This window comes from Halopseudomonas aestusnigri (assembly GCF_002197985.1).
Classification (GTDB): Bacteria; Pseudomonadota; Gammaproteobacteria; order Pseudomonadales; family Pseudomonadaceae; genus Halopseudomonas; species Halopseudomonas aestusnigri.
The window spans coordinates 282796-326894 of record NZ_NBYK01000003.1; the positions used below are offsets into that span (position 1 = coordinate 282796).

At 60.4% G+C, this 44099-nt stretch carries 42 protein-coding genes and 1 other RNA gene (1 of these 43 running past the window's edge); 29 read left to right on the forward strand and 14 right to left on the reverse strand.

The window, feature by feature from the left end; translation table 11 throughout:
* From B7O88_RS07445 to B7O88_RS07475, 7 genes are all read right to left on the reverse strand, one after another.
* Positions 1-388, reverse strand: the 5' portion of a protein-coding gene (locus B7O88_RS07445; RefSeq protein ID WP_088274765.1) for a class II fumarate hydratase. The gene continues 992 nt to the left of window position 1, outside the view; only the first 388 of its 1380 coding nucleotides appear in the window; the start codon lies at positions 386-388; its stop codon lies off the left edge, out of view.
* Between the two features lie 174 nt (positions 389-562).
* Positions 563-2776 (reverse strand): TonB-dependent siderophore receptor, encoded by a 2214-nt coding sequence (locus B7O88_RS07450; protein WP_088274767.1) that lies wholly within the window; start codon positions 2774-2776, stop codon positions 563-565.
* 151 nt (positions 2777-2927) lie between these two features.
* Positions 2928-3542 carry an ABC-type transport auxiliary lipoprotein family protein gene (locus B7O88_RS07455; protein WP_088274769.1) on the reverse strand — a complete coding sequence of 205 codons (615 nt, stop codon included), beginning with the start codon at positions 3540-3542 and terminating at the stop codon, positions 2928-2930.
* Positions 3539-4477: an MlaD family protein gene (locus tag B7O88_RS07460; RefSeq protein ID WP_088274771.1), complete on the reverse strand. Its 939-nt coding sequence runs from the start codon at positions 4475-4477 to the stop codon at positions 3539-3541. The genes B7O88_RS07455 and B7O88_RS07460 overlap by 4 nt, the downstream gene beginning before the upstream one ends.
* 6 nt (positions 4478-4483) lie before the next feature.
* A complete protein-coding gene (locus B7O88_RS07465; RefSeq protein WP_088274773.1) occupies positions 4484-5278 on the reverse strand; it encodes an ABC transporter ATP-binding protein in 795 nt (264 codons plus the stop codon).
* Positions 5272-6405 (reverse strand): ABC transporter permease, encoded by a 1134-nt coding sequence (locus tag B7O88_RS07470; protein ID WP_088274775.1) that lies wholly within the window; start codon positions 6403-6405, stop codon positions 5272-5274. The genes B7O88_RS07465 and B7O88_RS07470 overlap by 7 nt, the downstream gene beginning before the upstream one ends.
* Before the next feature lie 39 nt (positions 6406-6444).
* On the reverse strand, positions 6445-6906 hold the full coding sequence (locus B7O88_RS07475) for a Z-ring associated ZapG family protein (RefSeq protein WP_088274777.1): 462 nt from the start codon (positions 6904-6906) through the stop codon (positions 6445-6447).
* A 243-nt stretch (positions 6907-7149) separates the two neighbouring features.
* Between B7O88_RS07475 and B7O88_RS07480 the strand changes: the two genes are divergently transcribed.
* Positions 7150-7782, forward strand: a complete 633-nt coding sequence (locus B7O88_RS07480) for an alpha/beta hydrolase (RefSeq protein WP_088274779.1) — start codon at positions 7150-7152, stop codon at positions 7780-7782.
* Positions 7783-7847: 65 nt separating this feature from the next.
* The gene (zapE, locus tag B7O88_RS07485; protein WP_088274781.1) at positions 7848-8939 is read left to right on the forward strand and encodes a cell division protein ZapE; all 1092 of its coding nucleotides are present in this window, start codon (positions 7848-7850) and stop codon (positions 8937-8939) included.
* A 1-nt stretch (position 8940) separates the two neighbouring features.
* Here the strand turns inward: zapE and B7O88_RS07490 are convergent, their stop codons facing one another.
* Both B7O88_RS07490 and B7O88_RS07495 read right to left on the reverse strand, forming a co-directional pair.
* On the reverse strand, positions 8941-9957 hold the full coding sequence (locus B7O88_RS07490) for a GlxA family transcriptional regulator (RefSeq protein WP_088274783.1): 1017 nt from the start codon (positions 9955-9957) through the stop codon (positions 8941-8943).
* A 122-nt stretch (positions 9958-10079) separates the two neighbouring features.
* Entirely contained in the window at positions 10080-11120 is a 1041-nt protein-coding gene (locus tag B7O88_RS07495) for an NADP(H)-dependent aldo-keto reductase (RefSeq protein WP_088274785.1), read from the reverse strand.
* A gap of 264 nt (positions 11121-11384) precedes the next feature.
* On the opposite strand from B7O88_RS07495, the gene rplM reads away from it, so the two are divergent.
* The 7 genes from rplM (at position 11385) to B7O88_RS07530 (ending at position 16312) form a co-directional block, all read left to right on the forward strand.
* Positions 11385-11813: a 50S ribosomal protein L13 gene (gene rplM / locus B7O88_RS07500; protein ID WP_088274787.1), complete on the forward strand. Its 429-nt coding sequence runs from the start codon at positions 11385-11387 to the stop codon at positions 11811-11813.
* Positions 11814-11823: 10 nt separating this feature from the next.
* Positions 11824-12216 carry a 30S ribosomal protein S9 gene (gene rpsI / locus B7O88_RS07505; RefSeq protein ID WP_088274789.1) on the forward strand — a complete coding sequence of 131 codons (393 nt, stop codon included), beginning with the start codon at positions 11824-11826 and terminating at the stop codon, positions 12214-12216.
* Between the two features lie 265 nt (positions 12217-12481).
* Positions 12482-13075, forward strand: a complete 594-nt coding sequence (petA, locus tag B7O88_RS07510) for a ubiquinol-cytochrome c reductase iron-sulfur subunit (protein WP_088274914.1) — start codon at positions 12482-12484, stop codon at positions 13073-13075.
* On the forward strand, positions 13075-14298 hold the full coding sequence (locus B7O88_RS07515) for a cytochrome b (RefSeq protein WP_088274791.1): 1224 nt from the start codon (positions 13075-13077) through the stop codon (positions 14296-14298). The genes petA and B7O88_RS07515 overlap by 1 nt, the downstream gene beginning before the upstream one ends.
* Complete coding sequence (locus tag B7O88_RS07520) at positions 14298-15086, forward strand: cytochrome c1 (protein ID WP_088274793.1); 789 nt, start codon at positions 14298-14300, stop codon at positions 15084-15086. The genes B7O88_RS07515 and B7O88_RS07520 overlap by 1 nt, the downstream gene beginning before the upstream one ends.
* Before the next feature lie 158 nt (positions 15087-15244).
* A complete protein-coding gene (locus B7O88_RS07525) occupies positions 15245-15880 on the forward strand; it encodes a glutathione S-transferase N-terminal domain-containing protein (protein ID WP_088274795.1) in 636 nt (211 codons plus the stop codon).
* Positions 15881-15904: 24 nt separating this feature from the next.
* Positions 15905-16312, forward strand: a complete 408-nt coding sequence (locus B7O88_RS07530; RefSeq protein WP_088274797.1) for a ClpXP protease specificity-enhancing factor — start codon at positions 15905-15907, stop codon at positions 16310-16312.
* 50 nt (positions 16313-16362) lie between these two features.
* Here the strand turns inward: B7O88_RS07530 and B7O88_RS07535 are convergent, their stop codons facing one another.
* The 4 genes from B7O88_RS07535 to B7O88_RS07550 are packed head-to-tail and all read right to left on the reverse strand — an operon-like array spanning position 16363 to position 19728.
* Positions 16363-16929, reverse strand: a complete 567-nt coding sequence (locus B7O88_RS07535) for a BON domain-containing protein (RefSeq protein WP_088274799.1) — start codon at positions 16927-16929, stop codon at positions 16363-16365.
* The gene (locus B7O88_RS07540; RefSeq protein WP_088274801.1) at positions 16926-17519 is read right to left on the reverse strand and encodes a phosphoheptose isomerase; all 594 of its coding nucleotides are present in this window, start codon (positions 17517-17519) and stop codon (positions 16926-16928) included. Before B7O88_RS07540 ends, B7O88_RS07535 begins: the two co-directional genes overlap by 4 nt.
* A gap of 11 nt (positions 17520-17530) precedes the next feature.
* Positions 17531-17905 carry a YraN family protein gene (locus B7O88_RS07545; RefSeq protein WP_088274803.1) on the reverse strand — a complete coding sequence of 125 codons (375 nt, stop codon included), beginning with the start codon at positions 17903-17905 and terminating at the stop codon, positions 17531-17533.
* Positions 17905-19728 carry a penicillin-binding protein activator gene (locus B7O88_RS07550; RefSeq protein ID WP_088274805.1) on the reverse strand — a complete coding sequence of 608 codons (1824 nt, stop codon included), beginning with the start codon at positions 19726-19728 and terminating at the stop codon, positions 17905-17907. Before B7O88_RS07550 ends, B7O88_RS07545 begins: the two co-directional genes overlap by 1 nt.
* 149 nt (positions 19729-19877) lie before the next feature.
* Between B7O88_RS07550 and rsmI the strand changes: the two genes are divergently transcribed.
* The 18 genes from rsmI to lpxC all read left to right on the forward strand — a co-directional run bounded on the left by rsmI (position 19878) and on the right by lpxC (position 39164).
* Positions 19878-20723, forward strand: coding sequence for a 16S rRNA (cytidine(1402)-2'-O)-methyltransferase (gene rsmI, locus B7O88_RS07555; RefSeq protein WP_088274807.1), 846 nt, complete (start codon positions 19878-19880; stop codon positions 20721-20723).
* Positions 20724-20788: 65 nt separating this feature from the next.
* Positions 20789-21145: RNase P RNA component class A (gene rnpB, locus B7O88_RS07560), an RNA gene on the forward strand.
* Positions 21146-21443: 298 nt separating this feature from the next.
* On the forward strand, positions 21444-21899 hold the full coding sequence (mraZ, locus tag B7O88_RS07565; RefSeq protein WP_088274809.1) for a division/cell wall cluster transcriptional repressor MraZ: 456 nt from the start codon (positions 21444-21446) through the stop codon (positions 21897-21899).
* Complete coding sequence (gene rsmH, locus B7O88_RS07570; RefSeq protein WP_088274811.1) at positions 21896-22834, forward strand: 16S rRNA (cytosine(1402)-N(4))-methyltransferase RsmH; 939 nt, start codon at positions 21896-21898, stop codon at positions 22832-22834. Before mraZ ends, rsmH begins: the two co-directional genes overlap by 4 nt.
* Positions 22834-23139 (forward strand): cell division protein FtsL, encoded by a 306-nt coding sequence (gene ftsL / locus B7O88_RS07575; RefSeq protein ID WP_088274813.1) that lies wholly within the window; start codon positions 22834-22836, stop codon positions 23137-23139. Before rsmH ends, ftsL begins: the two co-directional genes overlap by 1 nt.
* A complete protein-coding gene (locus B7O88_RS07580) occupies positions 23136-24890 on the forward strand; it encodes a peptidoglycan D,D-transpeptidase FtsI family protein (RefSeq protein WP_088274815.1) in 1755 nt (584 codons plus the stop codon). The genes ftsL and B7O88_RS07580 overlap by 4 nt, the downstream gene beginning before the upstream one ends.
* Positions 24887-26338, forward strand: coding sequence for a UDP-N-acetylmuramoyl-L-alanyl-D-glutamate--2,6-diaminopimelate ligase (locus B7O88_RS07585; RefSeq protein WP_088274817.1), 1452 nt, complete (start codon positions 24887-24889; stop codon positions 26336-26338). Before B7O88_RS07580 ends, B7O88_RS07585 begins: the two co-directional genes overlap by 4 nt.
* Positions 26331-27719: a UDP-N-acetylmuramoyl-tripeptide--D-alanyl-D-alanine ligase gene (locus tag B7O88_RS07590; RefSeq protein WP_088274819.1), complete on the forward strand. Its 1389-nt coding sequence runs from the start codon at positions 26331-26333 to the stop codon at positions 27717-27719. The genes B7O88_RS07585 and B7O88_RS07590 overlap by 8 nt, the downstream gene beginning before the upstream one ends.
* A 1-nt stretch (position 27720) precedes the next feature.
* Entirely contained in the window at positions 27721-28803 is a 1083-nt protein-coding gene (mraY, locus tag B7O88_RS07595) for a phospho-N-acetylmuramoyl-pentapeptide-transferase (protein WP_088274821.1), read from the forward strand.
* Between the two features lie 10 nt (positions 28804-28813).
* Positions 28814-30163, forward strand: a complete 1350-nt coding sequence (gene murD / locus B7O88_RS07600; RefSeq protein WP_088274823.1) for a UDP-N-acetylmuramoyl-L-alanine--D-glutamate ligase — start codon at positions 28814-28816, stop codon at positions 30161-30163.
* A complete protein-coding gene (gene ftsW, locus B7O88_RS07605) occupies positions 30160-31335 on the forward strand; it encodes a putative lipid II flippase FtsW (RefSeq protein WP_088274825.1) in 1176 nt (391 codons plus the stop codon). Before murD ends, ftsW begins: the two co-directional genes overlap by 4 nt.
* Positions 31328-32401 carry an undecaprenyldiphospho-muramoylpentapeptide beta-N-acetylglucosaminyltransferase gene (gene murG / locus B7O88_RS07610; protein WP_088274827.1) on the forward strand — a complete coding sequence of 358 codons (1074 nt, stop codon included), beginning with the start codon at positions 31328-31330 and terminating at the stop codon, positions 32399-32401. The genes ftsW and murG overlap by 8 nt, the downstream gene beginning before the upstream one ends.
* A gap of 34 nt (positions 32402-32435) precedes the next feature.
* Positions 32436-33842 (forward strand): UDP-N-acetylmuramate--L-alanine ligase, encoded by a 1407-nt coding sequence (gene murC / locus B7O88_RS07615; RefSeq protein ID WP_088274916.1) that lies wholly within the window; start codon positions 32436-32438, stop codon positions 33840-33842.
* Positions 33842-34759, forward strand: coding sequence for a D-alanine--D-alanine ligase (locus tag B7O88_RS07620; protein WP_088274829.1), 918 nt, complete (start codon positions 33842-33844; stop codon positions 34757-34759). Before murC ends, B7O88_RS07620 begins: the two co-directional genes overlap by 1 nt.
* An 11-nt stretch (positions 34760-34770) precedes the next feature.
* Positions 34771-35631 carry a cell division protein FtsQ/DivIB gene (locus tag B7O88_RS07625; protein ID WP_088274831.1) on the forward strand — a complete coding sequence of 287 codons (861 nt, stop codon included), beginning with the start codon at positions 34771-34773 and terminating at the stop codon, positions 35629-35631.
* Positions 35632-35641: 10 nt separating this feature from the next.
* On the forward strand, positions 35642-36874 hold the full coding sequence (ftsA, locus tag B7O88_RS07630) for a cell division protein FtsA (RefSeq protein ID WP_088274833.1): 1233 nt from the start codon (positions 35642-35644) through the stop codon (positions 36872-36874).
* A gap of 91 nt (positions 36875-36965) precedes the next feature.
* A complete protein-coding gene (ftsZ, locus tag B7O88_RS07635; protein ID WP_088274835.1) occupies positions 36966-38141 on the forward strand; it encodes a cell division protein FtsZ in 1176 nt (391 codons plus the stop codon).
* Positions 38142-38252: 111 nt separating this feature from the next.
* Positions 38253-39164: a UDP-3-O-acyl-N-acetylglucosamine deacetylase gene (gene lpxC / locus B7O88_RS07640; protein WP_088274837.1), complete on the forward strand. Its 912-nt coding sequence runs from the start codon at positions 38253-38255 to the stop codon at positions 39162-39164.
* Positions 39165-39540: 376 nt separating this feature from the next.
* Here the strand turns inward: lpxC and B7O88_RS07645 are convergent, their stop codons facing one another.
* The gene (locus B7O88_RS07645; RefSeq protein WP_088274839.1) at positions 39541-40002 is read right to left on the reverse strand and encodes a DUF721 domain-containing protein; all 462 of its coding nucleotides are present in this window, start codon (positions 40000-40002) and stop codon (positions 39541-39543) included.
* A gap of 75 nt (positions 40003-40077) precedes the next feature.
* Between B7O88_RS07645 and B7O88_RS07650 the strand changes: the two genes are divergently transcribed.
* Entirely contained in the window at positions 40078-41043 is a 966-nt protein-coding gene (locus tag B7O88_RS07650; protein WP_088274841.1) for a M23 family metallopeptidase, read from the forward strand.
* Between the two features lie 169 nt (positions 41044-41212).
* Positions 41213-43954, forward strand: a complete 2742-nt coding sequence (secA, locus tag B7O88_RS07655) for a preprotein translocase subunit SecA (RefSeq protein ID WP_088274843.1) — start codon at positions 41213-41215, stop codon at positions 43952-43954.
* Positions 43955-44099: the final 145 nt, after the last annotated feature.

Here is a 44099-nt window from a genome sequence, read left to right on the forward strand (position 1 = left end):
TGACGTGATCGTTGGGGTTGATGGTCTGGCCGCTGTTGCGGCTGGCCAGGGTGGCGAGCACTTCGTTGGCGTTCATGTTGGAACTGGTGCCGGAGCCGGTCTGAAACACATCGACCGGAAAGTGCTGCATGTAATCATCGGCTTTCAGCAGCTCATCGACGGCATGGCAGATGGCCTTGGCCATTGGCGCGGGCAACTGGTCCAGTTCGGCGTTGGCACTGGCAGCGGCACGCTTCGCCAGCAGCAGGGCGCGAATAAAGCGCTTGGGCATCGGTTGGCCGCTGACCGGAAAGTTGTTGACGGCGCGCTGGGTTTGGGCAGCATAGAGGGCGTCGCCCGGTACCTGCAGCTCGCCCATGCTGTCTCGTTCAATGCGGCTGGTGCTCATTTGCGCTACTCCCTGATCGGCTGAAACGGCTGTCTGCTTCCATGCTCAGACCACGGACGCAGACAGGTGTTCAGCATAGCGCGTATACGCAGCCAATGGCCGAGGGGCGGAATGAGACGCGCCTGCGGCGTCTTGCGCTTGCCTCCCCCGGATGACCGGGGGAGGCAAGGGAGGTCAGAAGCGGTACTTGGCCGTCGCTGTCACGCTGCGCGGAGCGCCGTAGGTCAATGCGCCATAGGCGTCGAAGATGTCGAAGTACTTCTCATCGGTGACGTTGTTGGCGTTTAGCTGCGCCGACAGGTTGTCAGTGATGTCGTAGCGCGCCATCAGGTTGACCAGTGCGTAGGCGTCCTGCTCGATTTTCTCCAGTTGATCGTCGGGGTTGGTTGCATAGGTATAGATGCTGTCCTGCCAGTTGACGCCGCCGCCAATGGTCAAGCGATTCCACTCACCCGAGAAGCGGTAAGTAGTGAAGGTGCGCAGCAATTTTGTCGGGTACAGGGTGTTGACGGCTTTGCCGTCAGCGTCTTCGACTTCAAACTGGGTATAGCCAGCACCGATGTTCCAGCCGGGCGTCAGCTCGCCAGACATCTCCAGTTCGAAGCCCTTACTGGTAGCGCCTTCGCTGGCTTCATAGGCAAGTTCGCCAGTCGGACTGCCCGGAATCACTACCCCGGTGCTGACAGCCAGGTTGTCCTGTTCGATCTTGAAGATGGCGGCGGAGGCGTTCAATCGGCCGTCGAACAGTTCGCTTTTCAAACCCAGCTCATAGCTCTTGCCGACAATCGGCTCAATCTGCTGGCCGTTGGCATCGCGCTCGGACTGGGGCAGGAAGATATCGGTGTAGCTGGCGTAGGCCGACACGCTGTCGGTCAGGTCGTAGACGACGCCGGCGTAGGGTGTCAGCTCGTGGTTGACGTCGGTTTTGCTGACCGCGGAATAGATATCGTCAGCTTCTTTCTCGTAGTTGCTGTCCCGTGCGCCCAGAATCACCTTCAGATCGTCGGTGATGTTCAGGCGGGTGGCTGCGTAAAGTCCGTGCTGAGTAACGTCACCGTAACCGTAGGTGATCAGGTTGCCCCAGACCGGTTCCGGGAAATCACCGTCATAGCTGTCAAAGTCGGCGACGCCGCCGTAACCGGTCAGCGCTTGTCGTGTGTCGGCGTCGAACTTCTGCTCACTGTGGATATAGCCGAAGGCAAGGTCATGCTCGCGTTCAAACAGCGTGATCGGACCATCCAGACGAATGCTGTAGTCATCCTGCACTGTTCGGGTTTCGTATATGGCGGGGAAGCTGCTCATCGGTTCGGTACCTGTCCTGTCCGGGTTGCCGGAGAGGTACAACAGGCGGGATTCGGCGTTGCGTTCACCCCGGGTATAGCTGAGATTCAGCTGCCAGTCATTACCGAAGCGGTGATCGAGATTGATGAAGCGGGTCTCGTAGCTGCTGTCCCACTTGCTCCAGTCGGCAGAGGTGGTTTTAGAGCGATTCCAGTCAGTGCGTGAGCCGTCTGCATACCATACCGGAAGGCCACCCCAGATGGGCGAGTCGGAATTGTTTTCCTGGCGGCTCAGCCCGAACCACAGTGTTGTGTTCTCGGTGAGGTCGATGTCCATGGTGCCGTACAGAGTTTCGCGCTGGTTGCTGTGCAAGTCGATCCAGCTGTCACCATCGTTGTATTCGCCGACCAGACGGGCGCGCACAGTGCCGGCCTCGTTGACTGCGAAGGACACGTCTCCGAGGGTTCCCCAGGTATCCCAGGTACCGCCGCTGACTTCCACAGACCCGGTCAGATAGGTGCTGTTCGCGCGCTTTCGCGCCATATTCAGTGAGGCGGACGGATCGCCCACACCGGCCATCAGACCGTTGGCGCCGCGTACCACCTCGACGCGGTCATACATGGCCAAGCTGCTGAAGATCTCGCCGGAGCTCCACGGCTGCTCCCAGATGGTCGGCACGCCATCGATCATCAGGGCGTTGATGTCGAAACCGCGGGCGTTGAACTGGGCGCGACTGGTCTCGTAGCGGTTGACCGATACACCGACGGTGTTGTTTACGACATCCAGAATGGTTTGCAGATTCTGATCTTCAATCTGCTGCTGGGTGACCACGGTAACCGATTGGGGGGTCTCGCGAAGGGAGAGAGTCAAAGGTGTTGCGGTGCGCGCAGCTTCGGCGGTGTAGGCGCCGGTACCCTCGGTGGTTGTGCTGCGTTGTCCCTGGCCGGTGACGCTGATTGGTGCGAGCAGCACGTCTTCTTCGCTGGCGGTCTGCGCAGCGACCGGAAGAACAGTGACGGCTGAGCCGGCGGCTAGAAGGTGAATTGCCAGAGTCAGCGGGCGAATTCCCCGGGAGGTTTGCTGACATGGGGAGGTAGTGGTCGGCATGTAACGCGCTCCTTTTTATATGCTAGTGATTATGAGAATCGTTCGCATTGTATTTACATATTGAGCGGAACGCAAAGAGTGACTGACTTGGGTTGCTGCGGAGTGGGGAGGGTTGGTCTGCGAGCACCGCCAGGGTGCCCGCGGTCCGGGATTACTGCGCTTGATCTTGCCGCAGGGTGGCGCGGCTCCAGTCGAGCAGCTGCTGGGCCAGGGTATCGGCGGCACTGCTGAGGCCGTCGACCACGGCGGGCACGGCGGTGTCGGTCAGCGGTTGACTGACGCGGAAGTGACGGCTGGCAATGACGCCGCGTGAGCCGGGATCAACCAGCTTGGCATCCAGCTCGATGATGGCACTGACACTGTCGCCCCGGTACAGCGTCTGGAACTGGCGCAGGTCGCTGTAGAGCTGGATGTCGGTCTGCAGCGCATGAACCTCGGTACTGACGCTTTTGAAGCTGCCACTTTGCTGGAACGCCTGCACCAGATGTTCACGCAGCAGAACGGGGTTAGGGTCGGTCCAGCGCGCACCCTGGTAACTGGTCAGGGTATTGCCCTCAGGCGTCACCATGATCCTTGGGGTCTGCAGCGAGTAGCTGGCAGTCGGCGTAATGATGCGCAGCGAGTGGGGCAGCGGAGGCTGGCTGCTCGTGGCCAGCCGAGGTGCAGGCAGTTGATAGGTGGTCAGCGGCTCGCTCTCGGGTAGCACCGAGCAGGCTGACATCAGCGTCAGTCCGAGCAGTCCGGCGGCCAGGCGGATACGGGTCATGGGGTGAACTCCTGTTGCGCTTCGCGGCCGAGCAGGAAGCGGGTTGGATCGTCCTGCAGGCGGCGGCTGAGTAATCTGAGGTCGGCCAGGGTATTGCGCAGGTCGTTGAGCGCCGGGTCAAGCTGACCCAGGCCCTGGGCTCCGCTGCTCAGTGCGTTGCGGTTTTCGCTGAGGATCTTTTCAAGCTGGCTACTGGTTTCGGCTATGGAGTCCATGGCCTGACGGGCGCTTGCGAGAGTGGCGGCGCCATCGTTGCTGAGCAGCTGGTCGGTGCGCGCGATCATCTGGTTGCTTCGCTCCAGGGTTTCGGTCGCTGCCTTGCTGGTAGCGCGCAGTTCTGCCAGCAACTGCTGCACGTTACCGTCGGGGTTGGCAATGCTGTGAGTTGCCTGATTGAGACCTTCAAGCGTCATGCTGAAACTGTTGACGTTTTCCTCGGACAGCACCTTGCGGGCGCTGACGATCAGCTTGTTGATATTGGTCATCAGGTCTTCGCCGTTGGCGAGCAGGGCGGAGATAGGGGACGGGATGGCTTCGATAATCGGATCCTGCCCTTTCGCGGCTGTCAGCGGCGGGCTGTCAGGGTCGTTGTGCGTCAGTTCGATCACCGAGGTACCGGTAATGCCGGTGAAGGACAGCCGTGCCTTGGTTGCCCGGGTGATCGGGACACTGGAGTCGATGCGGATGCGCGCACGTACAATGCGCGGATCGTCGGCATCAAGCCCCAGCTCGGTGATCTCGCCAATACGGATACCGCTGAACTGCACCGCGCTGCCGCGTGACAGACCTGTGACCGACTGCTTGAAGACAACGGTGTAGTAACGCTGGTCATCCGCGGTGCTCGAGTTGCTCAGCCAGATCGCAAAGACGATGGCTGCCAGCGCCGAGAGCACGGTGAACAAACCGATCAACACATGGTTGGCACGTGTTTCCATGGCTCTTTACTCTTCTGCTGCAAGGTGTTGGTACGCGGCGGCACGTCCGCGCGGACCGTGGAAGTAGTCTTGTACCCAGGTGTCGTCGGTCTGGGCAACGCGCTCCAGGGTGTCGGCGATCAGGACGCGCTTCTGGGACAGCACCGCGACCCGGTCACAGATGGCGTAGAGGGTATCGAGGTCGTGGGTAACCAGAAACACACTCAGCCCCAACGCATCACACAGGGTGCGAATCAACTGGTCAAACGCGGCTGCACCAATGGGGTCGAGACCCGCGGTGGGCTCGTCGAGAAACAGGATGTCGGGGTCCAGTGCCAGCGCACGGGCCAGTGCGGCACGCTTGACCATGCCGCCCGACAGCATGGATGGATATTTGTCGGCAGCCTCCGCTGGCAGCCCTGTCAGCAGCACTTTCATGCGAGCCAGGTGGTCGGCGTCGCGGCGGCTCAGGCCAATATGCTCAACCAGCGGCAGGGCAATATTTTCGGCCACGGTCAGCGAGGAAAACAGCGCGCCGGACTGGAACAGCACGCCGAAGCGGCGCTCCTGCAACGAGCGCTGTTCCTCCGACAGGGTTTGCAGGTCCTGACCAAACACCTTTACCGAACCGGCGTTAGGACGGCGCAGGCCGACGATCGAGCGCAGCAATACCGACTTGCCGGTACCGGAGCCGCCGACTACGCCAAGTACCTCCCGCGGCATGATGTCGAGGTCGAGGTTGTCGTGCACGGTCTGCTTGCCGAAGCGGTTGACCAGGCCGCGTACCTCAACGATGGGTTTGGCTACGGTTGTGTTCACCATCCCATCTCCATATAGAACAGGGCGGCCAGCGCATCGACCAGAATCACCACAAAGATGCATTGCACCACGCTGGAGGTGGTGTGCTCTCCGACCGATTCGGCGCTGCCCGAGACCTTGAAGCCCTCAAGGCAGCCAATGATGGCGACCAGAAAGGCAAATACCGGCGCCTTGGCCATGCCCAGCAGGAAGTGCTGCACACCGACATCGTCGTGCAGCAGGTTGAGGAACATGACCGGCGAGATGTCCAGACTGAAGGCGCAGACCATGGCGCCACCCAGCAAGCCCGATAGCATGGCGATGAAGGTCAGCGCCGGCAGGGTAATCAGCAGGGCGATGACCCGTGGCAACACCAGCAGTTCAAGCGGGTTGAGACCGAGGGCGCGAATAGCGTCGATTTCTTCATTGGATTTCATCGAGCCAATCTGTGCGGTGAACGCGCTGGCGGTCCGGCCTGCCATCAGAATTGCGGTCAACAGCACGCCGAATTCGCGCAGGAAGGAAAATGCCACCAGGTCTACGGTGTAAATGCTGGCGCCGAAGGTCTGCAAGACGGTGGCGCCGAGGAAGGCGATGACCGCGCCGACCATGAACGTCAGCAGGGCGACGATCGGCACCGCATTTAGCCCGGTCTGTTCAATCTGTACCGCGATGGCGGTAGGGCGCCAGCTGCGGGGTCGGAACAGGCTGCTAAACAGTCCGCTCAGGGTCAGGCCAATAAAGCCCAGCAGCTCGATGACGTGGGCCCAGTGCTGTCCCATGCTGACACCGATGCGCTCGAGCATTTCAACCAGCGGATTTGCGGCTGCCTGCTCCGGATCGGGGCCCGGTGGGCAGGTCGTTGCGATACGGGCCAGCAGTGTCTGACGTTCCCGGTTCAGGCCGGTGTCCCCACTCAGGACCTGTTGCAGCCGGTCAACGCCTAACATGTCGCAGATCAGCTGCGCGCCTGCGGTGTCGATGTGAGCGATGTCGCTGAGGTCAATCCGGGCCTGCTTTACCGCATCACCCGGCAGGTCGGCGATCAGGCTGCGAAGCTCGGCGTAATTGGCCAGGGTCCAGTCGCCGGCCAGACACAGGCTGTCGCACTGGGCGTCCGGTAGGCGAATAAAGGGAGATGTATCGGGCATTGGGGATGCCTGCGCCGTTGGGAGGCGCAGGCTCGGGGGTCATGGCTTGCGTTTGATGCCGAAGTCTTCGGACAGGGTGCCCGGGCCAGCGGCGTCCTTGGGCGCATAGTCGCGCGGCGGCTCAAGGGTGTCGAATGCCGGTTCTGCCTGGGAGCGAGACGAACTGTGCACGATGCCGGCATCCTGATCGAGCGCGGCCAGCAGACGCTGACGCGTCATGTCGTCGGGTGCCAGCTCAACGGCGCCATGGGTAAGGTGTTCCTGAATGTCCTGATAGCTGCGATTCAGGCGGCTGGCCAGGGTGGCGGTGGTCTTGAAGTGGGCGGCCACTTCCTGCTGATACTCTTCAAAACGCAGTTGCAGGCTCTCCAGCTGGGCCTGCGCGCTGCTATTACTGCCGCCGCTGACGCGCCGGGATACCTGCGCCAGCACGATGCCGACGACGACGCCCACTGCCAGTGCAATGGCTGCTGCAATCCACAGGTTTTCGCTTGCTTCCACCTTGGGTCCCTCATCTTTAGGTTGGTGCTATCAGTCCAGCGGGTGCTGCCTGTCCGAACCATGTGGTTACGGTAACGACATTTGCCGGCCAAGGCTAGGGCATTTGCACCTAAACGATGGTGGGGGGCAGGCAACTTGTCAGTGTTGTCAGGCAGGGTTCAGAATACGGCGTTTGAGTGTCGCAGCACCCTCTGGTTCCGCTGATGCGACGCCCCAGCCCACGCAGTAGTCACGGAGTCGGTCATGTCCAGAGCGAGTGAAGAGTCAATTGTTATCGAAGGGCCGTGTGGTCCTCTTGAAGCGCTGCTGACCCGTGGCGATGTGCCCGGACTTCTGGCAGTGATCTGTCATCCCAACCCCGTGCAGGGCGGGACCATGCACAACAAGGTAGTGCATACCCTGATGCGCACAGCACGGGATCTGGGGGCCAGTACCCTGCGTTTCAATTTTCGCGGCGTGGGTACCAGTGCCGGGCAGCACGACTATGGCATTGGCGAGGTGGATGACTGCCTGGCGGTGATTGACTGGGTCCTGCAGCACGAGGACGTATCGCGTCTGTGGCTGATGGGGTTCTCCTTTGGCGGCTTCGTCGCCGCTGCGGCGGCGACGCGACTGGCCCAATGGCCCGAGCGTCTGGTGTTGGTCGCACCGTCGGTTGAAAAGCAGGATTTCGCCGCGCTCAAGCCGCTGGCAGGGCCGGCCAGCGTCATGATGGGCGAGGACGATGACGTGGTCGCACCTGAGGCTGTTTACGCAGCCTTCGCCGACGAGCGCGGGGCTGAGGTTGTCCGCTTTGCCGGCACCGGGCACTTCTTTCACGGCAAGTTGGTGCTGCTTAAAGCCGAAGTGGAGCGGGTTCTGACGGATCAGGCTTGATTGCCAAGGGGCGATGCTGGCGTTAGAGTATCGCTCCCTTCGATGTCCCTACTGGTATTGCGTGCATGTCTCCCCTTGAACGATACAAGGCCGATCTTCAGCGCCCCGACTTCTTTCACGACCCTGCTCAGGAGCGTGCGGTTCAGCATCTGCAGCGGCTATTCGATGATCTGATTCGCAGCGAAAGCGAACGCACAGGGTTTTTCGGGCGGTTTCGCAAGCGCAAGCCGGAACCGGTCAAGGGCCTGTATTTCTGGGGTGGCGTAGGGCGCGGCAAGACCTATCTGGTCGATACCTTTTTTGATGCGCTGCCCTTCGAGCGCAAGATGCGCACGCACTTTCACCGTTTCATGCAGCGGGTGCATCACGAGCTCAAGGGCTTGAAGGGCGAAAAGAATCCGCTGAAGCTGATCGCGGCGCAGTTTGCCAGCGAGGCGCGCGTCATCTGTTTTGACGAGTTCTTTGTTTCCGACATTACCGATGCCATGATTCTGGGCAGTTTGATGGAAGAGTTGTTCGCCCAGGGCGTGACTCTGGTGGCAACCTCCAACATCGTGCCCGATGGCTTGTACAAGGATGGCTTGCAGCGCGCGCGTTTTCTGCCTGCCATTGCCCTGCTCAATCGTCACACCGATGTGGTCAATGTGGACAACGGCGTCGACTACCGTCTGCGCGCACTTGAGCAGGCGGAGCTGTATCACTACCCGCTGGATTGCGACGCCTATGGCAGCCTGAAGCGCAGCTTCGACAGTCTGGTGCCCGATATCAATGAAGTTGTCGAGGCCGAGGAACTGATCATCGAGAACCGCCCGATCAAGTCGGTGCGGGTCTGTGAGGATGTCGCCTGGTTCGAGTTTCGTGAGCTGTGCGATGGCCCGCGTAGCCAGAACGACTACATTGAGCTGGGCCGCATCTTCCACGCGGTGCTGATTTCCAATGTTGAACAGATGGGGGCTGCCAAGGATGACATGGCGCGTCGCTTCATCAACCTGGTCGACGAGTTCTATGACCGTAACGTCAAGCTGATTCTGTCTGCCGAAGTGCCGCTTAAGGATCTCTATTCCGGCGGACGCCTGGATTTCGAGTTCCAGCGCACGCTGAGCCGTCTGCTGGAAATGCAGTCACACGAGTTTCTTGCGCGTCCGCACAAACCCTGATTCAGGCAGCCGGTTCACGGCTGCCCTGCAGATAGGCTCGACGGTACTGGTTGGGTGACATGCCGGTGTGCTGTCTGAACAGGCGGGCGAAGAAGCTGGCGTCGTCGTAGCCGATTTCGTAGCTGATGGTCTTGATGCTCTGACTGCTGGTAATCAGCAGGGTTTTTGCCATTCCGATTCGCAGTCGCTGCAGGTAGTGCAGCGGCTTGTCCCCGGTAGCCTGGTGAAAGCGGCGCATGAAGTTGCGAATACTCATGCCGTGACGGCTGGCTACATCCTCGAAGCGAAACTTCTCCGCAAAGTGCTGTTCCAGCCACTGCTGAATTTGCAGGATCGGCAGGTCGTGATGCATCTTCTGGCCGCCAAATCCGATTACGCCGGGCGTGTAGTTGCGCTGTACTTCGTAAAACGCATCGCGGGCCAGGGTGCGCGATACCTCAGGGCTGCACAGTCGCTCCGCAAGGTGCACGAACAGGTCTCTTGCCGAGCTGATGCCGGCGGCGCAGAGCACGCCCCCTGCGTCGGTCAGGTGTTTGTCGCGCTGCAGGTCCACTGCCGGGAAGCGCCGCTGGTATTCGTCGTGAAAGCGCCAGTAAGTGGTTGCCTCCCGACCGTCGAGAAGGCCGGCTGCGGCCGGCCAGAATGCACCCAGGGCAACGGCGCCGATCAGGGCTCCTGCCTGACTTTGCTGTTGCAGCCAGGGGGCGACCTCGGGGTACTGCCCGTGCAGTTGGTCAAAATCGGCCCAGAAGGAGGGCAGAATGATCAGCTGTGGCTTGACGTCATGGATGCTGGCGTCGGCATGGATCGGGTCGCGACTGAAGCCGGTAACCGGCTGACCGTCGGGCGTTACCGTCAGCACCTCAAATCCGGGTGTCAGCCCCTGACCAAGCTGGCGGCCGGTATTCAGGCTGGCCATGTAAAAGACATCCCGGGCCTGGGCCAGGGTCGAAGTAACGGTGAAGTCGGTCGCGAGAATGGCGACCTGGCGCAGTGTTGCCGCCGGTTGCTTTGGCATCTTGTTGTCGTTTTAGGCTGAATCGGACAGATATGGCCGAAATGGCCGTGCGTCGGCAGTGTCTACCGTTTGAGACGTTTGGGTCAAGTAGCGGCCGCCCCTGGCGGGCGGCCGCAACAGGATCAGGGTGCCGGGTTCGGCTGGCTCTGATGGATCTCGGAGATCGCCCTCAGTACGCTGTCGGTCAGGCCCATGTTGATGCTGCTCAGGTTGCGGTTGAGCTGATCCATATTGGTCGCGCCAATAATGTTGCTGGTCACGAACGGCTGGCGGGTGACGAAGGCCAGGGCCATTTGTGCCGGGTCCATACCGTGGTCGCGGGCAAGCTGAACATAGCGGGCGCAGGCTTTCTGGGCTTGCGGATTGCTGTAGCGCACAAAACGTTCGAACAGGGTGATGCGCGCCTTCTCCGGGCGCAGGCCGTTGAGGTACTTGCCGGTCAGCACGCCAAAGGCGAGCGGTGAGTAGGCGAGCAGGCCGATCTGCTCGCGCATGGACATCTCGGCCAGGCCGATTTCATAGGTGCGGTTGAGCAGGTTGTAGGGGTTCTGGATCGAGACCATGCGCGGCCAGCCGCGGGATTCCGCTAGATGCAGGAAGCGACTGACGCCCCAGGGGGTTTCGTTCGACAGTCCTATATGGCGTACCTTGCCGGCCTTGATCAGAGCGTCCAGCGCCTCCAGGGTGTCTTCAAAGGAGGTCAGCTCGTCGTCCGGATTATGGCGGTAGCCGAGCTGGCCGAAGAAGTTGGTCTGCCGGTCCGGCCAGTGCAGCTGATACAGGTCAATGTAGTCTGTCTGCAGTCGCTTGAGGCTGCCTTCGATAGCCTGGTTGATATGCTCGCGGGTGAAGCGCGTACGGCCTCCGCGCAGATGGCTGATGCCGTTGCCGGGGCCGGTAATCTTGCTGGCAAGGATCCATTTCTCGCGTTCACCGCGTTGCTGGAAGAAGTTGCCAATGATGGTTTCGGTTGCGCCGCTGGTTTCTGCCTTGGGCGGCACCGGGTACATTTCGGCAGTATCGATAAAGTTGACGCCAGCGTCGCGAGCCCGGTCAATCTGGGCAAAGGCTTCCTGCTGGGTGTTCTGTTCGCCCCAGGTCATGGTGCCTAAGCACAATGCGCTGACCTTGAGGTTGCTGCGGCCTAGAGGGCGGTATTGCATGAAGTGCTCCTTGATTGCCGAAAGGACGTTTCATTATTGATCATAAGAATAAATAAGGGTTGTATTTTTTTTGCTGGTTGGCATAATGCCCGCCACTTTCGACAGGATGCCTAGCCTGTCGTTGTTGTTTACAGCACAGATGCCACCCAGACCCACGCAGCCCCCACTGAGTGTCTGTTCTAGGCTTTGTTGTCTTGTAAAAACACATTTCACTCTGTAAGATTTGCCGTCTTCTTTTGAAAGCGGCCTCTGAGGCTAGGATTAATGAAAACCTTCAGCGCAAAACCTGAAACCGTAAAACGTGATTGGTACGTCGTCGACGCCAGTGGTCTGACTCTGGGTCGTCTGGCAACCGAGGTTGCTTCACGTCTGCGCGGCAAGCACAAGCCCGAATACACCCCTCACGTTGATACCGGTGACTACATCGTCATCATCAATGCCGAGAAAGTACACGTAACCGGTAACAAGGTTCAGGACAAGATGTACTACAGCCACTCCGGTTTCCCGGGTGGTATCAAGTCCATCAACTTTGAAAAGCTGATCCAGCGCGCTCCTGAGCGTGTTATCGAGTCTGCTGTCAAAGGCATGCTGCCCAAGAACCCCCTGGGTCGTGCAATGTACCGGAAGATGAAGGTCTACAAAGGCGCTTCTCATCCGCATGCTGCACAACAGCCCCAAGAACTGAAGATCTAAGGAGTTCACCATGTCGGCGACACAAAACTACGGCACTGGCCGTCGTAAAACTGCCACCGCTCGCGTATTCCTGCGTCCGGGTTCTGGCAATATCTCTATCAACAATCGCAGCCTGGAGAACTTCTTCGGTCGCGAAACGGCTCGCATGGTTGTTCGTCAGCCGCTCGAGCTGACCGAGAGCACCGAGAAGTTCGACGTCTACGTGACTGTCAGCGGCGGCGGTATCTCCGGTCAGGCCGGTGCCATCCGTCACGGCATCACTCGTGCTCTGATGGAATACGACGAAACACTGCGCGGCGCGCTGCGCAAAGCGGGTTATGTTACCCGTGACGCTCGTGAAGTTGAGCGTAAGAAAGTCGGTCTGCGCAAGGCGCGTAAGCGTCCGCAGTACTCCAAGCGTTAATCTCGTATTGCGCTGCAAAACGCCCGGGCTCCGGAAGGAGTGCCGGGCGTTTTCGTATCTGCGGCAAGGTGTCGCGCCTGCTATGGTTAGATGCAAGTCCCTGATTGGGCGCGAATTCGGTATAGTGTCGGCCGTGCTGGGAGTGGATATCACCTTGTCAAAAAAGGGGTTTTTCATTACCATCGGTTTCATTTTGTGCAGGCTGTTCAACACTTCAAAAGGCCTTCTGAAAAGGTCCAGAAATTAGCTGATGGGAGACGACTGGATGAGTAATGACGGCGTGAATAATGGCCGGCGTCGCTTCCTGGTGGCCGCCACGAGTGTGGTTGGTGCCGCCGGAGCAGTAGGGGCCGCAGTCCCCTTCGTGGGGGCTTGGTTCCCCAGCGCCCGAGCCAAGGCGGCTGGTGCGCCGGTAAAGGTGAATATCAGCAAGATCGAGCTGGGTCAGCAGATCGTTGTCGAATGGCGCGGTCAGCCCGTGTTTGTTTCGCATCGGACCCCTGAGGCCATTGCGGTCCTGGACGAGATGGACTCGGTTGTTGCCGATCCCAACTCCCAGGCTTCCGTTCAGCCGGCCTATGTGGATGGCAAGACGCGCGCGATCAAGCCTGAGCTGCTGGTAGTGATGGGCGTATGTACCCACCTGGGTTGCTCTCCGCTGTTCAAGCCGGAAGTGGCCGCTGCCGACATGGGTGCCGACTGGAAAGGCGGGTACTTCTGCCCTTGCCACGGCTCTCACTACGACATGTCCGGTCGCGTCTTCAAGGGCCAGCCTGCGCCCCTGAATCTTCCGGTACCGCCCTATTCATATGAGTCTGATGACGTAATCGTGATCGGCGTGGATCAGGAGAGCGCCTGATGAATAAATTGATGCAATGGGTGAACGAGCGGATGTCCGTCAATCAGGTGATGGAAGATCACCTGACCAAGTACTACGCGCCCAAGAACTTCAACTTCTTCTACTTTTTCGGCTCGCTGGCCATGCTGGTGCTGGTTAACCAGCTGGTTACCGGTATCTGGCTGACCATGAGCTACGAGCCCTCTGCTGACGGTGCCTTCGCCTCCGTTGAGTACATCATGCGTGATGTGGAGTACGGCTGGCTGCTGCGTTACCTGCACTCGACCGGCGCATCTGCGTTCTTCGTGGTGGTGTATCTGCACATGCTGCGGGGCCTGATGTACGGCTCCTACCAGAAGCCGCGTGAGCTGATCTGGCTGTTCGGCATGCTGATCTATCTGGTGCTGATGGGTGAAGCCTTCATGGGTTACCTGCTGCCTTGGGGGCAAATGTCCTACTGGGGTGCTCAGGTGATCATCTCCCTGTTCGGTGCAATTCCGTTCATCGGTCCGGATCTGGCGCAATGGGTACGTGGCGACTTCCTGATCTCCGGTATCACCCTGAACCGCTTCTTCGCGCTGCACGTTATCGCGCTGCCGATCGTTCTGCTGGGCCTGGTTGTGCTGCACATCATCGCGCTGCACGAAGTGGGCTCCAACAACCCTGACGGTATCGATATCAAGAAGTTCAAGGACGAGAATGGCAAGCCGCTTGATGGTATCGCCTTCCACCCGTACTACACCGTTAAAGACATTGTCGGTGTTGTGGTCTTCCTGTTCGTGTTCTGTGCCATTGTGTTCTTCTTCCCGGAGATGGGTGGCTATTTCCTCGAGAAGCCGAACTTTGAAATCGCCAACCAGCTGAAGACGCCTGATCACATTGCGCCGGTCTGGTACTTCACGCCGTTCTACGCGATTCTGCGTGCGGTTCCCTCGATTGCCGGCTCTGCCTTCCCGGGTGTTCTGGCGATGGGCGCTGCCATTGCAATCCTGTTTGTACTGCCCTGGCTGGACCGTAGCCCGGTTCGCTCCATTCGCTATAAAGGCTGGATGAGCAAGCTGTGGCTGGTCATCTTCTGCGTGTGCTTCGTCATCCTGGGTGTGCTGGGCGCGATTCCGTCGACTCCCGGTCGCACATTGCTGTCGCAGATTTGTACCGTTCTGTATTTCGCCTTCTTCATCCTGATGCCGTTCTACACCCGGATGGAGAAGACCAAACCGGTTCCGGAGAGGGTTACTGGCTAATGAAAAAACAACTTATTGCCCTGATGTTCGCTCTGGTGCCGACCGTAGCCTTCGCGGCTGGCGGTAGTGGTTACCACCTGGATGAAGCCAACATCGATCTGACCGACAAGGCCGCACTGCAGGATGGCGCGCGCACCTTCGTCAACTACTGTATGGGTTGCCACTCTGCGCAGTATCAGCGTTACGAGCGTGTTGCTACCGACTTGGGTATTCCTGAGCAGCTGATGCTCGATAACCTGGTGTTCACCGAAGGTACTCTGATCGGTGACCATATGAAGAACGCCATGCGTCCTTCGGATGCCAAGAAATGGTTCGGTGCTGCGCCGCCGGATCTGACGCTGGTTGCCCGTGTTCGTGGTAATGACTGGCTGTACACCTACCTGCGTACCTTCTATGAAGATCCTGCTCGTCCGCTGGGTGCCAACAACAAGGTATTCCCGAATGTCGGTATGCCGAACGTGCTGGCTGAGCTGCAGGGTCGTCAGGTGATCGGCTGCAAGGCCATGCCGGTCAAGGACGACAGCGGCAAGGTCATGCGCGACACCCTCAGTGGTGAGATCATGAAGCAGGAGCAGTGTGACGTTCTGACGGTGGTTCCGGGTACCGGTACCCAGACTGAGGAAGAGTTCGATACCACTGTGCGCAACCTGGTCACCTTCCTGGCGTACTCGGCAGACCCGATCAAGCTGGAGCGTCACCGCATCGGTGTGTACGTGCTGCTGTATCTGGCCTTCCTGTTCGTGTTTGCGTATCTGCTGAAGCGCGAATACTGGCGAGATGTCCATTGATCTTCTGAGGTCTGGATGATCTGTGCGCGCCCCTTGAGGGCGCGCACTTGTTTCTGGGGTATAATGGCGCTCTGCGCGCGCAGCCTGACTGCGCGCTTTGTGCTTTTAGGTGTCAGTTTGGCGCCTGCCGCAGTCCGAATAAGGATGAGGGTTTACATATGGGCGTAACCGCCAACAAGCGTTCCTCCATGGCATTTTTCTCTGACCCCCGGGATCACTACTGCCATCGGGTCAGGATTGTGCTGGCAGAAAAGGGGGTTACCGTTGACGTGATTAACGTTGAGCCTGGCGATCATCCGCAGGAGCTTGCCGAGAATAATCCCTATAACAATGTACCCACGTTGCTTGATCGTGATCTGGTGCTGTATGAGCCCAATATCATGATGGAGTACCTGGACGAGCGTTTCCCGCACCCGCCATTGTTGCCGGTTTATCCTGTCGCGCGTGCCAACAGTCGCCTGCTGATGTATCGCGTGCAGCGTGACTGGTGCCGTCTGGTTGATGTCATCGTTGATCCGAAGAGCGCTGCTGCAGAGGTAACGCGTGCCCGCAAGGAATTGCGCGAGAGTCTGATCGGAGTCGCTCCGGTATTTGCCGAAATGCCTTTCTTCATGAGTGAAGAGTTCAGTCTGGTGGACTGCTGCATTGCCCCGATTCTCTGGCGTTTGCCGGAGCTGGGTGTCGAGTTGCCCAAGCAGGCCAAGCCGTTGCTCGACTACATGGAGCGGATCTTCCAGCGTGAGGGATTTATTGCCAGTCTGTCGGCGGCCGAGCGGGATATGAAGACCAACTGATTGGAGGACGCGCCTGTGGTTGCAATGAGTTCCAGTCGCCCCTATCTGGTGCGCGCCCTGTATGAGTGGATTCTGGATAACCAGTGCACCCCGTATATGCTGGTCAACGCGGAGTACCCGGACACGGCTGTGCCGACCGCGTTTGTCGAGGATGGGCAGATCGTGCTGAATCTGTCGCCAAGTGCCGTGCGTGAATTGCACATGGATAACGAGTTGATCAGCTTTGACGGTCGTTTTGGCGGGGTCGCTCAGCAGGTATGGATTCCGTTGGGCGCGGTTATGGCCATCTACGCCCGGGAGAATGGTCAGGGTATGGTGTTCGAACTGGAGCCCAGTACCCCGCCGCCGGATGAGGCTGACGGTGATGATCAGCCGCCACAGCCGCCGCGGCCAGAGGGTGGCGGTCGTCCGTCGCTGAAGGTCGTCAAGTAGCCACAAAAAAACCCGCTTTGCGGGTTTTTTTGTGGGCTGCTGATGATGGGTCAGTCGAGGTATTCGAACAGCTTGACGATGCGCTGGACGCCGCCAATCTGTTGGGCCTGTGCTACCGCAAGGTTGGCCTCGTGGTGGGTGACCAGTCCCATCAGATAAACCACGCCGGCCTCGGTGACGACCTTGATGCGTGTGCCGGGGATGGTGCCGTCAGTCAGCAGGCGGGTCTTCAGGTTGGCGGTAATCAGGCCGTCCTGGTTGCGCGCCAGCAGTGACAGGCGCGGGCCGGCGGTCAGTTCGTTGTGAACCACCTTGACCCTTTGCACCTGCTTGGCGGCTTCGCCAGCGGTGGCAATCAGGTCGCCGCGCGGCACCTGGCCGGCCAGTAGCACTACGCCGTTGTAGCTGGTAACTACAATGCGGCCTTCTGTTTCAATTGCGGTGTTGGCCTTGTTGACGTTGACCGCAACCTTGGTCTCGATCAACTGGTCATCGATGCTGCTGCCGATGGTGCGGGTGCCGTGGTTGTCCTGAATGGGCGTATCGCGTGTGGCTGTCAGGACAGAGCTGCAGCCGGCAAGCATCAGAGCCAGAGCAATGGCTGACAGTCGTTTCATTCCTCGCTCCCGAACAGTTGACGGTCAATCAGGTCGCACAGGCAATGAATCGCCAGCAGATGGACTTCCTGGATGCGTGCGGTCGAGCGGGCCGGAACGCGGATCTCTACGTCCTCAGGCATCAGCAGTGACGCCATGGCGCCGCCATCGCGGCCGGTCAGCGCAACAACGTGCATCTCGCGATCGTGTGCAGCCTGAATGGCCTGCATGACGTTGGCAGAGTTGCCGCTGGTCGAGATCGCCAGCAGGATATCGCCGGGTTGTCCGAGTGCGCGGATCTGCTTGGAGAATACCTCTTCGTAACTGTAATCGTTGGCGATCGAGGTAATGGTTGATGCATCGGTAGTCAGAGCGATTGCCGGCAGGCTTGGGCGTTCCCGTTCAAAGCGGTTCAGCAGCTCGGAGGAGAAGTGCTGCGCGTCACCCGCGGAGCCGCCGTTGCCGCAGGTAAGGATCTTGCCCTCACTGAGCAGCGCGTTGACCATCATCTGGCTACCTTGCTCGATGCTGGGGCCGAGCACGTCCATCGCGCGGGTCTTGGTTTCGATGCTATCGGTAAAAAGCTGTCTGATGCGGTGTTGCATGTCCATAGGGAAACTCGCTAGCAAGTGAATGCCTCTCGAATCCAGTGGTAGGACTTCGGATTCGAAGGGTCGCCTTCGGCGGCTATGACGTCAAAACGACAGGGCTGGTTGGCCAGGCGGGGCGTGTTCAGCAGATAGTGCTGCGCGGTATGAATCAGGCGATGCTGCTTGGCCCGATTAACGCTCTCTGCTGCGCTTCCCCAATGGCTCTGCTGCCTGTAGCGCACTTCGACGAATACTACTGTATCGCCGTCGCGCATGACCAGATCAAGCTCGCCCTGTCGGCACCTATAATTGCGTGCCAGACAGGATAGACCTGCGTTGCACATGATTTGTTCAGCCATGCGCTCGGCGAGATTGCCCAGCTGCTGCCGGCTGGTCGGATGCGGCATCAGAGGGCGCCGCTGTCGCTCGGTGCTGCAGGTTCAAGGACCCCATTGCGGATCTGGCCCCAGGGTAGCAGGCGCTGAATTCGCCCGGTGCTGTCCAGCGTCAGTTCGCCGGTCGCGCCTTCTATGCGTGTATCCGGGTATTCGCGCATCTGGGGCAGGCGGGCAAAGATGCGCTGGGTATCAACACCCATGGCGTAAAGGCGTCCCAGAGCCCCTCCTGCCTGGGGCCAGTTGCCGGTGACGTCGGAATACAGTGGATCGTTCTGCTCCAGCAGCCAGGGGATCTCGGCGATCAGCAAGCCGTCAAGGTCGGTATTCTGCATGCCGCTAGAGTCGATCTGATAGGCGTGCGATGTCGCGTAAACAGGCAGGTCGGCTGCGTACTGGAACGCCAGGGTTGGCTTGATCTGGCGTGCCTGCAAGGGTGTTGCTGCGAGGAACAGGGCATCCAGGTCCTGACGTGGCGTGGGCTGGGCCAGTACGTCGCCGAGGATGCTGCTGATGCGGTTTGCTCGATTCTCGCTCTGCTTGATTTTCAGCAATTCGCCCATCTGATTGGCAACAGCTGCGGGCTGGTCTACCAGCTCCTGACCTATCAGGATGCCGCCGAGGCGCTCCCATTCAGTGATAAAGGCACGGTTGGCGCGCTGGCTCCAGTCGTCCCGTGTACTCAGGGTGGCCATGCGGCGCTTGCCGTCGTTCCAGGCACGAATGGCCGCAGAACGAGCCTCGTCTTCCGGGGCGAGCCCGAACTGATAGATGCTGCTGTCCGAGGTGGCCTGTTCGGCGTAGTTCAGTACCAGGGTCGGCAGCGGCAGTGCGCCGCTGCTGGCCAGTTGGGCGACCTTGTCTTTCTCCAGGGGGCCGATCATCCATTGAACGCCTTCGCGCTTGGCCTGATTCAGCGCGTCGATGGCCTGGCTGTACTCGGTGCTGTCATAAAGGGTGACCTGAGGCTGGCTGATGCCCTGACTTTGCGCCTGGTACTGCGCTGCCAGGAAACCATCACGCAGCGCCTGTGCTGCGCTGGCGAGTGGCCCGTTGAAGGGCAGCAGCAGGCCGATGTGGGTTGGGCGACTCGCCTGCAGCGCTTCGATTTGCTGGATCGAGTCGGGCAGGCGATTGGCGGCGGGATGGGTTGCATGGCTTTCCTTCCAGGCCTTCAGCGCCCGGACTTGCAGGTCCAGATTGCGCTGATTGCGGGTAATCAGTGCCAGCTCAAGCCATCCTGCGAATTCACCGCTGGCGCCTTCGCTGGCCGTCTGCAGTGTCTGGGTTTTCGCCTGGGTCAGGCTGTCCCAGATTGCCTGGTTGTTAGCAGCCTGTTGGCTCGGGTCAAGCAGGCTGTGAATAAAGACGCGCTCCCGGGCTGCTTCGATGTATTGCCCGTTGGCGTCCAGTATATCTGCGCGCAACTGCTGAATGCGCAGCTGTTCGTGCAGGGGGCGGATGTCGAGCTGCTCAAGGGACGGGTGCTTGATTGCGGTCAGTGCCGTGAGGCTGTCACCCAGGGCCATCGCGCTGGTGGCCTGCAGCTCGCTGAATCGAATCTGCTGGTCTGCTGGCAGGGCGCTTTGCGGAATGTCCTCGAGGACGCGCAGGGTCTGCTCGGGATTACCGTTGTTCAATGCGGTCTGGGCGGCGTGCAGGCGGAGCAGGTTGGCTTCGGCACCGTCATGGCGGGCGGCACTTTTCAGAATTTCTTCAACCGAGGCATCGGGTGTGCGGGGCAGCTCGTCCAGGCTTTTCGGTGCGGAAGCACAGCCGGCCAGCACTGTGGTCAGTGTCAGAGCCAGGGTCGACAGGCGAATGGAGCGGTGCATGCGAGGTGTCCTTACGAGCGGGATTGGGGCGAAAGGCCGGCGGGTCGGGTGGCGTCATTGTACCCAAGCAGACGTGCAATCTCCAAGGTGCACGGCACACCCCGGGCAGCTGCTGTACAATGCGTCACAAATTGCGTTCAGGAAATCCCATGACCACTGTTGCCGGTACTCTTTTTGTGGTGGCTACGCCGATCGGTAATCTTCAGGATATGAGCCCGCGGGCGCTTCAGGTGCTCAAGGATGTCCGCCTGATTGCTGCCGAAGACACCCGCCACAGCGCCAGGCTGATGCAGCATTTCGGTATTGATACGCCGATGACGGCCTGTCATGACCATAATGAACGGGATAAGGGCGAGCGGCTGGTTGAGCGTCTGCTGGCCGGTGATGATGTTGCCTTGATTTCCGATGCCGGTACGCCGCTGATCTCCGACCCCGGTTACCACCTGGTGCGTCAGGCGCGCGAGGCTGGTGTCAGAGTATCTCCTGTGCCTGGGGCCTGCGCCCTGATTGCCGCGCTCAGTGCGGCGGGCATGCCGTCGGACCGCTTTGCCTTTGAGGGGTTTCTTCCTGCCAAGGCTCACGGGCGCCGGCAGCGTTTGCAGGCGCTGGCAGCGGAAGACCGGACCTGGATGGTCTACGAGGCGCCGCACCGTTTGCTTGAGTGTCTGCAGGACATGCAACAGGTGCTGGGAGACGAACGGCGGGTACTGCTGGCTCGCGAGCTGACCAAGACCTTCGAGACCCTGCGTGCGGCGCCGCTCTCTGAGCTGGTTAAGTGGGTCTCGGGCGATTCGGATCAGCAGCGCGGTGAGTGTGTGCTGGTGGTGGAGGGGGCGCCTGCGCCGGAAGCCGATGCGGTCGGTGACGAGGCGCTGCGGGTGCTGGATCTGCTGCTGGCGGAGTTGCCGCTCAAGCGGGCTGCAAAGCTGGCGTCAGAGATCACCGGGGTGCGCAAGAACCTGTTGTATCAGATCGCACTGGAGCGCGGCGCCTAATAGATTGGGGTGGCGGTTAAAGCAATGCTTGCCCTGCGCCGCTCCGCCCGCTAATCTTGCCGCCAAGAGTTGGCTGGGCAGTCGCTGTGGCGCTACGCAAGTAGTGTCGTGGAGGAAAGTCCGGGCTCCATAGGGCAAAGTGCCAGGTAACGCCTGGGAGGCGCGAGCCTACGGAAAGTGCAGCAGAAAGCAAACCGCCTAAGCGCGCAAGCGCCGGTAAGGGTGAAAAGGTGCGGTAAGAGCGCACCGCGCAGCTGGTAACAGTCTGTGGCGTGGTAAACCCCACTTGGAGCAAGACCAAATAGGAATCCGTCGGTGTGGCCCGCACTGGATTCGGGTAGGTTGCTAGAGGTTGTCAGTGATGGCGATCCCAGAGGAATGACTGTCCTCGACAGAACCCGGCTTACAGGCCAACTCTTATTTTCCTTCCTGTGTGACTTACTTCTTCTTAGAGCAAAAAAATCTTACTCCTCACAATTCACTTTAACTTGTGAGGCGATCTTTTTGCTTTGGTTATTTTTTGTTGCTTCCTGATACCCTCTTTTGCATCCATATTCCCGCTAAAACCACCTAAACCACTGCTGTGCAAGGTTTTTTTCCTCTGTGCGGCTCTTGACGCTGTATAGGTGCATTTCTATAGTGTCGCAAAGTGGTGTTATGTGGGACGGAGTGGGATTTTTTGGCGAGCTCCGGCCAATTATCTAGGGGAAGGACGACAACGTGTTTCGCGGAGCCAATGCCATCAATCTCGACGCCAAAGGGCGACTCGCGATGCCTGCGCGCTATCGCGACCGTCTGTTGGCGTCCTGTGATGGACAGTTGGTTGTCACTATCGCGCTGGAAGACCGTTGTCTCTGGATTTACCCCCTGCACGAATGGGAAGCCGTCGAGGCCAAGCTGCGGCAGGCGCCCAACATGAATCCTGCGGTCAAGCGTCTGCAACGTCTGCTGATCGGTAATGCCTTCGAGCTTGAGCTGGATGGCGCCGGTCGCTTTGTCGTGCCGCCGCTGCTGCGTGAATACGCCGGGCTGGACAAGAAGGTAATGCTGGTCGGTCAAATCGGTAAGTTCGAGCTCTGGAGTGAAGACGCCTGGACTGCTACCACCTCTGCCTATCTGGACGAGTCGCAGGAGGCTGGCGAGTTGCCGGCTGAACTGCACTCGCTGAGCCTGTGAGTACCGTGTCCTCCTATTCCCATATCAGTGTATTGCTGAACGAGGCGCTTGATGCGCTCGCCATTCAGCCTGACGGCATCTATATCGACGGCACCTTCGGCCGAGGAGGTCATAGTCGAGCATTGCTCGCCCGCTTGGGGCCAGAGGGCAGGCTGATTGCCTTTGACAAAGATCCGGAAGCCATCCGGGCTGGCGAACAACTGGCGGCCGAAGACGGCCGCTTTGTCGTTGTACAGCGGTCCTTTGCCGAGATGGCTGACGAAATGCGTGCGCGCGGTCTGCACGGGCGTATCAGTGGTGTTTTGCTGGATCTGGGTGTGTCCTCGCCCCAGCTCGATGATCCGACCCGTGGCTTCAGTTTTCTCAATGACGGCCCGCTCGACATGCGCATGAATCCCGGTGTTGGCCAGAGTGCAGCCGACTGGGTCAACACTGCCAGCGAGGCGGATATTGCCACCGTGCTCAAGGAGTACGGTGAGGAGCGTTTCTCCAAGCGTATGGCCCGGGCGGTAGTAACCCGCCGCGCCGCGCAGCCCTTTGCCCGTACCGGTGATCTGGCGGCGGTCATCAAGGAAGCCAACCCGGCCTGGGAAAAGGGTAAGCATCCGGCGACCCGGGCGTTCCAGGGCATTCGCATTTTCATCAACCGCGAGCTGGATGATCTGGCCGATGGCCTGCGTGCAGCGCTGGATGTCCTGGCACCGGCCGGCCGCCTGGCGGTAATCAGCTTCCACTCCCTGGAAGACCGCATGGTCAAGCAATTCATGCGTCGTGAGGCCAAGGGCGCTCCGATTCCGCGTGACCTGCCGATTCGCGACATTGATATTCCGGTCTCGATCAATCTGGTCGGCAAGGCGATCAAGCCGAGTGCCGCCGAGATCGAAGCCAACCCCCGTGCCCGCAGCGCCGTGCTGCGTATTGCGGAGAAGCGCTGATGAACGCGCCTGCGCCACTGTCCAAGCGTTCCGGCCTGCCGACTGGCAGTGGCTGGCTGACGCTGGTGTTCGTGCTGGGCGTCGCCAGCGCGCTGGCAGTGTCCTACAGCGCCCACTGGAGCCGTCAGCTGCTCAACGAGCTGGCGACCGAGATGGATGTGCGTGAGAAGGCGCAGGCGGAATGGGGACGGCTGGTGCTGGAGCAGAGCACCTGGACGGCCTACAGCCGCATTGAACGGATTGCCACCGAACAGCTCGGTATGCACGTCCCTGAGCCCAGCGACGTGATTCTGGTGAAACCATGAAGCGATTTGCGCTCAAGTCCAACGGCAGCCTGTACCCCTGGCGTTTTCGCCTGGTTATCGGGTTGCTTGGGCTTTGCTGCGCAGCGGTTGTCTGGCGCATTGCCGAGCTGCATGTGCTGGACGAAGGCTTCCTGCGCAGTCAGGGCGACAAGCGCAGTGTGCGTCATGTGCCGATTCCGGCTCACCGGGGTCAGATCACCGACCGCAACGGTGAGCCGTTGGCGGTCAGTACACCGGTGTTGACCATTTGGGCCAACCCGTCGCAGCTGATTGATCAGCAGGCTCACTGGCCGGAGCTTGCCAGTGCCCTGGGTACCGATCTGGCGACCTTCAGCGAGCGTCTCAAGGCCAATGCCGACAAAGAGTTCATCTATCTGCGCCGGCGCATGACCCCGGCCTCCGGCGAAGCCGTCATGGCGCTCAAGGTGCACGGCGTCTACAGCATCGAAGAATACCGCCGCTTTTACCCGGCCGGTGAAGTGGCGGCGCATCTGGTCGGCTTCACCAATGTTGACGAGCAGGGCCAGGAAGGGCTTGAGCTGGCCTATGACCAGTGGCTGCAAGGTGTACCGGGCAAACGTCAGGTTTTGCAGGACCGCCGTGGTCGTCTGATCAAGGATGTGCAGGTGGTCAGTAACGCCCGCCCGGGCAATGACTTGCGCCTCTCTATCGATCTGCGTCTGCAGTATCTGGCGCACCGTCAGCTGCGCGAAGGTATGCAGGAGTTCGGCGCCAAGGCCGGGTCGGTCGTGATGCTCGACGTGCATACCGGTGAAGTGCTGGCGATGGTCAATCAGCCGTCCTATAACCCCAACAATCGGGCCAATCTGCAGCCGAGCATGATGCGCAATCGCGCCATGATCGATGTCTTTGAGCCGGGTTCGACCATGAAACCGATTTCCATGACGGCCGCGCTTGCCACTGGTCGCTGGAAGCCGAGTGACCAGGTCAATGTCTATCCGGGCACCCTGCGAATCGGTCGTTACACCATTCGCGATGTATCCCGGGCACCGGGTGGCGTACTCGATCTGGCGGGCATTCTGCTCAAATCCAGTAACGTCGGCATGAGTAAGGTGGCGCTGGATATTGGCGGCGAAGCGGTGCATGACGCCATGGCGGCGGTAGGCCTGGGTGAGTACACCGGTGTTGGTTTTCCGGGCGAAAGCGTCGGCAAGCTGCCGACCTACCGCACCTGGCGCTCGGCCGAAACCGCGGCCCTGTCCTATGGCTACGGCCTGTCGGTTACCGCCGTTCAACTGGCGCAGGCCTACGCGATTCTGGCCAACGACGGTCGCAAGGTGCCGATGTCTCTGCTGCGGGTGGACGGTTTGCCCGACACCCAGCAGGTGCTGCCGGAAGACGCCACCCGAATGGTTCAGGAAATGCTGCAGAACGTCATTGAGGCCGAGGGCGGCACCCACAGGGCGCGGGTTCCGGGCTATCACGTATCCGGTAAGAGTGGCACCGCACGCAAGGCCAGTACCTCGAGCAAGGGCTATCAGGAAGATTCCTATCGTTCGCTGTTTGCCGGGTTCGGCCCGAGCAGTGACCCGCGCATCGCCATTGCAGTGGTAATCGATGAGCCCAGCAACGGTGGCTACTACGGCGGCCTGGTTGCCGCCCCGGTATTTGGCGGGCTGATGTCCAATGCACTGCGGCTGATGAACGTGGCGCCGGATAATCTGGCCTCGCTGGAGCAGCCTGCACTGCCATCGCCGCCGGCACTGGCCACCACCGGAGAGCCGCGATGAAACTGTCTCAGCTGTTCCCTGGCAAGGTAAGCGCCGACGCGGATATTCACGGCATCACCCTCGACAGCCGCCACGTACGTGATGGTGATCTGTTTGTTGCGTTCCCCGGTCTGCGTCACGACGGCCGTGACTATATTGCCCAGGCTGTTGCTGCTGGCGCCGCCGCGGTCGTTCTGGAGTCGCAGGGCGCTGTCGCACACCAGCTGGCCGTGCCGTCGGTGCAGATTGAAGGGCTGGCGGAACAATTGTCTGCGCTGGCTGACCGGTTTTATCAGCAGCCCAGCGCCGCGCTGCAGGTGATTGGTATCACCGGCACCAACGGCAAGACCAGCGTCAGTCAGATGCTGGCTCAGGCGCTGGATCGTCTGGGCAATCGCTGCGGCGTGATCGGTACCCTTGGCAGCGGCCTGGCTGGTGCGCTGATTGATCACGGCATGACCACGCCAGATGCCGTTGCGGTACAGGCGCAACTGGCGTCTATGCGTGATCAGGGCGCAAGCCACGTGGCGATGGAGGTGTCCTCCCATGCGCTGGACCAGCACCGCGTTGCCGCGGTGCGTTTTGCTGTGGCGGTGTTTACCAATCTGAGTCGTGATCATCTGGACTATCACGGCACCATGGCTGCCTACGGCGAAGCCAAGGCGCGGCTGTTCCAGCGCGATCTGCAGGCGGCAGTGGTCAACCTGGATGACGCTTTCGGTCGTGAGTTGGCCGAGCGCTGCGCCGCGCCGGTTATCGGTTACAGCCTGAGCGATCCTGCTGCGACGCTGTATTGCCGCGAACTGGTCTGTGACAGCCTTGGGCTGAACGCCCGGTTGCAGGTGCAGGGCCGCGAGTTTGCCCTGCGCAGTCCGCTGCTGGGCAGTTTCAATATGAGCAATCTGCTCGCCGTGCTGGGTGGTCTGCTGGCGCTGGGCGTCGATGCCGGCGCAGCCGTTGAGCAGGTCGCGCAGTTGCAGCCGCCGGCCGGTCGCATGCAGCGCCTTGGCGGCGGCGACCTGCCGCTGGTGGTGGTCGATTACGCGCATACCCCGGATGCACTGGAAAAGGCACTGACTGCCCTGCATCAGCATGCAGCAGGGCGCGTTGTCTGCATCTTCGGCTGTGGCGGCGACCGCGATAATGGCAAGCGGCCGATGATGGCGCGGGTTGCCGAACAGTTCGCAGAGGCCGTGGTGGTCACCGATGACAACCCGAGAACCGAGCCTTCGCAGCAAATCATCGAACAAATTTGCCGGGGTGCGGAACACCCGCAGGCGCTGACCGTCATACCCAACCGTGCGCAAGCCATCGCCAGTACGATTGCGGCAGCGCAGCCCGGCGATGTGATCCTGCTCGCCGGCAAGGGTCACGAGAATTACCAGGAGATTGACGGAGTGCGTCACCCCTTCAGTGATATTGAACAGGCCAGCCTCGCGCTGCAGCAGTGGGAGGCCGCTCATGCTTGATGCATTGCGTCTGTCCGATCTGCTCAAGCCGTTGGCCGCTACCCTCAATGGCGTAGATACCCATTTCGACAGCGTCAGCATTGATGCCCGCAAGGTTGCCAAAGGCGGCCTGTTTGTCGCGCTGCCCGGCAGCCGCAGCAATGGTCACGACTTTGTCGCCCAGGCCCGCAAAAACGGCGCTGCAGCGGCCATGGTCGAATACCTTGTCGATGATCCGCTGCCGCAATTGCTGGTGCACGATTGCCAACTGGCCCTGGGCCAGTTGGGCGCCCTGGTGCGCGATCAGTTCCGCGGCACCGTGATCGGCATTACCGGCTCCAGTGGCAAGACCACGGTAAAGGAAATGCTCGCTGCCATTCTGCGTGAGTGTGGGCCGGTACTGGCCACCCAGGGCAACCTGAACAACGAACTTGGCGTACCGCTGACCCTGCTGCAGCTTAACGCCGAGCACCGCTTTGCGGTGATCGAGATGGGCGCGGCGCAGGTGGGTGACATCAACTACACCATGGGTCTGGTCAAACCGCAGATCAGTGTGCTGACCAACGCCGGCATGGCGCATGTTGGCCGGTTTGGAAGTCCGGAGAGCATCGCCAGGGCCAAGGGCGAGATCGTCAGCGCGCTGCCCGATGGCGGTCAGGCAATCCTCAATCTGGACAGCCCCTGGTTCGAACAGTGGTATCAGTTGCTTGGCAGCCGTCGTACCGCATGTTCGTTCAGCCTGAAGAATCCGACTGCGCAGCTGCGCGCCGAAGAGGTCGAGATCGACGCGGCGGGATGTCCGCACTTCAACCTGGTGACCCCGGTCGGCGTGGTCCCGGTTCGTCTGCAGTTGCGCGGTGAACACAATATTGCCAATGCGCTGGCAGCGGCGGGCGCGGCGCTGGCGGCAGGTGCGCCACTGGATGCGATTGCCCGAGGTCTGCTGTCCCTTGCGCCGGTGGCGGGGCGCGGCAACTGGCGGAACGGCATTGGCGGTGCACAAATCATTGACGACGCCTACAACGCCAACCCGGCGTCTGTGAAGGCCGCCATCGATGTGCTGGCCAGCCTGTCCGGTCGGCGTCTGCTGGTGCTGGGTGATATGGGCGAGCTGGGCGAATGGGCCGAGCAGAGTCATCGTGACGTTGGTCTGCATGCGCGTGAGCGGGGCCTGGACGGGCTCTATGCGACAGGCAGGCTGTCTGCGCTGGCGGTGGAGGCATTCGGCGCTAACGGCCGGCTGTTCGATAGCCGCGAAGCGCTGATTGAGGCGCTCAGGCAGGATCTGGATGCCAACACCCGGGTGTTGGTCAAAGGCTCGCGCAGTGCGGGTATGGATGTAGTGGTCGCCGGCCTTCTGGCCCCGGCGCACGCGCACGATAACGATAACGGGGCCAGCTGACATGTTGCTTTTACTCGCCGAATTCCTCCAGCAGTACTACTCCGGCTTTGCCGTATTCCAGTATCTGACCCTGCGCGGCATTCTGGGTGTGCTGACGGCGCTGGCGATGGCGCTGTTTTTGGGGCCCTGGATGATTCGGACGCTGCAGGTTCGGCAGATCGGCCAGGCGGTGCGCAATGACGGTCCGCAGTCGCACTTGTCCAAGAAGGGCACGCCAACCATGGGCGGCGCATTGATTCTGGTTGCCATCGGTGTCAGCACTCTGTTGTGGGCAGACCTGAGCAACCTCTATGTCTGGGTGGTGCTGGGCGTTACCTTCAGCTTTGGTGCGGTTGGCTGGGTCGACGACTATCGTAAGGTAATCGAGAAGAACTCGCGCGGCCTGCCATCGCGCTGGAAGTATTTCTGGCAGTCGGTATTCGGTCTGGCTGCAGCCTTAGTGCTGTATATGGCGGCCGAAACGCCGGTCGAGACTACGCTGATCGTGCCTTTCTTCAAGCAGGTCGAGTTTCAGCTCGGGGCGCTGTTTGTGGTGCTGACCTATTTCGTCATCGTCGGCTCCAGCAATGCAGTCAACCTGACCGATGGTCTGGACGGGCTGGCGATCATGCCGACGGTCATGGTGGGCGGCGCGCTGGGCATCTTTGCCTATCTGTCAGGTAACGCCAAGTTCGCCGAGTACCTGCTGATCCCCTATGTACCCGGCGCCGGTGAACTGATCATCTTCTGTGGCGCGCTGCTGGGTGCCGGTCTCGGATTTCTCTGGTTCAACACCTATCCGGCTCAGGTTTTTATGGGCGATGTCGGTGCGCTGGCGCTGGGCGCAGCGCTGGGTGTGATTGCCGTGATCGTCCGGCAGGAAATCGTCCTGTTCATCATGGGCGGCATTTTTGTGGTGGAGACGCTGTCGGTGATCGTGCAGGTGGCGTCGTTCAAGCTAACCGGTCGGCGAGTGTTCCGCATGGCGCCCATTCACCACCACTTTGAACTCAAGGGCTGGCCGGAGCCGCGCGTCATCGTGCGCTTCTGGATCATCACCGTGGTACTGGTGCTGATCGGTCTTGCCACCCTGAAACTGCGTTGAGGAGCAGAGTGTGTCTCTGATTACCACGGACAAAAAACGGATTATCGTCGGGCTCGGCAGCAGCGGGCTCTCGGTCGCCCGTTATCTGGCAGGCCAGGGCCTGTCCTTTGCCGTGGCCGACACCCGCCAGAATCCGCCGGGTCTGGAGCAGCTCAAACGCTTTGCCCCCATGGCTGATCTGTATCTGGGCGAGCTGGACGAAAACCTGCTGAGCAGCGCTGACGAGCTGATCGTCAGCCCCGGCATCGCACTGGCCACACCGGCACTGCAGACGGCGGCCAAAGCAGGCGTTTCCATCGTTGGTGATATCGAGCTGTTCGCACGGGCGGCCAAGGCGCCGATCGTTGCGATTACCGGTTCCAATGCCAAGAGCACGGTTACCACACTGGTGGGTGAGATGGCGCAGGCGGCGGGCGTGAAGGTCGCCGTTGGCGGCAATCTGGGCACGCCGGCGCTGGATTTGCTGGATCAGGATGCCGAGCTTTACGTGCTGGAACTGTCGAGTTTCCAGCTGGAAACCACCGACCGTCTGAACGCGCTGGTCGCGACCGTGCTGAACGTCAGCGAAGATCACATGGATCGCTACAGCGGTCTGCCGGCCTATCACATGGCCAAGCACCGGATTTTCCGCGGTGCGCAACAGGTGGTGATCAACCGCGATGACGCGCTGTCGCGGCCGCTGATTGCCGATCAACTGCCATGCCTGAGCTTTGGCCTGTCACGCCCCGACTTCAAGGGCTTCGGGCTGATTGAGCAGGATGGTCAGACCTGGCTGGCTTACGAGTTCACCGCACTGATGCCGGTCAGTGAGTTGCGCATTCGCGGTTCGCACAACCAGTCCAATGCTTTGGCAGCGCTGGCGCTGGGTCAGGCGGCTGGTCTGCCGATGGACGCCATGCTGCAGGCGCTGAAGGCATTCCCGGGGCTGGCGCACCGCTGCCAGTGGGTTGGCAGTCACGCCGGTGTCGAGTATTTCGATGATTCCAAGGCAACCAATGTGGGCGCGGCGCTCGCGGCCATCAACGGCTTTGCCGCGGACATGAGCGGCAAGCTGGTGCTGATCGCCGGTGGCGACGGTAAGGGCGCTGACTTTTCATCGTTGCGAGAGCCGGTGGCAGCAAGCTGCCGCGCCGTTGTGCTGCTTGGCCGTGATGCCGAACTGATCGCCGCAGCCCTTGACCCGCAGACCCGGCTGGTTCGTGTTGCCTCCATTGAAAAGGCAGTAACCGCTGCGGCGGCATTGGCCGAGCAAGGCGATCTGGTGCTGCTGTCGCCGGCCTGTGCGAGCCTGGACATGTTCCGCAACTTTGAAGAGCGTGGTCGGCTGTTCGCCGAAGCGGTCGGGAGGTTGGGCGCATGAACCTGACCTTCAACCTGCGTGATGCCGCCGCGCCGCTGATCGGCGAGCGGCGCTTTGATATGGATATGCCGCTGCTGGTTGGCGCGGTCGCATTGCTGGCGTTGGGGCTGGTCATGGTCACCTCCGCCTCGATGGAAGTCGCGGCCGGCCGGCTGGGCAGTCCGCTGTTCTACATGAATCGCCAGATCGTGTATCTGCTGATCAGTCTGGTTGCACTGGCCGTCACCCTGTCTGTACCGGTCGCGGTGTGGGAACGCTTTCGCTTCATGCTGCTGTTCTTCGGCTTCGCCGGGCTGGTGGCGGTGCTGATTCCGGGCATCGGCCGTGAGGTCAACGGCAGCTGGCGCTGGATTGCGGTCGGCCCGATCAACGTGCAGCCGTCCGAGCTGGCCAAGCTGTTTGCAGTGGTCTTTCTTGCCGGCTATCTGGTGCAGCGCAAGGATGAGGTCAAGCAAGAGTGGTTTGGCTTCTTCAAGCCGTTCATGGTGCTGGGCCCGATGGCCTGCCTGTTGATCGTCGAGCCCGACTTCGGTGCCACCGTGGTGCTGATGGGCGCGGCCACCGGGATGCTGTTCCTCGGTGGTGTTGGTCTGTTCCGCTTCCTGCTGCTGTTCGGTTCGCTGGGTGCGCTCGCCGCGCTGGCGGTCTGGGCCGAGCCCTACCGCCTGCAGCGCCTGACCGGCTTTCTTGACCCGTGGCAGGACCCTTACGGCACCGGCTACCAGCTGACCCAGGCGCTTATTGCCTTTGGCCGTGGCGAGTGGTTCGGCGTCGGTCTGGGTAACAGTATTCAGAAACAGTTCTACCTGCCCGAAGCGCATACCGACTTCGTGTTTGCGGTACTGGCCGAGGAGCTCGGCATGATTGGCGCTCTGGCGGCCTTTGCCCTGCTGGTCTTTGTTGCGATTCGCGGCCTGTATGTCGGTCTTGCTGCCGAGGCCAGGGGCATGTTGTTCCACGCCTATCTGGCATACGGCCTGGCGATCATGTGGTGCGGCCAGATTCTGATTAACGTCGGCGTGAACATCGGCCTGCTGCCGACCAAGGGGCTGACCCTGCCGTTCCTCAGTTACGGCGGCAGCTCGCTGGTGGTGTGCTGTGTTTGCCTCGGTCTGCTGCTGCGGATTGACTGGGAGCGTCGTCAGGCGGCACAAGGGGGCGGCCATGAGTAACAAGGTACTGGTCATGGCGGGCGGCACCGGCGGGCACGTTTTCCCGGCGCTGGCTTGTGCCCGCATGCTGCGTGATCAGGGCTACGAAGTGCACTGGCTTGGTACGCGCCGCGGCATTGAGGTGGACCTGGTGCCGCAGGCCGGCTTCCCGATCCATTACATTGATATTCAGGGCCTACGCGGCAAGGGCAAGCTCGACCTGCTCAAGGCGCCGTTCCGTATTTTGCGGGCGCTGGGCCAGTCGCTGGGCTTGCTTGGCACGCTCAAGCCCGTTTGCGTGCTTGGCGCTGGCGGCTATGTTACCGGTCCGGGCGGGCTGGCAGCCTGGCTGCGCCGTATTCCTCTGGTCATCCATGAGCAGAATGCCGTGGTCGGCACCACCAACCGTTTGCTGGCCCGTTTTGCCGAGCGTCGCTGCGAAGGTTTTGCCGGCAGCTTCGCCGACGGTGCAGACCGTCGCAGTACCGGTAACCCGGTGCGCGACGACATTTTTGCCACCCCGCCCATGAGCTGGGACGGGACTCGCCCGCTGCGTCTGCTGGTGCTGGGCGGCAGCCTGGGCGCTATGCCTCTGAACAACTTGCTGCCAAAGGCGCTGGCGCGGATCGAACCGGCTCAGCGCCCGCAGGTGGTGCACCAGTGCGGCAAGCAGCACCTGCTGATGGCGCGTGAGGCCTATGCGCAGGCGGGTGTGCGTGCAGAAGTCGAGGCTTTCATTGCTGATATGGCTGGTGCCTACGCCTGGGCCGATCTGGTGATCTGCCGCGCCGGCGCACTGACTGTCTGTGAGCTGGCTGCCGCAGGACGCCCGTCATTGCTGATTCCGCTGCCGCATGCCATCGACGACCATCAAACCGCCAATGCCCGCTATCTGGCCGACCGCGGCGCCGCGGTGCTGATGCCGCAGGCCCAGCTCGATGATGAGCAGCTGGCCAACACCCTGATCAACTACATGAACAACCCGGAGCTGCTGCAACAGATGGCCGAACGAGCCCGTGAACAAGCCACCCCGAACGCGACTGCCGATGTGGTGCGCGCCTGTCTGGAGGTAGCCCGTGAGCACTAACAAGCGCAGTCAGGCAACCTTTACGCTGCCGGAGATGCGGCGCATCCGCAATATTCACTTTGTTGGCATTGGCGGCGTGGGCATGTGCGGTATTGCAGAGGTGTTGCTCAACCTCGGCTATCAGGTATCCGGTTCGGACCTGAAGCGCTCAGCCGTGACCCAGCGCCTGGAATCCTTCGGTGCGCGCATCGACATCGGCCATCGCGCCGAGAATGTGCAGGAGGCTGATGTGCTGGTGGTTTCCAGCGCCATCAATCCGCAGAACCCGGAAGTGGCGGGCGCCATCGAACGCCGCATCCCCGTGGTGCCGCGCGCCGAGATGCTGGCCGAGCTGATGCGTTATCGCCATGGCATTGCGGTGGCCGGCACCCATGGCAAAACCACCACCACCAGTCTGATTGCCTCTGTGCTGGCGGCTGATGGTTTGAGCCCGACCTTCGTGATCGGCGGCAAGTTGACCGCCGCCGGCACCAATGCCCAATTGGGTGAAAGCCGTTATCTGGTTGCCGAAGCCGACGAGAGCGATGCCTCCTTTTTGCACCTGCAGCCGATGGTCGCCATCGTCACCAATATCGACGCCGACCACATGGCGACCTACGAGGGCGACTTCAACAAACTGAAGCGCACCTTCGTCGAGTTTCTGCACAACCTGCCGTTCTACGGGCTGGCAGTGCTGTGCATCGATGATCCGGTTGTGCGCGAGATTCTGCCGCAGATCAACCGTCAGGTGATCACCTACGGTCAGTCTGAGGATGCCGACATCCGCGCGGTAGATATCCATCAGAAGGGCATGCAGACCTACTTTACCGTGCTGCGTGAGGGCCGCGAACCACTCAAGGTCTCGGTCAACATGCCGGGTGTACACAACGTGCTGAACTCGCTGGCGACCATTGCGGTGGCGACCGACGAAGGCGTTTCCGATCGCGCCATTATCGAAGGTCTGACCGGGTTCCAGGGCGTCGGTCGTCGCTTCCAGGTGCAGGGCAACTTCCAGTGGGGCAACGGCGAAGTGATGCTGGTCGACGACTACGGGCACCACCCGCGTGAAGTGTCTGCGGTTATCAAGGCGGTCCGTGCCGGCTGGCCCGAGCGTCGCCTGGTCATGCTCTATCAGCCGCATCGCTACAGCCGTACCCGTGATCTCTACGAAGACTTCGTTCAGGTGCTGGGCGATGCCAATGCGCTGTTGCTGATGGAGGTCTACCCGGCCGGAGAAGAACCGGTTCCGGGGGCAGACAGCAAGCATCTGTGCCGCAGCATTCGTCAGCGTGGTCAGCTGGACCCGATTTATGTCGAGCGTGATGCTGACGTCATGCCGCTGCTGGAAGCGGTACTGCAGCCCGGCGACATTCTGCTGACCCAGGGTGCGGGTGATATTGGTGGGCTCTCGGTCCAGTTGGCCGAGGCTCTTGGCAAGCGTGATACCGGAGGTAAGGCCTGATGGTCGATGTAGCTGACTTTGGGCGTGTGGCAGTGTTGTACGGCGGCAAGTCCGCCGAGCGTGCGGTATCGCTGAAATCCGGCGCGGCTGTGCTCGCTGCGCTGCAGAACGCGGGTGTCGATGCCTATGGTATTGATGCCGATGAGTCCTTGGCAGAGCAACTGCTGAGCCAGCGCCCGGATCGCGTTTTCATCGCGCTGCACGGGCGAGGCGGCGAGGATGGCAGCCTGCAGGGGCTGCTGGAGAGCCTGCAGATTCCCTATACCGGCAGCGGCGTGATGGCGTCTGCGGTGGGCATGGACAAGCTGCGTACCAAGCAGATCTGGCAAAGCATCGGACTGCCGACGCCGGCCTACTCGATGCTGCGCGGCGCCGAGCAGTGTGCCGGCATCGTCGAGCGCCTGGGCACGCCCCTGATCATCAAGCCGGTGCACGAAGGTTCCAGCATCGGCATGGCCAAGGCCGACAATCTGGAGCAGCTGCAGGCGGCCTGGGAAAGTGCGCGCAGCTACGACGACGAAGCACTGGTTGAACAGTGGGTGCAGGGTGCCGAGTTCACCGTTGCCATTCTGGATGGCAAGGCGCTGCCGCCGATTCGCTTGCGCACCCCGCACAATTTTTACGACTACGACGCCAAGTATCTGGCCAATGACACCCAGTACCTGTGCCCGTGCGGCCTGCCGTCCGAGCAGGAAGAACAGCTCAAGGCGATCAGCCTGCAGGCGTTCGATGCGGTTGGCTGTAAAGGCTGGGGTCGGGTCGACGTGATGCAGGATGAGCAGGGCAATTTTTATCTGCTGGAAGTGAACACCGTTCCGGGAATGACCGATCACAGCCTGGTGCCGATGGCAGCCAAGGCGACCGGAATGGATTTTGATGCGCTGGTGCTGGCCATTCTGGCCGGTACGCTGAACTGACGGATAACCCGATGCAGGCGATTCGCGACACCCGCAACACCGCACCGCTATCGCGCCGCAAGGCCGGTGGGCGTGGTGCTGTGCGTGTGGCCCCGGCCCAGCCGAGGCAGTTGCCGCGTCTGCGTCTGCCGCGCCCCGACCTGGGCGGCCTGATTGGCCGTGCGCAGCACCTGCTCTGGCCGCTGCTGCTGGTCGCGCTCGGTATGGGGCTGTACGAACTTGGCAGCCGGCTGATGCCCCTGGCAGACCGGCCGATTGCACTGGTCAGCGTTGAGGGTGAGCTGCAGTACATCGATCGGGACGCCGTCCAGCAGGTGATTCAGCCTTACCTGAGTGACAGCTTCCTCGGTATCGATCTGGCAGGCCTGCACGCAGATTTGCTGGCCATGCCCTGGGTAGCCGATGCGTCGGTTCGCCGGGTGTGGCCGGACAAGCTGGTGATTGCTCTGGATGAGCAGCTGCCGGTGGCCCGTTGGGGTGACAAGGCGTTGCTGAACAATGAAGGCAAGGCGTTTGAACCGCAGGAGATTGCGCGTTTCAGCGAGTTGCCTCAGCTCAACGGCCCCGAGCGCTCCAAACGCAAGGTGATGCGTCAGTACCAGCAGTTCAGCAGCCTGCTGCGTCCGCAGGGCATGGTGGTCAGCAAGCTGGAGCTGCGTGACCGCGGCAGCTGGTTCCTGACCACCGATGACGGTATGGAGCTGCTGCTGGGGCGGGACAATCTGGTGGACAAGATGCAACGGTTCATGACCATCGAGCAACTGATGCTTAGTGATCGTCGGGAACTGATCGCGCGGGTAGACCTGCGCTACAGCAATGGCATGGCTGTCGCCTGGCGTGATGTCGGCGAAGCTGAAAAAGCGGCGGAGTAACGGGAAGATTATGGCAAGCAAGCAGGGCAGCAGAATGATTGTGGGCCTGGATATCGGCACCTCCAAGGTCGTGGCGCTGGTCGGCGAGATCGGTGCGGACGGCACGCTGGAAATCGTCGGCATCGGCTCGCATCCTTCGCGCGGACTCAAGAAGGGCGTGGTGGTCAACATCGAGTCGACGGTGCAGTCCATTCAGCGCGCCATCGAGGAAGCCGAGCTGATGGCCGGCTGCCAGATCCACTCGGTCTATGCCGGAATCGCGGGTAATCACATTCGCAGTCTGAACTCCAATGGCATTGTTGCCATTCGCGATCGCGAAGTGGTCCAGGCCGATATCGAGCGCGTCCTGGACGCCGGCCAGGCCGTCGCCATTCCTGCTGACCAGAAGGTTCTGCATATCCTGCCGCAGGAGTATGTGATCGATAACCAGGAAGGTGTGCGCGAGCCGCTGGGCATGTCCGGCGTGCGCCTGGAAGCCAAGGTGCACCTGGTGACCTGTGCGCTCAACGCGGTGCAGAACATTGAAAAATGCATCCGTCGCTGCGGGCTGGAAGTCGAGGACGTGATCCTCGAGCAGTTGGCATCCAGCTACGCGGTGCTGACCGAGGACGAGAAGGAGCTGGGCGTGTGCCTGGTCGACATCGGTGGCGGCACTACCGACATCGCCATCTTTACCGAAGGCGCCATTCGCCATACCGCGGTGATTCCGATTGCCGGTGACCAGGTCACCAATGACATCGCCATGGCGCTGCGTACTCCGACCCAGTACGCCGAGGAAATCAAGATTCGCTATGCCTGCGCGCTGGCCAAGCTGGCCGGCCCGGAGGAAACCATCAAGGTGCCGAGTGTGGGTGAACGGCCACCGCGTGATCTTTCGCGCCAGGCGTTGGCGGAGGTAGTTGAGCCGCGTTACGACGAGCTGTTCACGCTGATTCAGGCCGAACTGCGCCGCTCCGGTTTCGAAGACATGATTCCGGCCGGCATCGTCATGACCGGTGGCACCGCCAAGATGGAAGGTGCCATCGAGCTGGCCGAGGAGATTTTCCACATGCCGGTTCGCCTCGGTATGCCACAGGAATTCAAAGGGCTCACCGACGTCGTGCGCAATCCGATCTACGCCACCAGCGTGGGCTTGCTGCATTACGGCATGAAGCATCACGGTGACCATGGCTCGCAGCCGAGTGAGAGCAACAAGACTCCGGTACTGGAGCGAGTGAAGAAGTGGTTTCAGGGCAATTTCTGATTGCGCTGTTGCAGTACTAGACCCGCCAAAGCGGGCATGACGCAGTAAACGAAACGAAAACGATACGAGTAGCTATTCAAGGAGAAAGGCCATGTTCGAACTGATCGATAACGTTCCTCAGAACGCAGTAATCAAGGTCGTCGGTGTGGGCGGTGGCGGCGGCAACGCGCTGCAGCACATGGTGGTGAACAATGTGGAAGGTGTTGATTTCATCTGCGCCAACACCGATGCACAGGCACTGAAAAACGTCAGCGCGCGTACCGTGCTGCAACTGGGTTCGGGTGTCACCAAAGGTCTGGGTGCCGGTGCCAACCCGCTGATCGGCCGTGAGGCTGCGATTGAAGACCGCGAGCGCATCGCCGAGGTGCTGCAGGGCTCTGACATGGTATTCATCACCGCAGGCATGGGTGGTGGCACCGGTACCGGTGCGGCGCCGATCGTTGCCGAAGTCGCCCGTGAAATGGGTATCCTCACTGTCGCCGTCGTGACCAAGCCGTTCCCGTTCGAAGGTCGCAAGCGTCTGCAGGTGGCCGAAGAAGGTATTCGTGAACTGAGCCAGCACGTTGACTCGCTGATCACCATCCCGAACGAAAAGCTGCTGACCGTGCTTGGCAAAGACGCCAGCCTGCTGGCCGCCTTCAGCAAGGCCAACGACGTGCTGCTGGGCGCGGTTCAGGGTATCGCTGATCTGATCATGCGTCCGGGCATGATCAACGTCGACTTCGCCGACGTGAAAACCGTCATGAGCGAAATGGGCATGGCAATGATGGGAACCGGCCACGCCAGTGGTCCGAACCGCGCCCGCGAAGCGGCGGAAGCGGCCATCCGCAGCCCGCTGCTGGAAGATGTCAACCTGATGGGCGCGCGCGGTATTCTGGTCAACATTACCGCCGGTCCGGATCTGTCGCTGGGCGAGTTCTCCGAAGTCGGCAGCACTGTCGAAGAGTTTGCCTCTGAAACCGCGACTGTTGTGGTCGGTACCGTTATCGATCCGGAGCTGCGTGACGAACTGCGGGTTACCGTAGTTGCAACCGGTCTGGGTGCGCGTGAAAAGCCGGTGAAGGTCATCGACAATACTGCCGCAGCTCCTGCTCAGAGCGTACAGCGTCCGGAAGCCGGTGCACCGAACTACCGCGATCTGGAACGCCCGACCGTCATGCGCAATCAGACTCCGGCCGGCGCTGCTGCCGCGTCTCGTCTGACTCAGCCGGCGGAGGATCTGGATTATCTGGATATTCCGGCATTCCTGCGTCGTCAGGCTGATTGAACTGGTCAATTGAAGGCATAGGGGTAATTGGTATTCATCAAAAGCTGACTTTGCTATGATGCACGCCAGTTTACTGAGAGTTTTTCGCAATCAGCGCGGAAGCAGGCAAGCATGATCAGACAACGCACATTGAAAAACGTCATCCGGGCCACTGGTGTGGGCCTGCATTCGGGTGAGAAGGTCTACCTCACACTGAAGCCGGCACCGGTGGACACGGGTATCGTGTTTCGCCGGGTTGATCTTGACCCCGTGGTCGAGATCCCGGCGCGTGCCGAATGTGTCGGTGAGACGACCATGTCCACGACCCTGGTAAAGGATGGCGCCAAGGTAGACACGGTCGAACACCTGTTGTCGGCAATGGCGGGTCTGGGTATTGATAACGCCTACGTCGAGCTGAGCGCGGCCGAAGTGCCGATCATGGACGGCAGCGCAGGTCCCTTTGTCTTTCTGATTCAGTCGGCCGGCATCGCAGAACAGGATGCCGCCAAGCAGTTTATTCGGATCAAGCGGGAAGTTACGGTAGAAGAAGACGGCAAAACAGCCACCTTTGTCCCCTTTGAGGGCTTCAAGGTGTCGTTTGGTATCGACTTCGATCACCCGGTTTTCCGTGGCCGCAGCCAGCACGCCTGCGTCGACTTTTCCAGCACCTCGTTTGTGAAGGAAGTCAGTCGCGCCCGTACGTTCGGGTTCATGCGTGACATCGAGTATCTGCGTTCGCAGAACTTGGCGCTCGGTGGCAGTGTCGATAACGCCATTGTGGTGGATGAGTATCGGGTGTTGAACGAAGACGGCCTTCGCTACGAGGACGAATTCGTCAAACACAAGATTCTTGATGCCATCGGCGATCTCTACCTGCTGGGCAAGAGCCTGGTTGGCGAGTTCCGTGGCTACAAGTCCGGACACGCGCTGAACAACAAGCTGTTGCGTGCCCTGCTGGCAAACAAGGACGCGTGGGAACTGGTTACCTTCGATGACGCAGGTACCGCTCCTATCTCCTATATGCGTCCTGCCGCTGCTGTCTGACAACAGACATCGGCGACACTACTCGTTTCGTTTTATCTTTCGGCCGCCTTCGGGCGGCCGTTTTTATTGGGGCATCGCGCCGCAAGCGACGAGCTGCAAGCCGCAAGCTTCAAGCTACAAGCTACAAGCTACAACCCAAAACCCAAAACCCAAAACCCAAAACCCAAAACCCAAAACCCAAAACCCAAAGCCCGTGTGTTGGGTCATAAGGTTTTATAACCGTCTGGATTTTTGGAAGGCGTGTGGCGCAATCAGCAAATCAGCCATGAGTCTCGCCAGCTAGCTGTCAGGGAGTAGGGGTCTTTTCAAAGTCCGATGCTTCCACTCAGGCTTCTGGCTTGCAGCTTGGGCCTCAAGCCTGTCCCTGTGCGCCCAATCAGTGGCTTTCCGATTCGCCGTGGTGCCGCGCGAGGCGATTGAGCGCCGCTTTGAGTGCCGGGTCGCAGACGTGCTCGGCAGTCTCTTGCAGGCTGTGACTGGCTACCTTTGAGCGCCTGATAGTGCGAACAGGTGGTGATTTCTTGACCAGAGGTGGTTGTACCTTGCAATGAATTTTCGTTAAGGTGGCGAATTCGTTGAAAGTCTGCAGGTCCCTGATCAGTCTTTTTTGCTGATAGCGCATCCGCGTAGCCCATTGACTGCTGGTCACTACCAGCTTCAGCACGCCGGTCTCGAACGAGGCAACGCGGCACTGTTCGCGAGCGGCGGGTTCGAGGCGCGACTGAAACAGGGCTTGCAGGCGTTCGAGTTGACGGGACTTCTCCAGCAGCGCGCGGAGCGTGCTGCTGGTTCTTAACAGGTCGGTTGGTCGACGTGCGTCCAGAGGATGGAATGCCATGGGGTCGCTATCAGCCAGGAGTGATGGAGCGGTCATCCTATCAGAACCGCCGTCAGGAATGTTTGGGGTAGTTATTTGAACATCATTATTCTTACCGGGCGCAATGGCGCATCGCGCACGCTGACCCTGGGAGCGCCCTGGGTGTTTGCTGGCGTGTCCCTGTTGCTGGCGTTGCCACTGGTTGCGTCGCTGATAACCTGGCAGTTGATGGCGGGTGGATCGCCTGAGTTGGCTGCTGCTGAAAACCAGATTCCGCAGTGGCAGCAGGTTCTGCAGGACTATGACACAGACCCGCTGGTCGAAGATGACGGCACTCAGGCGCAGATCGAACGCATGAGTCAGCAGCTTGCCCGTCTGCAAATGCGGCTGACCCGTCTGGATGCGCTGGGTGAGCGGCTGACCGAGTTGGCTGATTTCAATGATGGCGAGTTCGACTTTGGTTCGGAATCCGAGTTCGAATTCGGCATCGGTCTGGATCCGGGGACCGGTATGGGTGGTCCGGAACTGCGCGACGACGATCTCTCCTTCGAGGCGCCCTCCGATCTGCAGGGGCTGATCGAGCAGTTGTCGGCCCGGGTTGACGACAGGACCCAGCAGTTGCAGCTGCTGGAAGACCTGATGGTCAGCCGGCAGACCGATGTGGATGCCATCCTCGATTTCGTTCCGGTCAGCGTTGGTCATGTATCATCGACCTTCGGGCGGCGTACCGATCCGATTACCGGGCGCCTTTCAATGCATAACGGACTCGACTTTGCAGCGCCGCGCGGGACGCCGATTCATGCGCTGGGCGCCGGTGTTGTGACCTTTGCCGGGCGTAATGGCGCTTACGGCAATATGGTCGAAATCAATCATGGCGGCGGTTTGAAGAGCCGCTACGCGCATGCCTCTGTGCTGAAGGTCAGCAAGGGTGATCTGGTACAGAAGGGGCAGGAGATCGCCGGGGTGGGTACCACTGGCAGGTCTACCGGTCCGCATCTTCATCTCGAAGTCTATCGCAACGGCATGGCGGTCAATCCTGCCCGCTTCCTGGCGTTGAAATAACCTCCCCTGACCCTCATATAGGTTGCCTGTCGAAGGCATTTTCGACTGGCGGCCGCCTCCGCCGCGCGGTTTAATGTGCGGCAGAAATCAGAGTAGAATGCCGTTTTCGGGCTGGTCCGGCAGCATGGGACTGGACACGCCACTCATCACATGGATATCTAAGTCGATTATGTTTGCGCCGTTAATGAAAAAGCTGTTTGGAAGCAAGAACGACCGTGAATTGAAGCGAATGGGTAAGGTTGTCGCTGCGATCAACGCCCTCGAAGAAAGCTTGAATGCACTGAGTGATGAACAGCTGAAGGCGAAAACAGACGAGTTCAAGCAGCGCCTGGCCGCTGGCGAGACGCTGGATGCGCTGTTGCCGGAAGCCTTCGCCGTCGTGCGTGAGGCTGGTAAACGTGTGATGGGCATGCGCCACTTTGATGTCCAGCTGATCGGTGGTATGGCACTGCACGAAGGCAAGATTGCCGAGATGAAAACCGGTGAGGGCAAGACCCTTGTTGCCACCTTGCCGGTTTATCTCAATGCGCTGGCCGGCAAGGGCGTGCATGTAGTGACGGTGAACGATTACCTGGCCAACCGTGACGCCAACACCATGCGTCCTTTGTATGAGTTTCTGGGCATGACTGTGGGCGTGGTCGTACCGATGCAGGACCCGGAGCACAAGCGCGCTGCCTATCGCTGCGATATTACCTACAGCACCAACAACGAGCTGGGCTTCGACTACCTGCGCGACAACATGGCGTTCCGGCTGGAAGACAAATTCCAGCGTGAGCCGTTCTTCGCAGTGGTGGACGAGGTCGACTCCATCCTGATTGACGAGGCGCGCACGCCGCTGATCATTTCCGGCCCGGCCGAAGACAGCTCGCGCATGTATGCCACCATCAATAAACTGATTCCCCTGCTCAAGCGCGGCAAGTTGCCGGAGGAAGGGGAAGAGGGCGTTGAAGGTCACTACCTGATTGACGAAAAGGCGCGTCAGGTTGAACTGACAGAAGAAGGCCACCAGTTTGTTGAGGAGCTGCTGGCACGTGAAGGCATGCTCAACGAGGGTGACAGTCTGTATGCGGCCCAGAACCTCGGCCTGCTGCATCACGTTCACTCGGGCCTGCGTGCGCATACCCTGTTCCATCGCAACGTCGAGTACATCGTGCAGAACAATCAGGTTCTGCTGGTTGATGAACACACCGGCCGCACCATGCCCGGCCGCCGTCTGTCCGAGGGTCTGCACCAGGCTATCGAAGCAAAGGAAGGCCTGCAGATCCAGGCCGAAAGCCAGACTCTGGCTTCCACTACCTTCCAGAACTACTTCCGGCTGTATCCCAAGCTGTCTGGCATGACCGGTACTGCAGACACCGAAGCGTTCGAATTTCGTCAGATCTATGGTCTCGACGTGCTTGTTATCCCGACCAACAAGCCGATGGTGCGCAAGGACTACAACGATCTCGTCTATCTCAGCATCGAGGAAAAGTTTGCCGCCATCGTTACCGACATCAAGCACTGCATGGAGCAAGGTCGCCCGGTGCTGGTGGGTACGGCATCCATTGAGTCTTCCGAGGTCGTAGCCAACCTGCTGACCCGTGAGAAGGTGCCGCACAAGGTTCTGAACGCCAAGTTCCACGAGAAGGAAGCGGAAATCGTTGCACAGGCTGGCCGTCCCGGTGCCGTGACCATTGCTACCAACATGGCCGGTCGGGGTACCGACATCATTCTGGGTGGCAACTGGGAAGCGGAAGTGGCTGCACTGGAGAATCCGACCGAGCAGCAGATCGCCCAGATCAAGGACGAGTGGCAGCTGCGTCACCAGCAGGTACTTGAGGCCGGCGGTCTGCACATTATTGCCTGTGAGCGTCACGAGTCACGCCGTATCGATAATCAGCTGCGTGGTCGTGCGGGCCGTCAGGGTGACCCGGGGTCGAGCCGTTTCTACCTCTCGCTGGAAGATAACCTGATGCGCATCTTCGCCTCTGACCGGGTGAAGAACTTTATGAAAGCACTCGGGATGGAGAAGGGCGAGGCGATTGAGCATCGCATGGTTACCAATGCCATCGAAAAAGCGCAACGCAAGGTCGAAGGCCGCAACTTCGACATTCGCAAACAGCTGCTTGAGTACGACGACGTTGCCAATGAACAGCGCAAGGTGATTTACGGTCAGCGTAACTCCATTCTGGCCAGCGAAAGCGTCGAAGAGACTATCAACGCGATTCGCCAGGATGTGGTCAATGATCTGGTCAGTGCACACATGCCGCCCGGCACCCTGCCGGAACAGTGGGATGTTGCGGGGCTGGAGCAGAGTATCGCTTCCGATCTGGGGCTGCACCTGACTATTCAGCAGTGGCTGGATGAGGATGAGCGCCTGAGCGAGCAGGGTGTTGCCGAGCGGGTACTGGAAGCGCTGGTTGCCGCTTACCGCGAGAAGGAAGAGCTGGCTGGTGCTGAAGCGCTGCGTACCTTCGAGAAGCAGATGCTGCTGCGCGTGCTGGACGACCTGTGGAAGGAACATCTGGCAACCATGGATCACCTGCGTCAGGGCATTCACCTGCGCGGCTATGCGCAGAAGAACCCCAAGCAGGAGTACAAGCGCGAAGCCTTCAACCTGTTCCAGGAAATGCTGGAAACGCTCAAGCGCGACACTATTCGCGTCCTCAGTCACGTCCAGGTGCGTCGCGAAGACCCGGCCGAGGAAGAGGCGCGGCTGCGCCGTCAGGCTGAAGAACTCCAGCGTCGTATGCAGTTCAAGCACGAGGAAGTGAACGCCGTTGCCGATGCTGCAGGGGATCAGGCGGGTGAACCGGAGCAGGCAGGTGCCGCCGCGCCCGTTACCCGTGAAGGCCCCAAGGTAGGCCGCAATGATGCCTGCCCCTGTGGCTCCGGCAAGAAGTACAAGCATTGCCACGGACAAATTAGCTGAGCCTTCGGCTCAGCAGCTTCAAGCTTTAAGCGGCAAGCTACAAGCAAAGCCCGCGCGGTACCAACCCGCTCGACTTGCTACGGCATGAAAAAACGGCGTAATCGCTAAAGAGTGCTTGACGGCTGTGCCGCCCGGCCTACCATTG

Excerpts from the sequence above, each read along its gene's own strand:
- B7O88_RS07450 (WP_088274767.1), bottom strand. The coding sequence starts at position 2,776 with ATGCCGACCACTACCTCCCCATGTCAGCAAACCTCCCGGGGAATTCGC.
- B7O88_RS07455 (WP_088274769.1), bottom strand. The coding sequence starts at position 3,542 with ATGACCCGTATCCGCCTGGCCGCCGGACTGCTCGGACTGACGCTGATG.
- B7O88_RS07460 (WP_088274771.1), bottom strand. The coding sequence starts at position 4,477 with ATGGAAACACGTGCCAACCATGTGTTGATCGGTTTGTTCACCGTGCTC.
- B7O88_RS07465 (WP_088274773.1), bottom strand. The coding sequence starts at position 5,278 with ATGGTGAACACAACCGTAGCCAAACCCATCGTTGAGGTACGCGGCCTG.
- B7O88_RS07470 (WP_088274775.1), bottom strand. The coding sequence starts at position 6,405 with ATGCCCGATACATCTCCCTTTATTCGCCTACCGGACGCCCAGTGCGAC.
- B7O88_RS07480 (WP_088274779.1), top strand. The coding sequence starts at position 7,150 with ATGTCCAGAGCGAGTGAAGAGTCAATTGTTATCGAAGGGCCGTGTGGT.
- zapE (WP_088274781.1), top strand. The coding sequence starts at position 7,848 with ATGTCTCCCCTTGAACGATACAAGGCCGATCTTCAGCGCCCCGACTTC.
- B7O88_RS07490 (WP_088274783.1), bottom strand. The coding sequence starts at position 9,957 with ATGCCAAAGCAACCGGCGGCAACACTGCGCCAGGTCGCCATTCTCGCG.
- B7O88_RS07495 (WP_088274785.1), bottom strand. The coding sequence starts at position 11,120 with ATGCAATACCGCCCTCTAGGCCGCAGCAACCTCAAGGTCAGCGCATTG.
- rplM (WP_088274787.1), top strand. The coding sequence starts at position 11,385 with ATGAAAACCTTCAGCGCAAAACCTGAAACCGTAAAACGTGATTGGTAC.
- rpsI (WP_088274789.1), top strand. The coding sequence starts at position 11,824 with ATGTCGGCGACACAAAACTACGGCACTGGCCGTCGTAAAACTGCCACC.
- petA (WP_088274914.1), top strand. The coding sequence starts at position 12,482 with ATGAGTAATGACGGCGTGAATAATGGCCGGCGTCGCTTCCTGGTGGCC.
- B7O88_RS07515 (WP_088274791.1), top strand. The coding sequence starts at position 13,075 with ATGAATAAATTGATGCAATGGGTGAACGAGCGGATGTCCGTCAATCAG.
- B7O88_RS07520 (WP_088274793.1), top strand. The coding sequence starts at position 14,298 with ATGAAAAAACAACTTATTGCCCTGATGTTCGCTCTGGTGCCGACCGTA.
- B7O88_RS07525 (WP_088274795.1), top strand. The coding sequence starts at position 15,245 with ATGGGCGTAACCGCCAACAAGCGTTCCTCCATGGCATTTTTCTCTGAC.
- B7O88_RS07530 (WP_088274797.1), top strand. The coding sequence starts at position 15,905 with ATGAGTTCCAGTCGCCCCTATCTGGTGCGCGCCCTGTATGAGTGGATT.
- B7O88_RS07535 (WP_088274799.1), bottom strand. The coding sequence starts at position 16,929 with ATGAAACGACTGTCAGCCATTGCTCTGGCTCTGATGCTTGCCGGCTGC.
- B7O88_RS07540 (WP_088274801.1), bottom strand. The coding sequence starts at position 17,519 with ATGGACATGCAACACCGCATCAGACAGCTTTTTACCGATAGCATCGAA.
- B7O88_RS07545 (WP_088274803.1), bottom strand. The coding sequence starts at position 17,905 with ATGCCGCATCCGACCAGCCGGCAGCAGCTGGGCAATCTCGCCGAGCGC.
- B7O88_RS07550 (WP_088274805.1), bottom strand. The coding sequence starts at position 19,728 with ATGCACCGCTCCATTCGCCTGTCGACCCTGGCTCTGACACTGACCACA.
- rsmI (WP_088274807.1), top strand. The coding sequence starts at position 19,878 with ATGACCACTGTTGCCGGTACTCTTTTTGTGGTGGCTACGCCGATCGGT.
- ftsL (WP_088274813.1), top strand. The coding sequence starts at position 22,834 with ATGAACGCGCCTGCGCCACTGTCCAAGCGTTCCGGCCTGCCGACTGGC.
- B7O88_RS07580 (WP_088274815.1), top strand. The coding sequence starts at position 23,136 with ATGAAGCGATTTGCGCTCAAGTCCAACGGCAGCCTGTACCCCTGGCGT.
- B7O88_RS07585 (WP_088274817.1), top strand. The coding sequence starts at position 24,887 with ATGAAACTGTCTCAGCTGTTCCCTGGCAAGGTAAGCGCCGACGCGGAT.
- B7O88_RS07590 (WP_088274819.1), top strand. The coding sequence starts at position 26,331 with ATGCTTGATGCATTGCGTCTGTCCGATCTGCTCAAGCCGTTGGCCGCT.
- mraY (WP_088274821.1), top strand. The coding sequence starts at position 27,721 with ATGTTGCTTTTACTCGCCGAATTCCTCCAGCAGTACTACTCCGGCTTT.
- ftsW (WP_088274825.1), top strand. The coding sequence starts at position 30,160 with ATGAACCTGACCTTCAACCTGCGTGATGCCGCCGCGCCGCTGATCGGC.
- murG (WP_088274827.1), top strand. The coding sequence starts at position 31,328 with ATGAGTAACAAGGTACTGGTCATGGCGGGCGGCACCGGCGGGCACGTT.
- murC (WP_088274916.1), top strand. The coding sequence starts at position 32,436 with ATGCGGCGCATCCGCAATATTCACTTTGTTGGCATTGGCGGCGTGGGC.
- B7O88_RS07620 (WP_088274829.1), top strand. The coding sequence starts at position 33,842 with ATGGTCGATGTAGCTGACTTTGGGCGTGTGGCAGTGTTGTACGGCGGC.
- B7O88_RS07625 (WP_088274831.1), top strand. The coding sequence starts at position 34,771 with ATGCAGGCGATTCGCGACACCCGCAACACCGCACCGCTATCGCGCCGC.
- ftsA (WP_088274833.1), top strand. The coding sequence starts at position 35,642 with ATGGCAAGCAAGCAGGGCAGCAGAATGATTGTGGGCCTGGATATCGGC.
- ftsZ (WP_088274835.1), top strand. The coding sequence starts at position 36,966 with ATGTTCGAACTGATCGATAACGTTCCTCAGAACGCAGTAATCAAGGTC.
- lpxC (WP_088274837.1), top strand. The coding sequence starts at position 38,253 with ATGATCAGACAACGCACATTGAAAAACGTCATCCGGGCCACTGGTGTG.
- B7O88_RS07645 (WP_088274839.1), bottom strand. The coding sequence starts at position 40,002 with ATGGCATTCCATCCTCTGGACGCACGTCGACCAACCGACCTGTTAAGA.
- secA (WP_088274843.1), top strand. The coding sequence starts at position 41,213 with ATGTTTGCGCCGTTAATGAAAAAGCTGTTTGGAAGCAAGAACGACCGT.